This window comes from Pseudomonas sp. MWU12-2029 (assembly GCF_023242425.1).
Classification (GTDB): domain Bacteria; phylum Pseudomonadota; class Gammaproteobacteria; order Pseudomonadales; family Pseudomonadaceae; genus Aquipseudomonas; species Aquipseudomonas kribbensis.
Genome location: NZ_JALJDY010000017.1, coordinates 1 through 57,671, shown reverse-complemented (window position 1 = coordinate 57,671; position 57,671 = coordinate 1). Strand labels below are relative to the sequence as shown.

Below are 57,671 nucleotides of genomic sequence, written 5' to 3'. Positions count from 1 at the left end.
GTCGAGCAGACGCCAGAGCGGGACTGGTTCGATCTGGAACTGGGCATCATCGTCAATGGCGAACGCCTGAGCCTGCTGCCGATCCTGCTCAATCTGATGCGCTCGCACACGGAAATCCTCAACCCCGAACGCCTCGCCCGGCGACGGGACGATGAGTTGATTCTGGTGAACATTCCGCAACGCAACAGTGAGCACGGGCCGTTGCAAGTCGCCCTGCCCCTTGGCCGGTTGAAACCGGTGCTGGCGACCCTGGGTGAGTTCTATCTGCAAGAGCCGGGCGAAACCACCCTGCGCCTGAGCAAGGCCGACGCCACACGCCTGAATTCGCTGGAAGGCATTCCGCTGCTTTGGGAGGGCGGGGAGCAGATCCGCAGCTTCGCCCAACGCTTGCGCGATATCCGTGACTACAGCGCCGAAGCGCCGCAAGGACTGAACGCGACACTGCGCCCTTATCAGCTCGAAGGCTTGAGCTGGATGCAGTCGTTGCGACAACTTGAGGTGGGCGGGATTCTCGCGGACGACATGGGCCTGGGCAAAACCCTACAGACCCTGGCGCATATTCTCAGCGAGAAAAACGCCGGGCGCCTGGATCGACCCTGCATGGTGGTGATGCCCACCAGCCTGATCCCCAACTGGCTGGACGAAGCGGCGCACTTCACGCCACAGCTCAAAGTGGTGGCCCTGTACGGCGCCAGCCGCAAAAAGCATTTCGAACACCTGGCCGATTACGACCTGATCCTCACGACCTATGCGCTGCTGCCCAAGGATGTCGAGCGTCTGGCGCAGCAACCGCTGCATGTGCTGGTGCTGGATGAGGCGCAATACATCAAGAACCCGAACAGCAAGGCCGCTCAGGCTGCCCGCGAGCTGAACGCCCGCCAGCGCCTGTGCCTGAGCGGTACACCGCTGGAAAACCACCTCGGCGAACTGTGGTCGCTGTTTCACTTCCTGCTGCCCGGCTGGCTCGGCGACGTCAAAAGCTTCAACGCCGATTACCGCGTGCCGATCGAAAAGCGCGCCAGCGAAGTCAGACTTCAACACCTCAACGGTCGGATCAAACCCTTCCTGCTGCGCCGCACCAAGGAACAGGTCGCGACCGAGTTGCCGCCGAAGACCGAGATCATCCACTGGGTCGATCTCAACGAGGCCCAGCGGGACGTTTACGAAACCATGCGCCTGGCCATGGACAAGAAGGTGCGTGACGAGATCACTCGCAAGGGCGTGGCGCGCAGCCAGATCATCATTCTTGAAGCGCTGCTCAAGCTGCGTCAGGTCTGCTGCGATTTGCGCCTGGTCAACGACGCCACCCTGCCCGCTCGCGGCAGCACCTCGGGCAAGCTCGACAGCCTGATGGAAATGCTCGAGGAGTTGTTTGAGGAAGGACGGCGGATTCTGTTGTTCTCGCAGTTCACTTCGATGCTGTCATTGATCGAGGACGAGCTGAAAAAGCGCAATGTCCCCTATGCATTGCTGACCGGGCAAACCCGGGATCGGCGCACACCGGTGAAGGAATTCCAGAGCGGCAAGCGTCAGATCTTTCTCATCAGCCTGAAGGCTGGCGGCGTGGGCCTGAACCTGACGGAAGCGGACACGGTGATTCACTACGATCCGTGGTGGAACCCGGCGACCGAAAACCAGGCGACCGACCGTGCGTATCGCATTGGCCAGGAGAAGCCGGTATTCGTCTACAAGATGATTGCCCGGGGCACGGTCGAGGAGAAGATTCAGCATCTGCAGAAGGAAAAATCCGACCTGGCGGCCGGCGTGCTGGATGGGCGCAAGGCCGGAGACTGGAAGTTGCAGAGTGATGATATCGAGGCGCTGTTTGCGCCGCTGCCGGACAAGCTTGAAAAGCGCTGAGACCCCTCAGCGCTTTTTCATTCAAGGCATTGCGGAGCCAGACTCAGCCCTTGAGCACTTGCGCCAACGTTGACTTCACTTTGCCCATGCCGTCATGCAGTGCCTGCTCGATCTCGGCCATGGTGATCACCGCCGTGGTCTTGCCCGCCGCCGGATTCACCACCAGCGACAGACAGGCGTAATCCAGATCCAGCTCGCGAGCCAGCGCCGCTTCCGGCATGCCGGTCATGCCGACGATGTCGCAACCGTCACGCTCCAGACGCACGATTTCGGCCACGGTTTCCAGTCGCGGGCCCTGGGTGCAGGCGTAAACGCCTTGGTCGCTGTATTCGCAGCCTTCGGCGGCCAGCGCTGCAATCAATTGCTGACGCAGCGGCTCGCTGTAGGGAAAGCTGAAGTCGATGTGTGTGACATGTTCCAGATCATCGGCGAAATAGGTGTGCTCACGCCCGCTGGTGTAGTCCACGATCTGATGCGGTACACAGAAATGTCCGGTGCCCATTGCAGGATGAATCCCGCCCACGGCGTTGACCGCAATGATTGCTTCGGCCCCGGCCTGCTTCAATGCCCACAGGTTGGCGCGGTAGTTGACCTTGTGCGGCGGAAAGCGATGTGGGTGGCCGTGGCGAGCCAGGAACAGCACTTCCTTGCCGGCGTATTCACCGATCTGGACTTCAGCCGATGGCGCACCATAAGGCGTATCCACTGCCAGCGACTGACGAATGCTCAGGCCTTCCAGCTGGGTCAGGCCGGTGCCGCCGATAATTGCGTAAACCGTCATAGCGAAAAATCCTTAATCGATCAGTTGAGCGTCTTTGAGGGCGCCGACAGCGGTCAGCCAGCGCGGATCCTGACGGTATTCGGTACTGGCGAACGCCTGGCCGCGCATCCGCGCAATGCGTGGCGACGGCTTGACCTTCATGCGTTGCGCGGCGCTCAGGGCCAGCTCGGCGGCAGCACGATCGTTGCACACCAGACCCATGTCGCAACCGGCGCTGAGTGCCGCTTCGATACGACTGGCGGCGTCACCGACCACATGGGCACCAGCCATCGACAGATCGTCGCTGAAAATCACACCGTCGAACTGCAACTCACCGCGCAGGATGTCCTGCAACCAGCGCCGGGAGAAACCTGCGGGCTGTGCGTCGACTTGCGGATAAATGACGTGGGCCGGCATGACGGCGGCCAGTTGCTTGCTGAGTCTGGCGAACGGCACCAGGTCGTTGGCGCGGATCTGTTCGAGGCTACGCTCGTCGTTGGGGATTGCGACGTGTGAGTCGGCTTCCGCCCAGCCGTGGCCGGGGAAATGCTTGCCGGTAGCCGCCATGCCGGCACTGTTCATACCTTTGATGAACGCACCGGCGAGCAGTGCTGCACGCTCCGGATCGCCTTCGAATGAACGAGTGCCAACCACGGCGCTGCGCTGGTAATCCAGGTCCAGCACGGGGGCAAAGCTCAGATCGAGGCCGACCGCCAGTACTTCTGTAGCCATGATCCAGCCGCATTGCTCGGCCAGATATTCGGCATTCGGGTTGTCGGCAATCGCCCGCATGGCCGGCAGACGCACGAAGCCCTGACGCAGACGCTGGACGCGACCGCCTTCCTGGTCCACCGCCAGCAGCAGATCCGGGCGAATGGCACGGATCGCCGCGCTCAGCTCGCGCACCTGACGCGGGTGCTCGATATTACGGGCAAAAATGATCAGGCCGCCCACTTCGGGCTGGCGCAACAATTGGCGATCTTCGGCCGTCAGCCAGGTACCGGCGACGTCCACCATCAACGAGCCTTGCAGGCCAGCAGTCATAGAGATTCCTTGAAAACGAAAAACCCGTCGCCCATGAAACCACTACCAGAGGCATTGCCCGGCAGGTTGGTGATTTCAATGAGTAACGGGTTCAAAACGAGAGTCGGCATGGGCGGCTAGCTTAGCGGATGTCCGCTGCCACGCCCACCCATGGACGGTTAAACCTTGGCCGGTGCCGGTGTCGATTTGCTGCGAGGACGCAACTGCGCGGTGGCCATTGCGGTATCGGTGACGCCGGTTTCGGCACGCATGCCGGCGGCCAGGAACGGCACCATCAGACGCATCACCTGTTCGATGGAGGTGTTGACGCCGAAATCGGTCTCGGCAATCGCGCGCAGGGCCTTGATACCCGACATGCTGAATGCCGCTGCGCCGAGCATGAAGTGCACGCGCCAGAACAGTTCGATAGGAGGAATACGTGGCGCCGCTTCGTTTACCAGCAGCATGTAGCGGCGGAAAACCTTGCCGTACATGTCTTCCAGATAACGGCGCAAGTGGCCCTGGCTCTGGCTGAATGCAAGACCGAGCAAGCGCATGAAGATCGACAGGTCATTGCCGCTGCGTGGCTGCACCACCAGCGCCTGCTCGACGAGGATTTCCAGCAGCTCTTCAAGCGAAGGCTTGTTCTCTGGCTTGGCCTGGCGGCGCTCCAGCTCTTTATCGAGGCTGATGCAGAACGGACCGAGAAAGCGCGAAAAAACCGCCTGGATCAGCGCCTTCTTCGAACCGAAGTGATAGTTCACCGCTGCGAGGTTGACCCCGGCCTTGCTGGTGATCAGACGCAATGAGGTTTCGGCGAAACCTTTTTCCGCGAACAGCTGTTCTGCAGCATCAAGAATGCGTTCAACGGTTTCCGACTGGGCCATGGCTACTCCGCCTGACAAACACTTGTTTGAAACATACGTTTCAGCCTGTGCCTTGTCAAGCCTGCCGGTTCGTTTTGGGAATGGTCGGTCAGATATTTAACCACAACAAGGACGCCACATTAATCGACGCCGTCACTGACCGTCCGGCGGCCTGGCAAAAAACGATCATTGCCAAGACTGCTTCACTGTATATAATCCCAGTCACTGTATAAAAAGACAGAGCGATCAATATGCTTAAGCTGACGCCACGCCAAGCCGAGATTCTGGCCTTTATCAAACGCTGCCTCGAAGACAACGGCTACCCGCCGACCCGTGCGGAAATCGCTCAGGAACTGGGTTTCAAATCGCCCAACGCGGCCGAAGAGCATCTCAAGGCGCTCGCCCGCAAAGGCGCAATCGAAATGACTCCCGGCGCCTCTCGCGGCATTCGAATCCCCGGCTTTGAAGCCAAGGTCGACGAATCCACCCTGCCGATCATCGGCCGAGTGGCCGCCGGTGCGCCGATTCTCGCCCAGCAGCACATCGAAGAGTCCTGCAACATCAACCCGGCCTTCTTCCATCCTCGCGCAGATTACCTGTTGCGCGTCCACGGGATGAGCATGAAGGACATCGGCATCTTCGACGGTGACCTGCTGGCGGTTCACACGACCCGGGAAGCACGTAACGGCCAGATCGTCGTTGCGCGGATCGGCGACGAAGTGACCGTCAAACGCTTCAAGCGCGATGGCAGCAAAGTCTGGCTGATCGCCGAGAACCCTGAGTTCGCCCCTATCGAAGTCGACCTGAAAGATCAGGAACTGGTGATTGAAGGCTTGAGTGTCGGCGTAATCCGCCGCTAAAGGAGGCTTTATGCAGTTCCCACACGTACCTCAGCAAACACAACTGCCGTTGTTCGAGGCTTTTCTGGCGCAACCATTGGCCCCCATCCTCAAGGATGTAGCCGAACGCCCATGGAATGTCGAACCCGAAGCGTTCAGTGAACTGTCGCTGCGCGGTGCGGCCGGGAACTGCCTGAACCTGCTGGCACCGATACTTCGTGAATTGAGTGAGGATCAGGACGCACGCTGGCTGACCCTGATTGCACCACCCGCGAGCCTGACCCAGGCCTGGCTGCGGGATGCGGGACTGAATCGCGAACGCATTCTGCTGCTGCAACCGCGCGGGACTCAGAGCGCACAGCAACTGGCTTGCGAAGCCTTGCGCCTGGGACGCAGTCACACCGTGGTGACATGGTTGAACCCGCTCAACTCATGCTCACGCCAACAACTGATCAGCGCCGCCCGCACCGGGGACGCTCAAAGCCTGAATATTCGACTGGGCTGACTACGTGCGCGCTATCTGAAGCGCGGGGCTTCTCAAAGGACAGAGAAGCCGAAACGAAGCGATAAGCGACGGGCGGTGCTCAATGAAGAACCCGCGGCCCCTCCTCCTTATCAAACTCGCCTTCAACCATTCGACCAGCCATTTGCACACCAACGCTGAGCATCGCCTTGGCAATTTCAACATGCTGGCCCTGCAGAAATGCCTTGGCATCCTCGGAGAAATCCAGAGTCACCAGAGAACCCTCGTCCTCGGCCCTGCGCAGTTCGATTCGGCCGTCTGGTAGCTCGACAATTTCTAGAAAGGACGTTGGCATATAGGTCTGTTCTCCACGAAAGGCAGGGATTATATAGAGATCGTTCAGGATTCGCTCAGGATCTTGACCAGCAGCATGCATCTCGTCGCCGCCGGTCAAGAAGCCATCAGCACTCGTTCAGTCCTTCACGGAAACGGATAGCCAGACTCTTCAGATTCTGCCGCCAGCTCTCCAGCTCTTCACGACTCAACTCTTCCGGGGCTTGCTCTTCATCCAGATTGACCGCCTGAATCAGCGGCTGGGTCACATCGCCTTTTGGCTTGTGTGGCACCCGTGGCGGCTGAAACAGCGCCGAATGTGCGGCCAGCAATTTAGCCAGCCAGGTTTCCGGATTACCCGCCAACTCGACCATCTCGGCCAACTCTGGAATCGCAATCGACTCAAGCACTTCGCGGGTCAACAGCGTTTCCGCCCGGGGCGCGTTAGCCTGTGGCAGACGGTAAAACCCTGCAATTTCGTGACATAACCCCAGCAATGCACCATAGAGATGAAACAGTGCCGATTCGCGCCCGGCCTGAATCAACGCAAGCGAATTCATCGCCCGCCCCTCTTCAGCCCTGGCCAGCGCTTCCAGCGACAGACCCGCGAAATAGATCTTCTGATTGGTACGGGTATAGAGCTCGTGGGCCATATCGGCACTCTCCGCAGCGAAATAATTTCTTCATACAGGTCGGACAGTGTCATGGATCAACCAATCCGACCGCAAGCTTTAAACAAAAAGGCCGCATGAAAACCAGAAGGTTGTCATGCGGCCTTTTGTGTTGAAGCCACCCGGTCAGGGCAGCCTCGGATCAGCGCTTGTTCAAGCCTTGGCTTTCGCCGGGCGCTTGTCTTCAACTGTCCACTTGCCACCGTCGAAGAACGCTTTCCAGCCAGTCGGTTTGCCGTCGACTTCAGTCTGGACGTATTGCTCCTTGGTCTTGCGGCTGTAGCGGATCACTGCCGGCAGACCATCTGGGTCCTTCTGCGGCGCTTCGCACAGGAAGTGGTACTTCGGATCGATCTCGTCCTTGTGCGGCAGAATCTCGATCACCAGCGGAGCACGGGTCTCGCGGTTTTTCGGGAACTGGCTGGCCGCCAGGAACAGGCCTGAAGCACCGTCGCGCAGGATGTAAGTGTCGTTGACCTTTTCGCATTTCAGCTCAGGCATCTTCACCGGATCCATCTTCGGCGGCGCCGCGTCACCGCTCTTCAGCAGCTTGCGAGTGTTCTTGCAAGTCGGATTGGTGCAACCGAAGAACTTGCCGAAACGGCCGGTCTTGAGCTGCATCTCGCTGCCGCACTTGTCGCACTCCAGGCTCGGGCCTTCGTAACCCTTGATGCGATAGCTGCCCTCTTCGATTTCGTAGCCGGCGCAATCCGGGTTGTTACCGCAGATGTGCAGCTTGCGCTTTTCATCGAGCAGGTAAGCGTCCATTGCCGTGCTGCAGATCGGGCAACGATGCTTGCCGCGCAGCACCAGGGATTCCGATTCACCCTCGTCGTCCGCAGCAATTTCATCGCCTGGCACCAGGTTGACCGTGGCCTTGCAGCGCTCTTTCGGCGGCAGGCTGTAGCCCGAGCAGCCGAGGAACACACCGGTCGACGCAGTACGAATCTGCATCGGACGGCCGCAAGTGGTGCACGGGATATCGGTCATCACCGGCTGGTTGGCACGCATGCCGGCTTCCGGATTCTCGGCCACTTCGAGTTTTTTCTTGAAGTCACCGTAGAACTCGTCCAGCACGTTTTTCCAGTCGCGTTCGCCCTGGGCCACGTCATCGAGGTTCTCTTCCATGCCGGCGGTGAAGCCGTAGTCCATGAGGTTCGAGAAGCTCTCGGACAGACGCTCGGTGACGATGTCGCCCATCTTTTCCGAATAGAAACGACGGTTGTGCAGGGTCACGTAACCGCGATCCTGAATGGTCGAAATGATCGCCGCGTAGGTCGAAGGACGGCCAATGCCGCGCTTTTCCATTTCCTTCACCAGGCTGGCTTCCGAGTAACGGGCCGGCGGCTTGGTGAAGTGCTGGGTCGGGTCGAGCTTGATCAGCTTCATCACGTCGCCCTGCGCCATGTCGGGCAGGACATCGTCGTCGCCCGGCTTGGCAATTTGCGGCAGGACGCGAGTGTAGCCGTCAAACTTCAGGATACGCCCCTTGGCACGCAGCTCGAAGTCGCCAGCGGCCACGCTGACGGTGGTCGACAGGTATTGCGCCGGCAGCATCTGGCAAGCCAGGAACTGGCGCCAGATCAGCTCGTAGAGGCGCTCAGCGTCACGCTCCATGCCAGCGAGCTTGCTTGGCGTGGTGTTGGCGTCGGAAGGACGAATCGCTTCGTGAGCCTCTTGTGCGCCTTCCTTGCTGCTGTAGACGTTCGGCGTTTCCGGCAGGTACTTCTTGCCGAACTCGTCTTCGATATAAGTACGCGCCATCGCCACGGCATCGGCCGAGAGGTTGGTCGAGTCGGTACGCATATAAGTGATGTAGCCGGCTTCGTACAGACGCTGGGCCATCATCATGGTTTTCTTCACGCCGAAGCCCAGGCGGTTGCTCGCAGCCTGCTGCAGCGTGGAGGTGATGAACGGTGCCGACGGTTTGCTGCTGGTCGGCTTGTCTTCACGCTTGACGATGCTGTAGCTGGAAGACTTCAGCTTCTCCAGCGCCGCCATGGCCTGCGCTTCGTTGAGCGGCTTGAAAGCCTCACCCTTTTCACGGGCCACTTCAAAACGCACGGTCGAGCCCTTGGTTGTGCCGAGGTCGGCATGCACTTCCCAGTACTCTTCCGGGATGAACGCACGAATTTCACGCTCACGCTCGACCACCAGCTTCACGGCAACCGATTGCACACGACCGGCGGACAGACCGCGAGCGATCTTGGCCCACAGCAGCGGCGAAACCATGTAACCCACGACGCGGTCGAGGAAACGGCGGGCCTGCTGCGCGTTCACTCGATCGATGTCGAGCTCGCCCGGCTCCGAGAAGGCTTCCTGAATCGCTTTCTTGGTGATTTCGTTGAACACCACGCGCTTGTAGCGGCTGTCGTCACCACCGATGGCTTCGCGCAGGTGCCAGGCAATGGCTTCCCCCTCGCGATCCAAGTCGGTTGCGAGATAGATGGTGTCAGCATCCTTGGCGAGCCGGCGCAGCTCTTCGATGACCTTTTCCTTGCCCGGGAGGATCTCGTACTTGGCCTTCCAGCCATGATCCGGATCGACACCCATGCGCGAGACCAGCTGCTTGCGCGCCTTCTCTTTCGGCGACAGCGCTGGCGCTTCGCCCGCAGCTGCCTTGCCACGCTTGGCAGCTGGCTCCTTGCTGGCGCTAGCCGAACCGCTGGTGGGCAGGTCTCGGATATGGCCGATACTCGACTTCACCACGTATTGGTTGCCCAGATACTTGTTGATGGTCTTGGCCTTAGCCGGGGATTCCACAATGACCAGCGATTTGCCCATGGATCAGAAAATTCCTGAATTCTAGAAGTGAAAGGCGGTTGGCGCCTGACGCGGCACCGCTATATATAGTGGCTACAAGGTGAGGTCAAGCGCAGGGTTTTGCGCGCACTCGCCTTACGGCTTCGAAAAAAGGCTCGGTTCGGCTTGCACCAAAGCAAAGCGTGGGACCTGCTCGCCGTCAACCTCGACGGACTCCAGGAACATGCTCAAGGGACGTACCCAGAAGCCGTAATCGCCATACAGGGCTTGGTAAAAGACCACTTCCTCTTCGGTCTCGGAATGCCGCGCGACACTGAATACGCGGTACTGCGGACCTTTGTAATGTTGGTAGAGCCCAGGTTGTATCGGCATGCTTCGGCCCTCACTCAAATTTTTTCAAAATAAAAACAAAAATAAATCCGCAAAAACAAAAACCGGGGCACTTGGCCCCGGCTTCCATCGACGAGACGCTTAAACGCGTTCGAAGACGGTGGAGATGCCTTGGCCGAGGCCAATGCACATGGTGGCCACCCCGAAGGTGCCGCCATTCTGCTTCATCACGTTCAGCAAGGTGCCGGAAATACGGGCACCGGAGCAACCGAACGGATGACCCAGGGCGATCGCGCCGCCGTGCAGGTTAACCTTCTCATTCATCTTGTCGAGCACTTTCAGGTCTTTCAGCACTGGCAGGGCCTGTGCGGCGAACGCTTCGTTGAGCTCGAAGAAGTCGATATCGTTGATACCCAGGCCGGCACGTTTCAGTGCTTTCTGAGTCGCCGGTACCGGACCATAGCCCATGATCGCCGGATCCACACCTGCCACCGCCATCGAACGAATCACGGCCAGCGGCTGAATGCCCAGGTCCTGTGCACGCTGCGCCGACATCACGATCATGCACGAAGCACCATCGGTGATCTGCGACGAAGTACCGGCAGTCACGGTGCCGCCCTTTGGATTGAACGCCGGCTTCAGAGCCGCCAGGCTTTCCAGGGTGGTTTCCGGACGAATGGTTTCGTCGTAGTCGAAGGTTTTCAGGAAACCGTTCTCGTCATAGCCCTGCATCGGGATGATTTCGTCCTTGAACTTGCCTTCCACAGTTGCCTTGTGGGCCAACTGGTGGGAGCGCACGCCAAAGGCGTCCTGCTGTTCGCGAGTGATGCCGTGCATTTTGCCCAGCATTTCAGCGGTCAGGCCCATCATGCCCGAGGCTTTTGCCGCGTACAGGGACATGTGCGGGTTCGGATCGACACCGTGCATCATGCTCACGTGGCCCATATGCTCGACGCCACCAACCACGAACACGTCACCGTTGCCGGTCATGATCGCTTGCGCAGCGGTGTGCAGCGCACTCATCGACGAGCCGCACAGACGGCTGACGGTCTGGCCGGCCGAGGTGTGCGGGATCTGGGTCATCAGCGACGCCATGCGCGCGATGTTCCAGCCCTGCTCCAGGGTCTGGTTCACACAGCCCCAGATCACGTCCTCGACTTCTGCAGGATCGACCTTGGTGTTGCGTTCCAGCAGTTTGCTGATCAGGTGCGCCGACATGTCTTCGGCGCGGGTGTTGCGGTGCATGCCGCCCTTGGAGCGGCCCATCGGAGTACGACCGAAGTCGACAATCACGACGTCTCTAGGATTCAAGCTCATAAGTTCACTCTCACTCTAGTTGGGGGCGCTTAACCGAAGAAGCTCTGGCCGTTTTTGGCCATTTCGCGCAGCTTCGCGGTCGGGTGGTACAGCGCGCCCAAATCAGCGTACTGGTCGGCCAGGGCAACGAACTCGGCAACACCGATCGAGTCGATGTAGCGCAGCGCACCGCCACGGAATGGAGGGAAACCAATACCGTAGACCAGACCCATGTCGGCTTCGGCGGCGGTTTCGACGATGCCGTCTTCCAGGCAACGCACGGTTTCCAGGCACAGCGGGATCATCATCCAGTTGATGATGTCTTCGTCAGTGACTTCACGCTGCTCGTAGACGATCGGCTTGAGCACTTCCAGTACCGACGGATCGGCAACTTTCTTCTGCTTGCCTTTCTTGTCGGCCTCGTAGGCATAGAAGCCCTTGCCGTTCTTCTGACCCAGACGCTTGGCTTCGTAAAGCACGTCGATGGCCGAACGACGGTCGTCCTTCATGCGGTCCGGGAAGCCTTCAGCCATCACGTCACGACCGTGGTGGCCGGTGTCGATGCCGACCACGTCCATCAGGTATGCCGGGCCCATCGGCCAGCCGAATTTTTCCATGATCTTGTCGATACGGACGAAGTCCACACCAGCGCTGACCAGCTTGGCGAAACCGCCGAAGTACGGGAACAGTACGCGGTTGACCAGGAAGCCCGGGCAGTCGTTGACGACGATCGGGTTCTTGCCCATTTTCTTGGCGTAGGCAACGGTGGTGGCAATCGCCAGCTCGCTGGACTTCTCGCCACGGATCACTTCCACCAGTGGCATCATGTGCACCGGGTTGAAGAAGTGCATACCGACGAAGTTTTCCGGACGTTTGAGAGCCTTGGCCAGCAGGCTGATGGAAATGGTCGAGGTGTTGGACGCAAGGATGGTGTCCTCTTTGACCTGAGCTTCGACTTCCGCCAGAACGGCTTGCTTGACCTTCGGATTCTCGACCACGGCTTCAACGACCAGGTCAACGTGACCGAAATCGCCGTAGGACAGCGTAGGACGAATGCCGTTGAGCACTTCAGCCATCTTCGCGGCAGTCATGCGGCCTTTATCAACGCGGCCGACCAGCAGCTTGGCGGCTTCCGCCAGACCTTGCTCGATGCCGTGTTCGTTGATGTCCTTCATCAGGATCGGCGTACCCTTGGAGGCCGACTGATAGGCGATACCGCCACCCATGATGCCGGCGCCCAGTACGGCAGCCTGCTTCACGTCCTTGGCGATTTCGTCGTAGGCCTTGGCCTTTTTCTTCAGTTCCTGGTCGTTCAGGAACAGACCGATCAAGCTCTGCGCGGCAGAGGTCTTGGCCAGTTTCACGAAACCTGCAGCTTCGACTTCCAGTGCCTTGTCGCGACCGAAGTTCGCGGCTTTCTGGATGGTCTTGATCGCTTCAACCGGGGCCGGGTAGTTCGGCCCGGCCTGGCCAGCCACGAAACCCTTGGCGGTTTCGAAAGCCATCATTTGTTCAATGGCGTTCAGCTTGAGCTTTTCCAGCTTCGGCTGACGCTTGGCCTTGTAGTCGAACTCGCCGGAGATGGCGCGCTTGATCAGCTCAACAGCGGCATCCTGCAGCTTTTCAGGGGCAACCACGGCATCGACGGCGCCGACTTTCAGCGCGTCTTCAGGACGGTTTTCCTTGCCGGCGGCAATCCACTCGATGGCGTTGTCGGCACCGATCAGGCGCGGCAGACGCACGGTACCGCCGAAGCCCGGGTAGATGCCCAGCTTGACTTCCGGCAGACCGATCTTGGCCTTGGTGGACATGACGCGGTAGTCCGCCGCCAGGCACATTTCCAGACCGCCACCCAGAGCGATGCCGTTGATTGCGGCCACGGTCGGAACGTTGAGGTCTTCGAAATCGCTGAAGATCTTGTTGGCTTCGAGATTGCCAGCAACCAGCTCGGCATCCGGCAGCTTGAAGTTGTCGACAAATTCGGTGATGTCGGCGCCGACGATGAACACGTCCTTGCCACTGCTGACGATCACGCCCTTGATCGAAGCATCTGCCTTGATGGTGTCTACGGCCTGACGCAGTTCGTTCAGGGTAAGACGGTTGAACTTGTTGACGGACTCACCCTTGAGGTCGAATTTCAATTCGACGATGCCACTTTCAAGAGCTTTAACCGTGATGGCTTTACCTTCGTAAATCATCAACTGATCTCCACGATATGGAAGCTGAACAGTACACGTCGGACGCAGGCGAATGGCTCGGCAGGACGCTTTTTCGTCAATGCTGACACCAATCCACCCGGCACACCCGCCAACGCGATAGTCGGGATTCTGTAGGAGCAGTCTGCAATACAAACGCTCAATTCATACGCCCGTTTGATTTGGGTACGCCACCTTCACGGAATTTCCGACAATTGTCAATCGCCCTAAATACGGGTTGAAATGCGACTTTGCGGTCATTTCTGTAAGACGCAGCCCGTCCACGCATGCTTGCATGTCAGGGCATTCATAAGATTAATAGTTAGAAAAGTCGCCCTAATTCACCGCAAGCCTTGTTTAACAGGCTACGCTGGCTGGACTACGAAGGAAAACAGGCGCACGTTTGCTGACCGGATGACTCCGGTTCAACGCCCAAAAGAATTTCCGGCCTGCCTGGCCAACCCCGCCCGATGAATCATGTCGGGCTTTTTATTGCTCGTCTGCCAGACGTTTCGCACCGTTGCAGTGCGAAACGTCGGTGTGTCATGCCAGCGCTTTCAGCGTGGCATCCATTTCCAGCAGAACCGAAGCGTCACCCTTTTCGCCCCAATAGAGCGCGATCATCTGTTTGTCGGCCTCGACCTTGAAAACGTTGCCCGGCAATTTTTCGAAATGATTCAGCAGCAGCGGTTCTTCACAGACTTCCTGCCACTGATTGACCCACACACCCGGTGATTTCTGCCAATACGTCCAGCACTCCGGCTGCTTGCCGCACCGTGGCCGATGGTATTGCGCGCACGGGTTTGGCGGCTCCTGAGACAACCAGTGCGGCCACTCCTGCGGCGCCAACTGCATGGCCAGCCCGATACGCCGGGCCTCCGTGCGCAAGGCTATCCGGCCACTCTGTGCACGGGACGGACGCAACCACGCCAGAGGGCTCAACACCACCAGCAGGATTGACACCACCAGCCAGACCGTCATATGTGTACTCCCGTTTTGTCATGAGCCCATTGCGTCACTTTGGAACCAATGCGCTTGAAACCAGCCATACTTAACAATATTGATCCCTCACGAGGAGCACCTCATGCCCTACCACCATATCCTGGTCGCCGTAGATCTGACCGAAGAGTGCGACCCTGTGATCCACCGCGCCCGAGAGCTGTCGGTGAGCAATGGCGCCAAGCTGTCGCTGGTGCATATCGTCGAACCGATGGCCATGGCCTTCGGGGGTGACGTGCCGATGGATCTGTCACAACTGCAACAACAACAGTTCGATCAAGCCAAGGAACGCCTCGAGCGCCTGAAGCACAAGTACACCGAACTGGAAGGCTCCAACTGCCACCTGACCTACGGCCAGCCACGCCAGGAAATCCACCACTTCGCCAAGGATCAGGAATGCGACCTGATAGTGGTCGGCAGCCATGGCCGACATGGTCTGGCGCTGTTATTGGGTTCGACCGCCAACGATGTTCTGCACGGTGCACCTTGCGATGTGCTGGCGGTGCACCTGGTCAAACGCTGACCCCAGGCACTTGTGAAAAGCTAAAAAGCCCGACGTCCATCACTGGACGCCGGGCTTTTTCATGCCTGGAAACAATCAGGCATCCAGCTCGGCCCAACGCTCCACCAGCGCATCCAGCTCAGCCTGCAACTGCTCAAGCATTGCAATCACCTTGGCCGTTTCGGCCGGCGGACGCTGGTAGAAGCCGGCTTCAGCCATTTCAGCCTCCACAGCAGCAATCTGCTGCTCTTTGGCGTCGATGTCGCCCGGCAAAGCTTCCAGCTCGCGCTGAAGCTTGTAGCTCAGTTTCTTCTTCGCAGCCGGGGCCGTAGCGACAGGCGCGGCAACCGGGGCCGGTTCGGCAGTGACCACCGCCGAATTCAGGTCAGCCTTGCCGGATTTGCTTTCAGTCACGCCCAACAGACGCGGCGAACCGCCCTGGCGGATCCAGTCCTGATAGCCGCCGACGTATTCGCGAACCTTGCCTTCACCTTCGAAGACCAGGGTGCTGGTAACCACGTTATCGAGGAATGCCCGGTCGTGGCTGACCATCAGCACGGTGCCGTTGAAGGTCAGCAGCACTTCTTCGAGCAACTCGAGGGTTTCCACGTCCAGGTCGTTGGTCGGTTCGTCGAGCACCAGCAGGTTTGCAGGTTTGCTGAACAGTTTGGCCAGCAGCAGGCGCGCACGCTCACCACCGGACAACGCCTTCACCGGCGTGCGGGCACGCTGCGGGCTGAACAGGAAATCACCGAGATAGCTCAGCACGTGGCGGCTCTGGCCATTGATATCGATGAAATCGCGACCTTCGGCGACGTTGTCGACCACGGTCTTTTCCAGATCCAGCTGATGGCGCAACTGGTCGAAGTAGGCCACGTCAATTTTGGTGCCCTCTTCCACCTTGCCGCTGGTCGGTTGCAGACCGCTGAGCATCAATTTCAGCAGGGTGGTCTTGCCGGTACCGTTGGCGCCGAGCAGGCCGATACGATCGCCGCGCTGCAGCACCATGGAGAAATCGCGGATCAGGAACGGACCGCCCGGGTGCGCGAAGCTCACGTTATCCAGCACCATCACCTGCTTGCCGGACTTCTCCGCTGTTTCCAGCTGGATGTTGGCCTTGCCGGTGCGCTCTCGACGCTCGCTGCGCTCGACACGCAGGGCCTTCAACGCACGCACGCGGCCTTCGTTACGGGTACGACGGGCCTTGATGCCCTGACGAATCCACACTTCTTCCTGAGCCAGACGCTTGTCGAACAGCGCGTTGGCGGTTTCTTCAGCGGCCAGTTCGGCTTCTTTGTGGACCAGGAAACTGGCGTAGTCACCGTTCCAGTCGATCAGGCCGCCGCGATCCAGTTCGAGGATGCGGGTGGCCAGGTTTTGCAGGAAGGAACGGTCGTGCGTGATGAACAGCACGGCGCCCTGGAAATCCTTCAGCGCTTCTTCGAGCCAGGCAATCGCACCGATGTCCAGGTGGTTGGTCGGTTCGTCGAGCAGCAGCAGATCCGGCTCGGACACCAGCGCCTGGGCCAGCAGCACGCGACGACGCCAGCCACCGGACAACTCGGCGAGGGTCTTGTCGGCCGGCAGTTGCAGGCGGCTCAGGGTGCTGTCGACCAGGGTCTGCAAGCGCCAGCCGTCACGGGCTTCGAGGTCGTGCTGGACGTGCATCAGCTTTTCCAGATCAGCGTCGGTAACGATGTTCTGGCTCAGGTGATGGTATTCGGCAAGCAGCGCACCCACACCGTCGAGGCCTTCGGCCACCACGTCGAACACGGTCCGCTCGTCGGCCACCGGCAATTCCTGCGGCAATTCGCCGATTTTCAGACCGGGGGCACGCCACACGGCGCCGTCGTCAGGCTTCTGGTCGCCCTTGACCAGTTTCATCATGCTGGACTTGCCAGTGCCGTTGCGACCGATGATGCACACCCGCTCACCACGGGCGATCTGCCAGGACACCTTGTCCAACAACGGCATCGCGCCGAATGCAAGGGACACATCGCTGAATTTGAGCAGGGTCATGAGCTTCTCCAAAAACCGGGCGCGCATTCTACCTGAATCGAGGGCCGAACAGGCCGGCAATTTCGCCGCTGACGTACTCTGCACAACATTTGTTGCGAACTTGTGCCGCAAGGCCGGCAAAGCTTTCGCCGTCTGCTGGCAAAAGGCTAAGCTACAGACAATTCAGTGCCGCCCACGCTGGCACTTGTCATGATTTCTCTGCCCGGATGTCTCATGCGCAGTCGCCTTCTCAGTGTTTTGTCCTGTTTGCTACTCACCGCCGCTGCTGCTCAATCCGCCCAGGCGGTGGACCTGTCCACCCAGCGCCAGTATTACGATGAGGCCAAGCGCGCCCTGGCCAAGGGCGACACCGGCCCGTATTTCCGTTACAGCCAGGCGCTCGCCGATTATCCGCTGGAGCCGTATCTGGCCTATGACGAACTGACCGCCCGCCTGAAGACCGCCAGCAACGCGGAAATCGAGAAATTCCTCGCCGAACACGGTGACCTGCCCCAGGCCAACTGGATGAAGCTGCGCTGGTTGCGCTGGCTCGCCGACCGTGGCGACTGGGCGACCTTCGTCAAGTATTACGACCCGAAACTCAACTTCACCGAACTGGACTGCCTGAACGCGCAGTACCAGATCAGCAGCGGCCACAAGGCCGAGGGTTACGCCAATGCCGACAAACTGTGGCTGACCGGCAAATCGCAACCCGCCGCGTGTGACGCGCTGTTCGGGATCTGGGCCGCCGACGGCCAGTTGACCGAGCAAAAACGCTGGGAGCGCACCAAACTCGCCGCCCAGGCGCGTAACTATCCGTTGGCCAACAGCCTGGTCAACGGCCTGACCACACTGTCCCCACGCGGGCGTCTGCTGGTGGATGTGGCGCAGAAACCTGAACTGCTCAACCAGCCATCGCGCTTCACCCCGGCCGACGAACCGATGTCGGACATCGTCAGCCTCGGCCTGCGCCGCCTGGCCCGTCAGGATCCGGACAAGGCCATGGATCTGCTTGATGGCTACGCCAGCAGCATGCATTTCTCGCGGGATGAAAAAGTCGCCATCGCCCGGGAAATCGGCCTGACCCTGGCCCGTCGCTTCGACAGCCGCGCGCTGGACGTGATGACCAAATATGACCCGGAACTGCGCGACAACACAGTTTCCGAATGGCGCCTGCGCCTGCTGCTGCGCCTGGCGCGCTGGGACGATGCCTATCAGTTGACCCGCCGCCTGCCGCAGGATCTGGCCACCACCAACCGCTGGCGTTACTGGCAGGCCCGGAGCCTGGAACTGGCGCAACCGCAGAACCCGGAAGCACAGACGCTGTACAAGAGCCTCGCACGGGAGCGGGATTTCTACGGTTTCCTGGCTGCCGATCGTTCACAGCTGCCCTATTCGCTGGTCAACAAGCCGCTGGTACTCAGCCAGGCCACCATCAACAAGGTGCGCAACACCCCCGGCGTGCGCCGGGCGCTGGAATTCCACGCCCGCGGGCAGATCGTCGACGGCCGCCGCGAGTGGTACCACGTCAGCCGTCACTTCAACCGCGACGAGATGGTCGCCCAGGCCAAACTGGCCTATGACCTGAAATGGTATTTCCCGGCAATCCGCACCATCAGCCAGGCCCAGTATTGGGACGACCTGGACATCCGCTTCCCGATGGCCCACCGCGACACCCTCGTGCGTGAAGCCAAGGTTCGTGGCCTGCACTCGAGCTGGGTGTTCGCCATCACCCGTCAGGAAAGCGCCTTCATGGACGACGCCCGCTCCGGCGTCGGCGCCAGCGGCCTGATGCAACTGATGCCCGGCACCGCCAAGGAAACCGCGCGCAAGTTCAGCATTCCGCTGGCCTCGCCGCAGCAGGTGCTCGATCCGGACAAGAACATCCAGCTTGGCGCCGCCTACCTGAGCCAGGTGCACAGCCAGTTCAACGGCAACCGCGTGCTCGCCTCCGCCGCGTACAACGCCGGCCCCGGCCGCGTGCGCCAGTGGCTGCGCGGCGCCGATCACCTGAGTTTCGACGTGTGGGTGGAAAGCATCCCGTTCGACGAGACCCGCCAGTACGTGCAGAACGTGCTGTCCTATTCAGTGATCTACGGCCAGAAACTCAACTCGCCGCAACCGCTGGTGGACTGGCACGAGCGGTACTTTGACGATCAGTGATCGTGTAAAGATCGACGTAAACAAAAATGCCCGCATCGAAAGATGCGGGCATTTTTTTGGGATCATAATTGGCTAACCGTGTTGCAACTTCACCAACTGAAATCTGCCGCTCGAAGTCAGCCGGTACTTCTGATTCGGGCTCCTCGGCGAGTCGGGATCAGTCATCTCGATCAATTCACCCACTAAAGCAGGTGTCAGGTAGTTCGCGCGAAAAGTAGCCTTGTGGGCCAGACCCAGCGCCCCCATCAGCTCGTTGACACTGAGAGGAGTGCTATCAACGAGTAGCTGAAGCAGCTTTCTTACTTGGTCGGTTACTTGGTCGGTTACTTGGTCGGTAGAAGGCTCATTTTCGATAGCCTCGCGCAACGCCAGGTTCAGCGCATTCAGCATGTACTCCACGAACGGCGCTGATTCCGCCATTCGGTCAGCAGCCGACAACGCCGCGTAATAATCATCCTGCTGCTCGCGAATCACCGCCTCGACAGGCAAATACGCCAACACCGGTCGCCATTGACTGAGGATCAACGTCTGCCATAGCCGCCCCATTCGACCATTGCCATCGGCAAATGGATGGATGAACTCAAACTCGTAGTGAAAGACACAACTGGTAATCAGCGGATGCCAGTCCGAAGCCTCGAGCCACGCCAGCAAGTCGTCAACCAAATGGGCAATCCTGCTTGGCGGCGGAGCCATGTGGACCAGTTGTTCGCCACGATAGATACCGACTCCCGCTCGACGAAAGCGACCAAAGTCGTCAATCAATCCATGCATCAACAATTCGTGAGCACGCAGCAGGTCGGAACGATTACCGGGTTTCCAGTCAGTCAAGCACTCATATGCGGCAAAAGCATTGCGCACTTCCTGAATTTCCCGAGGCAGACCCAACACCCTTTGACCGGCCAACACAGCAGTTACCTGTTCGACACTGAGGGTGTTGTTCTCAATGGCCAGAGAAGCCTGGATCGTTCGAATACGATTCCCACGACGCAACTGAGGTGTCTGTCGCCCACTGTCAGCAGCCGAAAGCTGACCGATCTGCTCACTGATCTCTGCGATCAACGCAAGCATTCGAGGCGTCAGGGTCAACGGGGGTTGGTAGCGGCTCATATCCTTTCCAGATGCTTCTCAATGGTCGCCATAATGCCCGATGCCATCGAGCTCGGCAGCCATATTCAATGAGCTTTTTGCCCATCACTGAACTGCAACGCCGCCAACCGCGCATACAACGGATTGCTGGCAATCAACTCCTGATGCGTGCCGATCGCCACCAGCTTGCCCTGGTCCATTACTGCAATCCGGTCGGCGTTTTTCACCGTGGCCAAGCGGTGGGCGATTACCAGCGTGGTGCGGTTCTGCATCAGGCTGGGCAGGGCTTGCTGGATCAGGTGTTCGCTCTGGGCGTCGAGGGCGCTGGTGGCTTCGTCCAGCAGCAGGATCGGCGCGTCGACCAGCAATGCCCGGGCGATGGCCAGGCGCTGGCGTTGTCCGCCTGAAAGGCCAAGACCGCCATCGCCCAGATGGGTCTGGTAGCCGTCGGGCATTTGTTCGATGAAGTCGTGGGCGTGGGCGATTTTCGCAGCTTCTTTCACCTGCTCCAGGGTGGCGGTCGGGCAACCGTAGCGAATGTTTTCTTCGACGCTGCCGAAGAACAGCGCCGGAGTCTGCGAAACCAGTGCAAAACAGCGGCGCAGGTCCAGCGGATCAAGACTCGTCAGCGGCACGCCATCGATCAGGATTTGCCCTTCGCGCGGATCGTAGAAACGCAGCAACAAGTCATAAACCGTGGACTTGCCCGCACCGGACGGACCTACAAGCGCAAGGGTTTCGCCCGCGTTGACCGTCAGATTCAAGCCGTCAACGGCAAAGCTTTCGGGACGCGAAGGGTAGGAAAAGCGCACGTCCTGCAACGCCAGCTCGCCTTTGATCCGCTCCGGCAAGGTTACCAGCCCGTCTTTCGGCGGCTGGATAATGTTCTCGGAACGCAGCAGTTCGGCAATGCGCTCGGCGGCGCCCGCTGCGCGCTGCAATTCGCCGATCACTTCGCTCAACGTGCCAAACGCACTGCCGACGATCAGGCTGTAGAACACGAACGCCGCCAGCTCACCGGCAGAAATTCGTCCGGCAATCACATCCATCCCGCCGACCCACAACATCACCGCGACGGCACCGAGCACCAGCACGATCACCAGCGTAATCAGCCAGGCCCGCTGGAAAATCCGTTTGCGTGCGGTTTCGAACGCCTGCTCGACGGTGCCGGCGAAGCGTTGTTCGTCCTGCACCTGATGGTTGTAGGCCTGAACGGTCTTGATCTGGCCAAGGGTTTCCGAGACATAGCTGCCAATGTCGGCGATCCGGTCCTGACTCAGCCGCGAAAGATTACGCACGCGTCGCCCGAAAATCAGGATCGGCGCAATCACCAGTGGCAGCGCAATCACCACGATACTGGTGAGCTTGGCATTGGTGATGAACAGCAGCACGACACCGCCAATGACCATCAGCAGATTGCGCAGGAACAGCGACAGCGACGAACCGATCACCGATTGCAGCAACGTCGTGTCAGCGGTCAGGCGCGACTGGATTTCCGAACTGCGGTTGTCCTCGTAGAACCCGGGATGCAGGTACACCAGATGGTTGAACACCTGCCGACGAATGTCGGCCACCACCCGCTCGCCGATCCATGACACCAGATAAAACCGGGCAAAAGTGCCGACCGCGAGCCCCAGCACCAAGAGCATGAACAGGCCAATGGACTGGTTGAGCAAATGCGGCGACTGGGTCATGAAACCCTGATCGACCAGCAGCTTGATGCCCTGCCCCATCGATAAAGTGATGCCGGCCGTGACGATCAGCGCGAGCAGTGCGCCGAAGGCCTGCCATCGATAAGGGGCGAGAAAATGACTGGTCAGGCGCAAGGCCCGGCGGTGTCGCGAGGAGAGCATCGGGATCATTCAGGTTCACGTCGTGTGCTGATTAATGGGGCCAGCCTGGACACTCAATGGGGTGGAACTCTGCAAATCACAATGAGTCAGGTTAATTATGACCGGCCAGACTACCCCCTAGATGCTATCGGTCTAATGTCCGGGTTGAGACGAACGGTCATTTCTGCTTGAGTGAAGATACCGTTCCGGAAAGATCGAAGGGAGTTGTCACAGCCTGGTCACCTGACGGTTTTATTGTGCTTACACAACCTGATGAGGAGACAGGCCATGTCCTTGCAACACAGCAGCGACGACAAGATTCAAGTGATCCGCACCAAGCCCGGCCAACCTCTGGGTTGCTCGATTATCGATAAGGATGGGCGTGAAGTGCCAATCACTGAAGACATGATCCAGAACGCTTGCCGCGAACTGGAGAAGCGATTGGTCAAGCCTGCCGAACAAAAGTGATGTAGCCACCGTCTTCCTGACCCGGCCTCTGCAGGCCGGGTTTTTTCTGCCCGCGGTTTATACGGCCACAGCGCCCAGCGCCGTCACGATCTGCCGCAGGGCCGGCGAATCACCGTCAATCCGCACCTTCAGCCCTTCGATCTCGCGCCGTACCGGATACTGCTTGCGCAACACATCGAACGCCGCACGTTGCTCGCCAACGCTACCCAACAGGGTGCGACGGAAATCCGCATCGTCCCGGCGCGGGTCATACACGCCACGGCACAACATCGCCAGCGCCCAGGCCGGATCGCTGTCGGCGTGCAGGGAAACTTCCGACAACCACGGTGCCGGCAACAGGTCGCCGAGCTGAATGCTGGCCGGCTGACCGATGAAATCGCAATACGCCTGATAGATTTGCGCCGTGCCGCGCTGTTTGCCATCGAGGCTGTAACCGGCGATATGCGGAGTCGCCAGCACACAGAGTTCTGCCAAGGCGACATCGACTTCAGGCTCGGCTTCCCACACATCGAGGACCGCTTGCAAGTCTTCACGCTCCAGCAGCACTTCGCGCAACGCGACGTTATCCACCACCGGACCACGGGCGGCATTGATCAGCCAGGCGCCGGGCTTGAGTTGCTGCAAACGTTGCTCGTCGAACAAGTGCCAGGTCGCGCCTTCACCACTGCGGGTCAGCGGGGTGTGCAGACTGATCACGTCGCACTGCTGGATGATCTGCTCCAGGCTGACATAGTCGCCGCCCTCGGCCGCCTGACGCGGCGGATCGCAGACTTTCACGTTCCAGCCCAGCCCTTTCAGCACCTTGATCAAGCGACCGCCCACTTCGCCGGCGCCGATCACACCGTAGGTGCGCTCACTCAAATCGACACCTTCGATTTCAGCCAGAGTCATCAGGCTGCCCAGCACATAATCCACCACACCACGAGCATTGCAGCCCGGCGCGCTGGACCAGGTGATGCCGGCCTCGTTGAAGTATTCGAGATCCAGATGATCGGTGCCGATGGTGCAGGTACCGACAAAACGCACCTGGCTGCCTTCGAGCAACGCGCGGTTGACGTTGGTCACCGAGCGCACCAGCAGCACGTCGGCCTGTTCGACCGTGGCCCGGTCAATGGAACGGCCCGGCACCCGGCGGATCTCGCCGAAACCGGCAAAAAAGGCATCGAGCAGCGGGATATTTTCGTCGGCAACAATCAGCATGGCGGGGCTCCTTGGGCGGATCGGCAGTGTAGGCGCTAGGGCTGCGATGAGCCAGCCGGCTGTTCGATTACAAATCCGCAACAGAGGATTTTTCCTGACCATAACGTCAGCGGCGTAGAATGCCCGGCCTTGCGCATCAACCCCTGTGGACGCTTTGCCTGTGAACTCCGTAACCGAACGCCCTGACGCCGTTTCCCTCAACCGCCCTGCCCGGGTTCGCCTGGAGCTGAAGAATCTGCTCGGCCTGGCCCTGCCGATCATGATCGCGCAGCTGGCAACCACCGCCATGGGCTTCGTCGATGCGGTGATGGCCGGGCGCGTCGGGCCAAAGGATCTGGCGGCCGTGGCACTGGGCAACTCGATCTGGGTGCCGGTGTTCCTGCTGATGACCGGTACCCTGCTGGCCACCACGCCGAAAGTCGCCCAGCGCTTCGGCGCCGGCACCCACAGCGAGATCGGCCCGATCGTGCGTCAGGCCTTGTGGCTGGCACTGGTGGTCGGACTGATGGCGACCGGCATGCTGTTCAGCGCCGAACCGATCCTGCACCTGATGAAGGTCGATCCGGAACTGATCGGCCCGTGCATGCAGTACCTGCACGGCATCGCCAGCGGTCTGCCGGCAGTGGCCTTCTACCATGTGCTGCGCTGCACCAGTGATGGCCTCGGTCGCACCCGCCCGGCGATGGTGCTGGGCCTCTGTGGTCTGGCGCTGAACATTCCGCTCAACTACGTGTTCATTTACGGCCACTTCGGCGTCCCGGCCATGGGCGGCGTCGGTTGTGGCTGGGCCACGGCGATCGTGATGTGGGTGATGGCGCTGGGCCTGGCCGGTTACGAGCGCTGGGCGCCGGCCTACAAGTCGAGCGAACTGTTCAGCCGTTTCGACTGGCCGCAATGGGCGGTGATCAAGCGCCTGCTGGCCATCGGTCTGCCGATTGGTATTGCGGTGTTTGCCGAGTCGAGCATCTTTGCGGTGATTGCGCTGCTGATCGGCAGCCTTGGCGCCACCGTGGTGGCCGGGCATCAGATCGCGCTGAACGTCAGCTCGCTGGTGTTCATGATTCCGTATTCATTGGGCATGGCCGTGACCGTGCGGGTCGGCCAGGCATTGGGCCGTGAAGAACCCCGTGAAGCGCGTTTTGCGGCGGGTGTCGGCATGGGCACCGCGCTGGCCTACGCCTGCCTGTCGGCGAGCATGATGCTGCTGATGCGCGAACACATTGCAGCGATCTACACCTCGGATCCGATGGTGATTCACATCGCCGCGATGCTGATCGTGTACTCGGCGCTGTTCCAGTTCTCCGACGCGATCCAGGTGACCGCCGCCGGCGCCCTGCGCGGTTATCAGGACACGCGGGTGACGATGATCCTGACCCTGTTCGCCTACTGGGGCATCGGCCTGCCGGTGGGTTACGCCCTCGGCCTGACCGACTGGTTCGGCGAGCCGCGCGGCCCGAGCGGCTTGTGGGAAGGCCTGATCGTCGGCCTGAGCTGTGCGGCACTGATGCTGTCGATCCGCCTGACGCGCAGTGCACGCAAGCGCATCCGCATCAGCCGCTCGCTGGGCTGACCGGCCATAAAAAAAGACCTGCAACTGCAGGTCTTTTTTTTGCCTTCCGATCAACCGGACTTCTTGCGAATCCAGTACAGATAGGTCCCGGCTTCTTCGTGTTGCCCCACCAGTTCATGGTCGAGAAACACGCAGAACTTGGGGATGTCGCGACGGGTCGACGGGTCGGTGGCGATCACCTTGAGCAGGCCGCCGGGCACCAGGTCACGGATGTGCTGGTGCAGCATCATCACCGGCTCCGGGCAATTGAGGCCCGTGGCGTCGAGGGTGCCGTCGACCGGCGTATTAATCATTTCACTCATGATTCACTCCTGAAACTGGCCGGCATTGTCGCCCAATGCCGGGTGTTCGGTCACCTGTCGCGCGCTCAGCGGGCTTTGGCTTTCTTCACGTCATGGCGGCGCAAATGGCAGGTCACTTCCTCGCGGTCGTGGTACAGCTGCTTGCAGCCGATGTCGACCTTGATTCCCCGGGCCTTGAAACCATCGGCGATGCGCTCCAGCAGACGCTTCACTTCGGCGTAACGCTGCTTCATCGGCAACTTGAGGTTGACCACCGCTTCGCGGCAATGACCCTCGCCGATCCATTCTTCGAGCATCGCGGCGTTGCGCGCCGGCTTCTCGACGATGTCGCAGACCATCCAGTCCACCGGTTGCTTGGGCTTGAAGGTGAAACCGTCGGCCATCAAGTGCTGTACCAGACCGGTGTCCATCAGGCTTTCCGCCATCGGGCCGTTATCGATGGCCGTCACCAGCATGCCGCGATTGACCAGTTGCCAGGTCCAGCCGCCCGGCGCCGCGCCGAGGTCGACACCGGTCATGTCGCTGTGCAGGCGCTCGTCCCACTGATCCCGGGGGATAAAGTGGTGCCAGGCTTCTTCCAGCTTCAACGTGGAACGGCTTGGCGCCTCACGCGGGAACTTCAGGCGCGGAATGCCCATCGGCCACATCGCCGAGTTACCGGCATCGGCCAGACCGAGGAACACTTCACGGCCGCTCTTGAAGGTCAGCAGCAGGCGCGGCTTGTCGGCGTCGTCCACCAGTTTGCCGGCGCCGGTCAGTGCCTTGCGCAGCGGGCCTTCGAACTTCTTGCAGAAATTCGACAATTCCTTGCCGTCATTGGTGTCCACGACTTCCAGCCACAGGCTGCCGCACACCGGGAATTCGGCCATGTGCGCGAGGATCACGCTGATGCGATCGGTTTCCGGCAGATCGATGAAAACCCCGCGAGCCCATTGGCGCGGGAAGATCAACTCGGCGAAACGCTGGCCACGCATCAGGCGCTCGGCGCCGTCTTCTTCGGTGCAGACGAACTCGGCGCAAGCGGTCGCCGGTTTGGCCTTGGCGTAGCCGGCCACGTTCAGTTGGGCGGCGAGATCGGAAATCTCCGAGCAGACTTCGCCTTCGAAGCCCGGCCGGCAATGCATGAATAGGGTGTTCATTCTTACTCCTGGGCAGAGGGCGGTCATTCATCCCCTGCGCGATGTCCAGGCTTGCGTCAAAGCAAAGCCTGTCACGAAAACCGGCGCATGATAGCCGATGTCGGAACCTTGGACTTGCCCATAGAGTCCAGTTATTAGCCAGCTACTGAAAACAGGGCTACGTTGATAGCTCTGCCCGTCCCCTCAGTCCGTAGCCGTGCGGACTCAAAGGAGTGATCGTAATGCCGTCCCTCGATAGTCTGAAATCCCTTAAAACCCTGAAAGTCGACGACAAGACTTACCACTATTTCAGCTTGCCGGATGCCGCCAAGACCTTGGGCGTTCTCGACAAGCTGCCGATGTCACTGAAAGTCCTGCTGGAAAACCTGCTGCGCTGGGAAGATGAAAAAACCGTCACCGGCGCCGACCTCAAGGCGATTGCCGCGTGGCTCAAGGAGCGTCGCTCCGACCGGGAAATCCAGTACCGTCCTGCCCGCGTACTGATGCAGGACTTTACTGGCGTCCCCGCGGTGGTCGATCTGGCCGCGATGCGCGCCGCCATGGCCAAGGCCGGCGGCGATCCGCAGCGAATCAACCCGCTGTCGCCGGTGGATCTGGTGATCGACCACTCGGTGATGGTCGACAAGTTCGCCAGCGCCAGCGCATTCGAACAGAACGTCGACATCGAAATGCAGCGCAACGGCGAACGCTACGCCTTCCTGCGCTGGGGCCAGAGCGCCTTCGACAACTTCAGCGTGGTGCCGCCGGGCACCGGGATCTGCCACCAGGTCAACCTCGAATACCTCGGACGCACGGTGTGGACCAAGGACGAAGACGGCCGCACCTATGCCTTCCCCGACACGCTGGTCGGCACTGACTCCCACACCACCATGATCAACGGCCTGGGCGTACTTGGCTGGGGCGTCGGCGGGATCGAGGCGGAAGCGGCGATGCTCGGGCAACCGGTGTCAATGCTGATTCCCGAGGTGATCGGCTTCAAACTCACCGGCAAGCTCAAGGAAGGCATCACCGCCACCGATCTGGTGCTGACCGTGACCCAGATGCTGCGCAAGAAAGGCGTGGTCGGCAAATTCGTCGAGTTCTACGGTGACGGCCTCGCCGACCTGCCACTGGCCGACCGCGCGACCATCGCCAACATGGCCCCGGAATATGGCGCGACCTGCGGCTTCTTCCCGGTCGATGACGTGACTCTCGAATACCTGCGCCTGTCCGGTCGCCCCACCGAAGTGGTGAAACTGGTCGAGGCCTACACCAAGGCCCAGGGCCTGTGGCGCCTGCCCGGTCAGGAGCCGGTGTTCACCGATAGTCTGGCGCTGGACATGGGCAGCGTCGAAGCCAGCCTCGCCGGGCCGAAACGCCCGCAGGATCGCGTCTCGCTGCCGCATGTCGGCCAGGCGTTCAGCGACTTCCTCGACCTGCAATTCAAACCCGTCAGCAAGGACGAAGGGCGTCTGGAAAGCGAAGGCGGCGGCGGTGTCGCGGTGGGCAATGCCGATCTGGTCGGAGAAACGGACTACGAGTACGACGGCCACACCTATCGCCTGAAAAACGGTGCCGTGGTGATTGCCGCGATCACGTCCTGCACCAACACTTCCAACCCGAGCGTGATGATGGCCGCCGGTCTGCTGGCGAAAAAAGCCGTGGAGAAAGGCCTGACCCGCAAACCGTGGGTGAAAAGCTCACTGGCACCGGGCTCCAAAGTCGTCACTGACTATTACAAGGCTGCCGGACTGACTCAGTACCTCGACCAACTCGGTTTTTCATTGGTGGGCTATGGCTGCACCACTTGCATCGGCAACTCCGGGCCGCTGCCGGAGCCGATCGAAAAAGCCATTCAGAAAGCCGACCTGACCGTGGCGTCAGTGCTGTCCGGTAACCGCAATTTTGAAGGCCGGGTGCATCCACTGGTGAAAACAAACTGGCTGGCCTCACCACCGCTGGTCGTCGCCTACGCTCTGGCCGGCACCGTGCGCACGGACATCAGCAGCGAACCGCTGGGCCAAGACAAGCAAGGCAATCCGGTCTACCTGCGCGATATCTGGCCGAGCAGCAAGGAAATCGCCGACGCCGTGAATCAGGTCAACACGGCGATGTTCCACAAGGAGTACGCCGAGGTGTTTGCCGGTGACGAACAGTGGCAAGCCATCGAAGTGCCGCAAGCTGCCACCTATGTCTGGCAGGATGACTCGACCTACATCCAGCACCCGCCGTTCTTCGATGACATAGCCGGGCCTTTGCCGGTGATCACCGATGTGAAAGGCGCGCGAGTGCTGGCACTGTTGGGCGATTCGGTGACCACTGACCACATCTCCCCCGCCGGCAACATCAAGGCTGACAGCCCGGCCGGGCGTTATCTGCGGGAAAAAGGTGTGGAACCGCGGGACTTCAACTCCTACGGTTCACGCCGGGGCAACCACGAAGTGATGATGCGCGGCACGTTCGCCAACATCCGCATCCGCAATGAAATGCTCGGTGGCGAAGAAGGTGGCAACACGATCTACATCCCAACCGGCGAAAAACTCGCCATCTACGACGCGGCCATGCGTTATCAGGCTTCGGGCACCCCGCTGGTGGTGATTGCCGGGCAAGAATACGGCACCGGCTCCAGCCGCGACTGGGCCGCCAAGGGTACCAACCTGCTGGGGGTGAAAGCGGTGATCGCCGAAAGCTTCGAGCGGATTCACCGTTCCAACCTGGTGGGCATGGGCGTGCTGCCGTTGCAGTTCAAGCTCGATCAGAACCGCAAGAGCCTGAACCTCACCGGCAAGGAAACCCTGGATATTCAGGGTTTGACCGGTGTCGAACTGACGCCACGGATGAACCTGACACTGGTCATCACCCGGGAAGACGGACGTCAGGAGAAGATCGAAGTGCTCTGCCGCATCGATACCTTGAACGAAGTGGAGTACTTCAAGTCCGGCGGGATCCTGCATTACGTGTTACGACAGCTGATCGCCTCGTAAAACCTGCAGATGCAGAAACACCGCCAATCGGCGGTGTTTCTGTTTGGGCACGGCACTTTTCCATAGGCGAAAAAAAACCCGCCGAAGCGGGTTTTTCCCAAGACCATTATCGACTCCCTGTCGGCAGCGATCCTTGCATATGGTCGATCATCCATGATCCTGAAACACTCCCTGTGCTTCAGTTGATGAGGCTAGATTACGCTGTGGATCCAATCGGCAATAGTCGAAAAAGCTACCAGCGCGTGTAAGACATTCGCCATAGCACCCCTTCCGAAAACCCTTAGACGTGTCGGGCATTGAGTGCAGCAGCCGCCAGATCCGCGACTTTCAGCTGTCCGGCGGCGGATTTCTGCTCGTCATCCTCCATGAACCATGCGGCAGACAGTCCGGCAAACGCCAGTACCCATTGCAGAAGGCGTTTTCGCTCAAGTCCCGCCGTTTCACTGATCACATCGACTTGCCGTCGAAAGCGTTCAGGATCGGCAGCCGTCGGTAGTTCCGGATTGCAGATCAGGTTGGCGTAGTCATAACCACGCTCGCCCCGCACCCGTTTCGGGTCAATGGCCAGCCAGCCGCGCGGACCGAAATCGAGGACGTTGTCGTGGTGCATGTCGCCGTGCAGAACCACGATATCCCGGGGCGCGGCGAGCAAGGTTTCAGCCATTTGCAGGCAAACAGAATATTGGCCGCCGTATCGGGCGGCGGCCACTCGGAGCGAGGCAAACCACGGCGCCAGCTCCACCAGTGTTGGTGGCTTCGCAGGGCGCGGTGCATGCAACCGCGCCAATGCCCGACACATAATCCGGGTGGCCTCGTCATCCTCACCATTGAGCGCCATGTGCATCAACGAACGCCGGCCCATGGCCCGCTCCAGCAACATGCCTTCCTCGTGATGAGCGAGCACCCGGGCGGCGCCATCGCCATCCCACCAGGTCATCAGCAAGTTGCCGTACTTTTCCTCGTCGTCCACCGCGACTTTCAGCATCGCCGGTACGTCGCCCTGACGCACCGGCAACAGCTTGCTGCCCGGCGTGATGATCGGAATGCCGTCCGGCGCCAGCCCCCAACGTTTCAACCACGGATCAAACCACTCGTTATCAGCCACCTTCACGCTCGCGTGCCCTGTCGGTTTCGGCGAGAAAGTGTTCGAGCCTGCTTAACTGCTCTTCCCAGCCACGGCTGTCCATGTAGTAGGCCTCTTTCTGACGCACATCGGGAATATGCGCGAAACCTGACTCGGAAACCTTCAGCAGCGTGCCGTTCTCATAGTCCTGAAGCTCGAATTTGACCAGTGTGGTCGGTTCCTGGGAGTAGTCGATTTTCGGGTTCACCGCATACGGGTGCCAGCGAAAGGAAAACAACTGCTGGGGCTCGACCCGCTCCACCAGCACGTTCCAGAGCACATGTTCATAACCGGGGTACGTGACCTGCCCCTGCGTCCACTCGCCGGCGATAAACCGCCGCCCTTCCAGAGCCACGCCAAACCACTGGCCAAACGCCTCCGCATCGACCAGCGCACGCCAGACATGGGAGCGCGGCGAGCGGAGCATGATTTTACGTTCAAAGCTGTTGGGTACTGGTTTCATACGTCACCTCCTGTTTTGAACAGTAGGCTTGTATGACCACATGTCCAATGCGAAGTTGTATCAAACGACTGATCGAAGTCATCCTTCGCCTGTCTACACTGCACATTTCTTCACCGCAAACAGCGAGACCCCCCATGTCCCCACGCCTGCTCTTGGCCCTGACGCCTTTTCTTTTCACTTCCGTTGCCCACGCTGCCGTCGACTGCACCAATGCCAGTGATCAGGCGACGATGAATCAGTGTGCCGGGCAAGAATACAAGGCGGCCGATAAGGAATTGAATGCGGTTTATCAACAGATCACCGCCCGGCTGAAAGGCGAGCCTGCCAGCAAAAAACTGCTGGTCAGTGCTCAGCGGGCGTGGATTGGATTTCGCGATGCCGAATGCGAATTTTCGGCATCCGGGGTAAAGGGCGGGAGTATGTACCCGATGATCTACAGCTCATGCATCACGCGCGTGACCAAAGATCGAACCGAGGCGCTCAAGCAGTATTTGAAGTGTGAGGAAGGGGATGTGGGTTGCCCGGTGCCAGGGGCCTGATTTTTCCGGGTATTTGAAGGCCTCATCGCTGGCAAGCCAGCTCCCACATTGGTTTGGTGTCGTTCACCACCCCCCTGTGGGAGCGAGCTTGCTCGCGATGGCGTCATCCCTGACGCCACCCATCAACGAACAAATATCTGCGCCGTAGTAATCGCCATATCCCCACCCGGCAACTTGATGCTGCCGGTCTGTTTCATGGTTTCGGCATCGAAGATCGCCACATCGTTGAACGTCCCGGCCAGGTAGATCTTGCTGCCTTCCTTGTTGAACGAAATGCAGTAGTAGGAATGGTCCAGCGTGGCCGCCTGGATCAGCTTTTTCTGCTTGATGTCGTACTTGGCCAGACGATTGAGCACACCGAACATCAGGTTCGGATCCTTCGGCGAGCGCATGCCGCTGAAATAGATTTCGGTCATCGGGCCGAAGTCGGTGGTTTCGGTCTTGCCGGTTTTCAGATCAACGCTGAACAAGCCGTACAGGTATTCAGCGGTGGCTGGATCCTGTTTCTTGTCCTTGAACTTGGCTGCCGTGTACAGCAGCGAGAAATCGTGGCGATAGGTCTGCTGGTTCCACACATAGAGCACGTCCGGCGCGCTGTAGTTCGGGCGTTTCCAGTGGCGGCTGGGGATCAGCACGTCGAACTTGCCGTTCTTCACATCGACCTTGTACACATCGGCGCCAGCCACATACAACGTGCCGTCATCGCCGCTCTGCATGATCGTCAACTGTCGTGGCGCCGGGAAGCTGCGCACCGGTTTGGCGTTCATTCCGGCGTCGGTGGCGTAGACGTCCAGACGCGGCTGCTTGACCTCGTAGTGATCGTTGAGCATCAGCGTCGGGTTGGCGATGGTGTACAGCTCTTTGCCGTCGTGGCTGACGGTGAAGGCGAACATCGACCGTGCCTTCTCGCCCGGCTGCTGAGTGATGCTGGCGTGGAATACCTGCTTGCAGCTGTCCAGCTCTACACCGTAAACATCGGCGTAATGGTTGTTCAGCACGTACGCGGTCTTGCGATCCGGCGACAGTTGCACAGTGCCGGGACCGAAGGCATCGGGCATCTTGCAGGTCTTGTACAAGCTGTCGGTCGCCAGGTCGATGACGTGCAGGTTGTTCGGATAATTGGTGGTCAACATGTACTCGTGACCATCTTGCAGCGCGGTGTTTTCATCGGCCAGAACCGGGAGCGAACAGGCGCTCAGAACCGCGAGTGCGGCAAGGCCGCAGGCTTTGAAGTTGTGCATGCCGGAATCCTTCTTCTTATGGATCACTTGTCTTTCGGAAAGACAGTGCCGAGGTTGCGCCAGTTGTCGTTGGACGCCTGGGCATCCTTGTTCCAGTCCGGATAGGTGCTCATCATGTCCGGCACCTGGGCCGGCCACCAGCAGGGGTCGGAGCAGCCATACAGGTCGGCCTCCATCGGCTGGCACAGCGACGACACCCCGCCGAACGCATCGATTTCCCAGCCCGGGTCGGTGGTCGAAGCGCAGCCTGCGACCGAACTCATCGCCACCACCTCTTCAATGCGGTTCTCGTCCGCGGCCTGATCCAGCTTCAACGCTTTGTTATTGATTGCCTTGAGATGTTTCATATCAGTGAGCCTTGCGCGGAGTGATGTAGCTGCTGATGAACGCAGGGTTGGCGGCCATGATCCGGGTGTAGACCTCGATGCCGAAGTCGACCCAGTCACGCATCAGTTCGCAGTAGTGATACGTCGGGTGGGCCGGATCGCCGTAGCGGGCGTAGCTCTCGTGGTAGCAGCCGCCGGAGCACAGGTTGCGGATCTGACAGTCATGGCAACCAGTGTTGGTGCGATCCAGGCGCTGGGACAGAAAGTCGTTCAACTCAACCTGTTTAACGCCGCTGTGGACGTTGCCGAAGGTCGGCAGAGACGAGCCGGTGAAGCGATGGCACAGGTTCAATTCGCCCTTGTGATCGACCGCCAGCATCTTCAGCCCGGCACCGCACGGTAGGGCCTTTTTGTGGCCTTCATGAATATCGGTGATCAACTGATGCAGGTTGGAGAACCCGATGTTGCGGTGCTCCAGCGCCGCGTCCAGATAACGCCGACCGAGGCGTTTCATGCTGGCAAAGACTTCGATCAATTCGTCGTTGGTCAGGTTGAAACTGCTGATATCGCCGGAGGTCACCGGGGCAAATCCGACTTCGGCAAACCCCAGCTCGTTGAACAGGTGATCCCAGATGGTTTCAACGTCGGTGACGCCGGTGGTCAGGGTCACCCGCGCGCCGACCGGGCGACTGTTGTAGCGCGACAACAGCATTTCGGCCTTGCGCCGCACCACGTCGTAAGTGCCCTGCCCGCCCACGGTGATGCGATTGCGGTCGTGCACGGTTTTCGGCCCGTCGATGCTCACTGACAGCCCGAAGCGGTGGGCATTCAGATAGTCCACGGTTTCTTCGGTGAGCAGCGTGGCGTTGGTGGTCATCACGAACTCGACGAACTTCCCGGCCTCGGCAAAACGCTTTTCGCAGTAGTCAACCATGTACTCGATCAGCTTGCGATTGCTCAGCGGTTCGCCGCCGAAAAACACCACGGTGAAGCGCTCTTCGTCAGGGGATTCACGCAGCAGCATTTCCACCGAGGCGATGGCGGTTTCGACGTCCATTTTCTTGCCGGCGGACGGCTTGTCGAGGTCTTCCTTGTAGCAGTAGGTGCAGCTCAGATTGCAACCTGTGTTGACGTTGAGCACCACGGTATTGATCGCGGTGCGCTCGACGCGCTTGACCGCGATGTCCGGGGTCAGCGGCGAGCCGTCGCTGACCAGCTCCAGCGAGATCAGCTCGCGCAGGGTCTCGTTGATTTCCTCGCCATTGAACCGCGCGCCGAGGCGCTGGATCAGGTCTTCCGATGAGCAGCCAGGGCCACGCAACGCATCGATGATGGTGCCGGTCAGTTCATCGCTGGCAAACAGCGAACTGCTGGGGATGTGAAACAGCATGCGGTCGGCGTCGACGTGCACTTCGTGCAGATTACGTTCGACCAGATTCAAGATAGCGCCCATTGCAAACCTCCTGTGCAAGCCCCGCTTGGGGGACTTGCGGTCATTCCGAAAAATGTCTGAATCGCTGTCGCTCAGCACAACTCACGTTTCAACATCAGGGAATGGGTGGATTGTTCCAGCGTTGCACGGTGACGATCAGGTGGCCTTCGCCGCTCAGGGATTTCCCTGCGTCGTCGACGGCGGCGATCACTTTGAGGTTGCCGGCATTGTTGGTGGACATCTTGCGTGCCGGATTAGGCCCGGCATCGCCCGGGGTGAACACGCCCGCATCGGCCTGCATGGTGCCGGCGAACTTGACGTCTTCGTCCTCTTTGGCGCGCTCGTCGAAGGCTTCGACTTTCCATTGCGCCGGGAACACGCCGATGCGATACGGTTTGCCGTCGGCGCCCTTGCCCCAGGCTTCGGCGTCGAAGCGGCCCTGGACTTTCGGCGTCGAACCGCCGCCCTCGCCGATCCGCGCCACCGAGAATTCCGGCACCACTTTGACCGAAGCGATCGTGCTGTACACCGACAGGCTCGGGCCTTTCAGGCTGCCGACGCTGACGGCGCGCAGGCCCGGCTGGGCATTGGCTGCGGCTTTGACCTTGACCTTGATCCGCTCGGCGTTCTGCTCGACCACTTCGACTACATCCACGCCTTTGCCGAAATTCGGCTTGCCGCTCAGGCCGCTGCCGATCAGGGTCACTTCGGTTTCGCTGCCGGCCTTCACATAACCCGGCTGCACCGCCAGTAAGCGTTGCGAACCCTGTTTGGCAGCGACAAAGTCGAGGCCGCGCTCATCGTGCTCGGCCTCGAACATCCGGCCCTGCATGGCGTTGCCTTGTGCGGCGAACACCTGACGCATGGTCACGCCATCGACGGTCACGTTGCCGCGCCATTCGTAGCCGCTGTAGAGGATCGCGCTGCCATCGCCGTTGAACAGGCTGCCATCGGCATACTGACCTTTGACGGCAACCTTGAAGGTGTCACTGCCATCGGCGGTGACGGTCATGGTGCCGGCCAGTTCACCCTTGCCCGGCAGGTGGCCGCTGAAGCTCCAGTCGCCCACCAAGGCTTCGGCTTTCGGTGCGGCTTTTATCCACGCCTGCCACGCCGGGTTGTCCAGCGGATAACGCTTGGCCAGCAGCGGGACCATTTCCTTGCGGGCGATATCGAACCAGTCGCGATCCCGGGCCAGCGCCTGATACTCCAGCGACGGCCATTGGCCGAGGTGGAAGTTCACCAGACGCTCCCATTCCTGAGCCGGACGCCGTTGCAGGGCGATCCGCGCGCCGGAGTGGCAGCGGCCGCACATCTGCGCGGTTTTCTCGTCGAACTGCTCGACGGTGTTCAACCGACGTTCCAGCGCATAACGCACGCCATCGGTTTCGCTGGGCGCCAGGCCCTGGGTGTCGGCCAGGTATTTGACCAGTGTGCGGCGGTCTTCATCGCTGATCTGCAGACCGTGCATGGTCTGCATGCGGGCGATGCTCATCAGCCAGCCTTCCGGGGTCTTGCGCTGATGACTGATACGGCTCAACCGGTCGCCGGCTTCAGGGGTATGACAGCCCTGGCAGGTTTCCTTGAGGATGGTCTGGGCGTCACGGGCTGCCAGGCTGTGGGGCGAATGCAGGGCCACGCAAGCGGCCACGGCCAGCAGGCTGGCGCTCATGCCTGATCGGAGTTTTCTCTTCATCAACGTCGAACCTCGCACGGTGCTTTCTTATTTTTGTGGCTTATCGTTTTTATGGTTTCTGCCGTTCGTGGCGATGCACGGACGGAGGCAAGCGAAACGTCTGAGGTGAGCAATACACGGAGCGTGCCAGCTTGCCGATAAGCTGTTCAATCAAGCAGTTACGCGCTCATCACAGTGTCGCGCCAATCTTTGCGTGGCCTCCCGGCGTCCAATTTCGCGACAGCTGTTGCAGTCTGAGACAAGCACAGTGCAGCGCCAAAAGCCCGGTTGCCGACGACTGACCGTCCGATATCAAAGTGCCTGCTACGCTTGCTGTTCGCACACTCCGTGCGTCACGCCTCAAACCACCGAAAACCTGAGGAATGGAATCATGGGATCACATGGACAGGGTCAAGGCTGCACCCATTGCGGCTGCGAAAACCCGGTATGGAATACGCTCAGACACACCGTCGACCTTAAAGCCTTCGCAGGCAAGGTCGCCGGGCTGCTACCGGAACCCGGCAGCGAATCGTTGATCTTCACCGGCGGCACCATCTACCCCCTGATATACGGCAACATGGATGAGCAGGTCGAAGCCCTGGGCATCCATGGCGGTGACGTGGTTGCGTCGGGCACCCTCGCCCATGTGCAGGAGCGCATGAAGGCCAAGGGCATCAAGTACAAGATCCAGTCGCTGGAGAACAGAACCCTGCTGCCGGGACTGGTCGAACCGCACGCCCATATCGTGCAGTCGTGCGTCATGAGCAACTGGCGGGACCTGGGGCCGATCGACGACTTCACGCAACAACTGCGCCCCCTCTACAACTGGGACTACCTGGTGAGGCTCATCAAGGATGACCTGCCCAAAGACAACAAGACCTGGATTCTCGGGCACATGGTCGATCCGGCGCTGATGCCACTGATCGTCGACAAGAACGGGCAAAAACAACTGACCCGCTTCTATTGCGACGCCAGTTTCGACCCGGCTCAGGACAACATCGGCAATCTGGACAGCATCGTCAGCAAAAGTCCGTTGCTGATGATGAGCGCCTCCATGCACACCGTTTACCTGAACACCGCCGCGACCAACGCCGTGTATGACCACCAGTGCAAAAAGGATCCGGACTTCAAGAAGCAATACCCGACTGCCCAGGCGTTTGTGAACGCCACGCAAGGCGTCCTGCAGGAAGAGGCCGGGGTCATGCTCGCCATCAGCGCGATTCCGCTCATACAGGCGCTCGATGTGGTGAACATCTTCAAATACATGAAGAAGTACTTCGACAACGCGTCCAGCCGGGGCATCACGCTGCTGTACGACGCCATGGTGGATCCGGTATCCAAGGTGATTCTGGAAGCCTATGGACTGACACATCCGCGTAATCTGCGCGTCGGGTATGCAGCGGCCTGTAATGGTGTGGATTTCAGCAAGATCGAAAAATACAAACCGGTGACCAAAGAAGCCGCACGACTTTTTTATCAAGGGTCCGTCAAGCTGATCTCCGATGGCTCGAATCAGGGCCTGACCGGCTACCAATCCCGGAAATACTGCTGCGATGCCACCTCCCCATATGGCAACTTCAACTTCGTCGACGCCGATGACAAAGAGCCAAAAACGCTGCCCGACACCTACGAAAAAACATTGAAGGAAGCCGTGAAAACCGGCTGGCCACTGATGATCCATGCCAACGGCGACCGGGCCATCGCGTTCACCTTGCAGGCTTACAAGGAGGCGTTGAACGGCCAGAGCGGCCTGGAAAAACGCCATCGCATCGAACACTGCTCAATGCTGAGCAATGACACGCTCGACCAAATGAAGGATCTGGGCATCTCTCCCAGCTTCCTGATCGGTCACGTCGGTTATTGGGGGTATGCGTTCGAACAGGCGATTTTCGAGGAACGGGCCAGCGAAATGCTCGACCTGTGCCAGGACGCCCTGGACAGAGGCCTGCGCATCTCGTTGCACAGCGATTGCACCGTCACCCCGTTGGGGCCGTTGCGCTCGATGGAACAGGCGGTGACCCGCAAGATGGAAGGCATACGCGACAAGAACGGTACGTTTGTCAAAGACGCAGCCCGACAACCCGTGCTCAACGAAGGGCAATGCCTGACCCGCCAGCAAGCGCTCAAAGCCATCACCTATGACGCTGCGTGGCAGTGCCATGCCGATGCCTTTACCGGTTCGCTGCAGGACGGGCATTTCGCCGACTTCGTGATTCTCGGCGAGAACCCGCTCGATGAAAAGGTTGCGGCTACCAGCATCCGTGACATCAAGGTCTGTGAAACCTGGAAAGGTGGACACAAGGTGTACACCCATCCCCTGCCCTGACCGATGAACGCCCGATCACCCGGCAACCACGCCGGGTGATCGGTTTCGGCAAATAACCGAGCCCGAATCTAGCGAACGGAATTATCCGGGTGAACCTTGTAACACCCACAAAACTCGCAAACCGTCGAACATTCAGCTTGCGTGTCGGCCTTGGCTGCCAATGACCCGGAATCACGCAGGGCAGCTTGTATTCGACGCTCGCGGTAAAACGCATACGTGATCAGCAAACTAAAGCCCAATGACCAAAAACACAGAATTAAAGCCGTCATGATTTATCCTCGAGCATGGCAACTGCGAAAGAGGTGGCGATCAAGAAAATACTGCTTGTAGCCATCAAGGCACCTGCCCGAATCGTATCAACATCGGTCAGATCGCCGATCAACAGCGCCGCAAACCCCGTCACCAGAAATCCAGTCCCCACGCCTATCATGAAATTGGTTAGCCACCGAATGGTTAAGTTGTTCATCGACATCCTTGTGAAAACACTGACCCGCCAAATCCATGGCAGGAAAACCCTATACACAAAGCAACTTAGCTCGTACCTCATGCCTCCACCAGTCGGTAAAAACTGTCAGACGCGCGATTTTTCCTACTGCTGAAACGGCCCGATTTCGCCGAGGCCGCGTCACAGCGGTATCGGCTTTGTAGGACGCGTATTCTGCATCTCAATGACTGTCGCGTTTTGAGACAAATTCACGCTCATTGCCAATCAAATACTCTCCCCTCAGCCCGTGAATCGGGGCTGTGCGCAACCTTCGAGCATTTGGCACAACCATTGCCAAAGCCCTTGTCGATCCCATCGAACAACAAGAGGTTTCGCCATGCCCCTGCCCTATCTGCTCCCTGCCACCTCGGCCTTCATCCAGCGCCCGCCGCGCATGCTGATCGGCGGCGACTGGGTCGAAGCCGCCGACGGCCAGACCATGCCACTGCACAATCCGGCCACTGGCGAAGTGCTGTGTGTGGTGCCTCGCGCCACGCCGGAAGATGTCGACCGTGCGGTTCTCGCCGCGCGTAAGGCTTTCGATGATTCCGCCTGGAGCCGCACCCGCCCGCGTGAACGGCAGAACCTGCTGTGGAAACTCGCCGACCTGATGCAGCGCGACGCCGAACTGCTGGCGCAACTGGAATGCCTGAACAACGGCAAGAGCGCGGCAGTGGCGCAGGTGATGGACGTGCAACTGGCCATCGATTTCCTGCGTTACATGGCTGGCTGGGCCACCAAGATCGAAGGTTCCAGTGTCGACGTTTCGCTGCCGTTGATGCCCGGCGATCAGTTCCACAGTTTCATCCGCCGCGAAGCCGTGGGCGTGGTCGGCGCCATCGTTGCCTGGAATTTTCCGTTGCTGCTGGCCTGCTGGAAACTCGGCCCGGCGCTGGCAACCGGTTGCACCGTGGTGCTCAAACCGGCCGACGAAACCCCGCTGACCGCGCTGAAACTGGCGGAACTGGTGTTGGAGGCGGGTTATCCGGAAGGCGTGTTCAACGTGGTCACCGGCACCGGGATCACGGCCGGTTCCGCGCTGACTCACAACCCGCTGGTCGACAAGCTGACCTTCACCGGCTCCACCGCCGTCGGCAAGCAGATCGGCAAAATTGCCATGGACTCCATGACTCGCGTCACCCTGGAACTGGGCGGCAAGTCACCGACCATCGTCATGGCCGACGCCGACCTGAAAACCGCTGCGGCGGGTGCGGCCAGTGCGATTTTCTTCAACCAGGGTCAGGTCTGCTGCGCGGGCTCCAGGCTGTATGTGCAGCGCAAGCATTTTGACAACGTGGTGGCCGACATCAGCGACATCGCCAATGCGATGAAACTCGGCAACGGCCTCGACCCGACCATCGATATGGGCCCGCTGATTTCCGCGCGCCAGCAGGAACGGGTCTACAACTACATCGAAATGGGTCGGGAGAGCGGCGCGACCATCGCCTGCGGCGGCGAGCAGTTCGGGCCGGGGTTCTTCGTCAAGCCGACGGTGATTGTCGATGTCGATCAGAAAAACTCGCTGGTGCAGGAAGAGATCTTCGGCCCGGTGCTGGTGGCGATTCCATTCGATGACGAAGCCGATGCGTTGCGCATGGCCAATGACAGCCCTTACGGCCTGGGCGCCAGCATCTGGTCGAACGATCTGGCGGCGGTGCACCGGATGATTCCCCGGATCAAGTCGGGATCGGTGTGGGTCAACTGCCACAGTGCGCTGGACCCGGCGCTGCCGTTTGGTGGCTACAAGATGTCCGGCGTCGGGCGCGAGATGGGGTATGCGGCGATTGAGCATTACACCGAGTTGAAGTCGGTGTTGATCAAGTTGTAATGACTGGGCTCATGGCTCAGGGTTTGAAACCCTGAGCCAACAGCCACCCGCGAACGGCTCGCCCCTGCTCTAACGTCAACCCCGCCAACACCTGATCCGCTGGCTCATCGCACAACCGCCGCACCAGCGGCGCCAGTTCCACGCCTTGCACATGCCAGATCCCCAGCGGCTGATCCGCCGTGATCACCACCTCGGTTTCATCGACAAACCCGTCACGCAACACCGGCATCCGCTCGATGCGCAGCGCGGCAAAATCCGCTGCCGCATGGGCCATTTCAACGTCGGGCCACTGTCGCCGTGCTTGCCAAAACGGCTGATCGAGCCAGCGCTTTTCATCGGCATAAAAGTCTCGACCTATCCGCGCAAAGCGAAGGAACAACTGCTCAACTCGCTGACGGTGAAAACGCTGCGCCAGCAACGCCCGCTCAGGTTTGCGCAACAGTGTGTTGATCACCAATGGCGCCTGCAAAGCCGAGGACAACGACTGAAAAATCCCGTTGCCGGACAGCGGGTCCACTGCCATCGCCGCGTCGCCGACACGAATCCAGTTATCAGCGCAGACCTGTGACGCGAGAATCGCAGTGCTGCTGCGAGCGTGCAGTTGCAACGCCGATTCCTGCCCGCCGGCAAAGAACGCTTGAGCAAAATCCGAGGCCTGACGCCGCGCGCGGCAGTAATCGAGCAACTGCGCCTTACCCGGCAACCCGGCACTGGCTACGTCCACGGTCCATTGCCAATAACATTGGCCGTCATCACGCCGCGCCATCCACGCCCAACCGTCTTCAAGGCTCTCCACGGCACTGGCCGTCACACCCGGCGCACCCTGCCAGCGATTGAGCAGGCTGACCGTCTCCGGCCCGCGCAGACCTTTGCCGGATGCCCGCGCCTGTCGCCCCCGGGCCTCCACCAGGAAATCCGCCGTCAGCAGATGACCGCCATCGAGCTCGACCCGATGACCGTCCGCCGAGGACTGAACATTCAGGATTCGCCCTTCAACCACCTCGACTCCGGCCGACCGCAGATCTTCACGCAAACCACGATCGAAAGTCGGACGATCCAGCAGAAACTCGATGTTCTGCGCATGCTGCTGGCCGTTCCATGAAACCTGCCTTTGGGACGGCAACGTGGCATTCGCCAAAGCATGATTCAACCCGGCACCGCGCAACACCTCCAGCACCCGTTGCGACACGCCTTCGAGCGCCGCAAACCGCCGCCATTCGCTGACCAGCGTCACGGCGTAACCCAGCCGCCGCAGCCCCAACGCCACCGCCGCGCCAGCCGGCCCGGCACCGAGAATCAGGATCGCAGTCATGGGCCGAAACGCCGTTCAGGGCCGCGATAACGAGCATGCTGTTTTAGCCAATCGATCACTTCAGCGTTGCTCGCCTGCGGATGCTCCAGCAGATAGCCGGCGATGTGACCGCTCAACGCTGCACAGCCCAGGCTTGCCCCGGACTGCCCCGGATAGGTGCCATGCACACACGCGGCAAAATCCGCCTGCGCACTGTCGAGCCATGACCATTGTTCATCGGTGCAACGGGCATCGCCGGTCACCCGCAACACTTGCGGATAACTGGCCGGAAACACCGCTGCGCCCTGCGCCGGACTCGACGCACACAACAGAACACCACGGGTCACCGCCGCCGCGCAGGCCTCGCGCAACAGGCTGCGATCCTGACGCAAACCCAGGCTCAGATTGATCAGTCGTACGTCCCGCGCGACCAGCCAATCGATGGCCGCAGAAATCTGCAGGGCACTGGTGACGCCGCGCTGATCGAACACCTGAGCCACGCAGATTTGCGCGGCGGGTGCGCGACGGCTGATCGCTTCGATCACCGCGCTGCCATGCCCGAGGGGATCCTCGCGCAGTTCCGATTCCGCCAGCCCGTCCTCCAGTAACGAGAACCGCCGCCCGGCAATCACCTGCACCCGTTGCGCCGCCGAGTGCCCGCTGTCGACCACACCGATACGCAATTCAGGCTTCATGCAGCACCGTCTTCGAAATGAGCACACCGTCGAGCAATTCGAAACGCAGATCGGCATCGGCCAGGGTCGACGGACGATGGCTGATCAAAATCCGCGTGCGCCCGGCAAACAATCGGTCGATGGCTTCGATCACCTCGCGCTCGGTGGCTTCATCGACGGCCGAAGTGGCTTCGTCGAGCACCAGAATCAGCGGATCCTGCAACAACGCCCGCGCTATCGCGATGCGCTGTTTCTGCCCGCCGGACAACTGCTGACCGCGCTCGCCCAACGGGCTGTCGAGGCCTTCGGGCAGCGACGCGATCAGGCTGTCGAGTTGCGCCATCCGTGCGACCTCGGCGATGGCTGCGCGGCTGGCGTCCGGCACCGCGTAGGCCAGGTTGTCGGCGAGGCTGCCGCGAAACAGCACGATGTCCTGACTGACCACGGCGATGCGTCGGCGCAGCTCGAATAGCTCCAGTTCACGCAGATCCACTTCGCCGAGCAGCACCTGCCCGGCCTGAGGATCGTGATGCCGTTGCAGCAGATCGATCAACGTCGATTTGCCGACGCCGGAGCCGCCGCTCAAGGCGACTTTCAGACCGTAGGGAATCGTCGCTTCGATGCCGCTCAATGTGCTCGGGCGACCCGGATGGCTGAAGTGCACCGCGTCGAAACGCAGTTCGCCCGAGGTCGGAAACGGTTTTGGCGTATCCGGCGAAAACACTGTGGGTTCCTCACCACGCAACTCCATGACCCGCCCCAGACTGACGGTCATGCGCTGGATCGCCACGTACAGCCCCAACAGGCTCTGCACCGGCCCGACCGCCATCCCCAGATAGGTGGAAAACGCGATCAGCGCACCGAGTTGCCAGGTGCCCTGCACCACCCAATAACCACCGATCAAAAACGCGCAGGCACGGGACAGCGACGTCAACGTGCCGGGCACGGCCTGAGTGAAAAACTCGGTGACCTGCAGGCGCAGCAACTGGTTCATATAGCCCTGCCCGAGGTTTTCCAGACGTCGTGCTTCACGCTGCTGCTGGCCGGCGGACTGGATGAATTTCATCACCGGAAGGGTCTCGACCATGAACGACGACATGTCCGCCGAACGCTCGCGCAACTGCCGCACATCGCGCTCGACCTTGCGCCGCATCCAGCGCAGCCACAACACATCGAGCGGGATCAGCACCAGCGCCAGCAGCGAGAGTTTCCACGACAGCGTGAACAGCATCGCGATCGCGACCACCAGGCCGATCACGCTCGATACCGCCGAGAACAACGAGTCCACGGCGAAGCGCTGAATCTCCGCCACATCACCGTCGAGCCGCGACATCAGATCGCCGATCCGCCGCTGGCCGTAGAAGCTCGGCGACAGTTTCTGCAAATGCCGGTAGAGGTCGTCACGCAGGGCAAACAGAATCCGCCCGGACAGGCGCGTGTGCAGATAACGGTTGATTCCCGACAACGCCGTGCCGAGCAGGCCGGCGATAATCATCAACACCGCGATCAGCACCAGCATCGGGAAGTTGCGCGCCAGCAGCCCGTCGTCGATCAACAGCTTGACCAGCCACGGCTGCACCAGCACCAGCAACGAGGCGCACACCGACAGTCCGAGCAAACCGGCAATCGCCAACCGTTGCGGCCGCACGAACCCATAGAGCCATTGCAACGCCGCCTGCAGCGCGGCGGGGTTGTGACTGTCGATCAGCCGCACGAACAGGCGCTGCATCACGAGCGCAACTGTTTGAGTTTGCGGTACAGGGTCGCGCGGCTGATGCCAAGGGCGTCGGCCGCAGCCGAAACGTTACCCTGATGGGTATCGAGGGACTGGCGAATCATCTCCAGCTCGTTCTCGCGAATGCTACCGGTCTGGGGTTTCTCGCTGGCAGAGAGTTCGTCGAGCATGCTGTCGGGCAGGTGATCGAGGGTCAGCACGGTTTCACCGGGTTCGCGCATGGCCAAAGCGGTGCGCAAGACCATTTCCAGTTGGCGGATGTTGCCCGGCCAGTGATAACCCGCGAGCAGGCGATTGAGGTCGTCGTGCAACACGGCGTTCGGCGCGTCGAGTTTGCCCAGCAGGCGAGTGACCAGCGCGGCGAAATCATCGCGCTCACGCAGGGCCGGAAGCATCACGCTGATGCCGTTGACCCGGTAGAACAGATCCTCCCGGAATTGCTTGTCCTCGACCTGACGCTTGAGGTCGCGGTGGGTGGCGCAGATCAGCGCGACGTCGATGTCCTGCTCTTCTCCGGCCCCCAGTGGCGCGACTTTGCGATCTTGAAGAACGCGCAGCAGACGCGCCTGCAAGGCCAGCGGCATGTCGCCGATTTCATCGAGGAACAACGTGCCGCCATGGGCTTGTTGCAGTCGCCCGATCATCCCGCCACGACGCGACCCGGTGAACGCGCCTTCGCGGTAGCCGAACAGTTCCGACTCGATCAGGCCTTCGGGAATTGCCGCGCAGTTCACGGCTACAAAGGGTTTGTCGCTGCGGCTGCCGGCCAGGTGCAGGGCACGGGCGATCACTTCTTTACCGGTGCCGGTTTCGCCGAGCAACAGCACCGGCAACTCATTGGCCAGACCTTGGCGGGCCATGCGCAGAGCTCGGGCATAACGGGCGTTGTTGCCGGCCAGTGCTTCCAGATCCGGTTGCGCCTTGGCAGTTTTCGCCACGCTGCGCGGCGGGCCGCCGAGGTTGACCGAGCGCGCCGGGGCTCGCAGGGTCTTGTAGAAAAATTCGCCCTTGGCGGTCTGCACACTGCCGACGCCGCCCTGTTGCAGACGAGTCAGCAATTGCACGCCATCGACCCCGAGGAACTCCTCACAGCGCTTGCCGACCAATGCAGAACGCTCGGCCCGCAGCAACTGACAGGCCTGGGCACTGACCGCCAGAATCTGCCCGCCGAGACTCACTGCCAGCAGACCTTGCCACGGCGATTCCAGATACTGCCGGCGACTGTGAAACGCCAGGACGATCTGATCGGGAAAACTGTTGTTGAACACTCGGCTCTCGATCTGGCTGACCGCCATGCTCAGCAGCGCGGTGCTGTCATGGACGCGGCCGAGCGGGCCTTCGCGGGTCAGGTCGAGGACGCCGAGAATTTCGCCTTGGGGGCAATGGATCGGCACCGAGGTGCAGGAAAAATCCGTGAGGCGGTCGAGGTAATGTTCACCGCAATCGATCAGGGTCGGCCGCGCTTCCACCAGTGCCGTGCCGAGGGCGTTGGTGCCGCGTGCGGCTTCGCTCCAGCAGGCGCCGAGGGTGATGTCCTGCAAACCGCTGCCCTTGAGCCGGTCGGCACGTCCTTCGACCGCGAGAATGGTGGCGTCGGAATTGGCGAGGATGATCAGGCCTTCCTTGCCCTGACGCTCGGCCAGGTAATCGATGGCCGGAATCGCCGCATCGATCAGCAGACGATTGCTCGCCAGCAACACATCGAGACTCGCGCTCGATTCCAGCGCCAGCTCATGCTTGCCGTTGAAATGCACGCCGTGGCTCAGGCTGCGCCGCCACGAAGCATCGATCTCCGCACGCAACACGCCATCCGGGACCTGCCCTTCGAGATGGAGTTTTTCCCGGGCCAGCCGGGCTTCGTGGTGAGACTTGGGATCGGTTGTTTTTATTAGAGTCATCAAGCGCTCCGGAGCGGTCCGCTTTGCGCTTTTTCACATCAGCGCCCTGACGCCAATGTTTACGTTAACGTCAGGGCGATGGCAAGCACCACAGGGCGCTTCGTCAGGTGGATCGTCTCAGCGCCGCCACACCTCGGCATTCACGAAAAACGCCCGGGCGTTGTCTTCGAGACTTTCCAGGTGATAGCCACCTTCCTGCACGATCAGGCATGGCAGGCCAAGGCTGCGAATGCGCTCACCCAGTGTTGCAAAGCCTTCACGGGTCACGGCGACTTTGCTTTGCGGGTCCAGTTCATAGATATCGAAGCCCAGCGACAGCACCAGCACCTCGGCGCCGAACTCGCGCACCGCGCTCAACGCAACTTCCAGTTGCCCGAGGAAATCCGCTTCGCTTGAACCATGGGCCATCGGCAGGTTGAGGTTGAAGCCCTCCCCCGCACCGCTGCCGCGTTCGTCGGCAAACCCGGCGACGCCGGGATAGAAGTTGGTCGGATCGCCATGCACCGAAACGTAGAGCACGTCATCACGATCGTAGAAGATCTCCTGAATGCCTTGGCCATGGTGCATGTCGGTGTCGAGCACCGCGACCTTTTCGAACTTGTCGCGCAACACCTGCGCCGCTACCGCTGCGTTGTTCACGTAACAGAAACCACCCGCCGCTTCGGCCCGGGCATGGTGCCCCGGTGGACGGCACAGTGCATACGCTGCCGGTTCACCATCGATCAGCGCCTGCGCCCCGGCCACTGCGCTTTGCGCCGACCAGTAGGCCGAACGCCAGGTCTGCTCACCGACCGGGCAACTGCCGTCCGCCAGATAGCGCGCCGCCTGGGCAAGGATGCCGCGCAAGGCGTTGGGCTCGCGGACGAAGATGTTCGACATCACCTCATCGCCCCAGTCTTCGGGGATTTCCTTCCAGCGTGCATGCGCTTCCTGAAGGAACGTCAGATAAGGCGCGCCATGCACAGCCAGCAATGGGGCGAGGCCGGCATCGGCGGGCTGCTCGACACTAAAGCCCAGACCGTGAGCGGCTTGCACCAGACGCTGAGCGCGCTCGGGGACTTCCTGCGGCGTGCGCATCTGCCCGCGCGAGTAATAGCTGCGCGGATGGTGGAGCAATTGTTCGGGATGGAAAAAGCTGCGCATGCTTCAGACTCCTTGTTCGATTCGACCGGCGCGGGCCAGCACGGCGTTGAGCAAAACATCGGTGCCCTGCTTCACGTCTTCGGGCAACACATCTTCGGCCTCGTTGTGGCTCAAACCACCGACGCACGGGATGAACACCATCGCCGTCGGGCAGTAGCGCGCCAGATGAATCGCGTCATGCCCGGCACCGCTGACAATCGACTGCTGAGCGTAGCCCAGCGCATCCACCGCCTCTTGCACTGCCGCCACGCATTCGACGTCGAACGGCGTGGCCGGACTGATCCAGTGCGGGGTGATGGTCAGGTTCAGGCCTCGTCCATCGGCAATCGCCTGCAACCGGGCGCGGACTTGTTGCTCCATGGCGGCAATGGCGTCGTCGCGGTGATGACGCAGATCGACGGTGAAATTCACCAGCCCCGGAATGGTGTTGCGCGAAGACTTGTTGATGCTCAGTTCCCCAACCGTGGTCAGGCCTTCCGGCGCAAAATCCGTGGCCAGACCTTCGATTGCCTGGATCATCCGCGCCACGCCGTACAGCGCGTCTTTGCGCAGCGGCATCGGCGTGGTGCCGGCGTGGGCGGCCATGCCTTCCACACGCACGTCGAGCCAGCGGATCGCCTGACCGCCCGTGACCACGCCAATGCTCTTGGCGTTGTCTTCAAGGATCGGACCTTGTTCGATGTGCGCTTCAAAATACGCATCCACCGCGCCGCCCAACGGACGCTCACCGGCGTAACCGGTACGCTGCAAAGCATCCGCAACGCTAATGCCATTTGCATCACGAACAGCCAGCGCAGTGCTTAGATCCATGATTCCGGTGAACACTGCCGAGCCGAACATGGCCGGGGTGAAGCGTGCGCCTTCTTCGTTGGTCCACACCGCCACTTCCAGCGGTTTGCGGGTCTGGATGTTCAGGTCGTTGAGGCAACGCACCACTTCCAGCCCGGCGAGCACGCCGTAGACGCCATCGAAACGCCCGCCCTCGGGCTGGGTGTCGAGGTGACTGCCCATCATCACCGGCGCGGCGTCCGGATCGGTGCCGGCACGACGGGCAAACAGGTTGCCGATGGCGTCAACGCTCAAGGTCATGCCGGCTTCGCGGCACCAATGGGCGAACAATTCGCGACCGGCCTTGTCTTCGTCGCTCAGCGCCAGACGGCAACTACCGCCACGGGCGGTCGCACCGATTTCGGCCATGGCCATCAGGCTCGCCCACAGGCGTTCGCCATTGATTTTCAACATGAGGTTCTCCTGAAATTCCGGGTTAGGCACGGGCCATTTCCGCGCGATGGGCGCTGGCGTGACGACGGGCGAGGGACAGTACGCAGACCAGCGAGATACTGGCGATCAGGCTGTAGAACACTGCCATCGGCCACCATTGCCCGGTGAACTTGTGCGCCAGCATCGTGCCGATCAGCGGCGTCAGGCCGCCGGCCACCGCGCCGCAAATCTGATAGGCCAGGGAGATCGCGGTGTAGCGCACGCGGGTCTCGAACATGCCGCTGACGTAACCGGCGATCACCGCGTAGAACGAGGCCATGCACACCACCGCCAGCGCAATGCCGAGGATGATCAGCGGCGCCTGGGCCGAGCTGACCAGCACGAACATCGGATACGGCGAGGCCATCGCCAGCAGCGACACCAGGCACAGGAAACGCGTGGCGCCGATCTTCTCCGCCGTCCATGCGGCCAGCGGCTGAATGCAGAATTGAATGATCGCGACGAAAAACAGGCATTCGAGAATCAGCGAACGTGGCAGCGCCAGTTGCTGAGTGGTGTACGCGATCATGAAGGTGTTGGTGAAATACACCCCGGCGATGCCCAGCGTGTTGGCGCCGATGCACAGCAGCAGCGGACGCCACGCGGTGCGCAACACTTCCATCACCGGCGCCTGTTCTTTCTTGATTTGCTTGGTGGCCTGCTCGCGGCTGGCGAGGAATTCCGGCGACTCGTTCACGCCCAGACGAATCGCCAGACCCACCAGCAGCAACAGCGCACTGGCGAGGAACGGCAGGCGCCAGCCCCAGCTCATCAGGTCTTCTTCCGGCAAACGGGTCACGGCACTGAAAGCCAACAGCGACAGGATCAAACCCGCCGGGCTGCCCAGTTGCGCAAACGAAGCAAAGAAATTGCGCCGGCCCTTCGGCGCATGTTCGCCGGCCATCAACACCGCCCCGCCCCACTCGCCGCCGACGGCAATGCCCTGGACGATGCGCAGCAGAATCAGCAGTACCGGTGCCGCCGCGCCGATCTGCGCGTAGGTCGGTAGCAGACCGATGCACACCGTCACTACGCCCATCATCAGTAGCGTGATGATCAGGGATTTCTTGCGGCCGATACGGTCGCCGATGTGGCCAAAAATGATCCCGCCTAACGGCCGGGCGAAGAAGCCCACGGCGAAGGTGCCGAACGCAGCCATGGTGCTGAACAGCGGATCGTCGGAGGGAAAGAACAACGCGCCGAACACCAGCGCGGCGGCGGTGGCGTAGATGTAAAAGTCGTACCACTCGATCATGGTGCCGATGAAGGCTGCGGCCGCCGCACGGCGCGGCTGGTTCGAAGCGTGGGGCTTCATGGGGTCGGGCTCCTTTGATTGTTTTTCTGGCAGGAGGGAAACGGCAAATCCGAGGCGCTCTGACGGCGCCTGTCTGAGGGTGATTTATCGTTCCGGGGCTATGATTAGTCAATTTTCTATTTATTATTCCGACTATTACCCAGCCTTATAATCGAGAAATCCCATGGCCGAACGCGACGTCCAGCGCCTGCTCAACGACCGCCTCGACTGGAACCTGCTGCGCACCTTCCGGGTGATCGGCCAGGAGCTGAGCATCAGCCGCGCCGCCGCGCGTCTGCACCTGACGCAACCGGCGGTGAGCCAGGCGCTCAAGCGTCTGGAGGAGCAACTGGGTCGCCAGTTGATTGCCCGACGCGGTCCGCGCTTTGCCCTCACCGAAGTCGGCGAGCAGATCTTCGAACTGGCCGGCGAGATCTACGGGCAGATGTCCCAGGTCAGCAGCCTGCTGGAACAACCGGCCGACGAAGTGATCGGCAAGGTGCGGCTGCTGATCATTAGCCGGATATTTTCCGAGCGCTTCGATGACTTCCTCGCCGACTTTCACCGGCAGTATCCACGGGTGGATCTGGAGGTCGATGTGATGCGCAGTTCGGACATCGTCAGCGCCCTGCAAGAGAAAACCGCAACCCTCGGCCTGAGCCTTAATCGCCGCCCGCAACCGCGTCTGGAACAGCGTCTGTTCCTGCGTCAGCGCTACGCGTTTTTCTGCGGCAAACACCACGCGTTGTTCGGCCGACAGGACATCGGCGAAGGCGATCTGCAGCGGGAGAATTTCGTCAGTTTCACCAGCGACCAGATTGGCGGGATGCTCTCGCCGCTGACGATTTTTCGCGATCAACAGGGTTTCAGCGGACGCATCGTCGCCTCATCGCCGAGCCTGGAAGAAGTGCGGCGACTGGTGATCGCCGGATTCGGCATCGGCTGCCTGCCAGAGCACGTGGTGGCGGCGGACGTCGAGGCCGGATTGCTCTGGCGCCTGCCGCCCCATGAAGGGATCGTCGATGTCGACATTCATCTGCTGTGGAACCGCGAGCAGCGCATGAGCCGTGCCGAGACGCTGTTCATCGAACGTTTGCAGGCCTGTCTGGCGGATCAGTAACCGAGCAGCCGATCCGCGCTGTTGAGCAATGGCTCACCAGCATTCAGGCGGCGGAAGTTCTCGGCGATCTGCTCGGCGATGCAGTCATGAGACGCCGCCGAAGCCATGTGCGGGGTGATGGTCACGCCCGGGGTTTTCCACAACGGATGGTCAGCGGGCAGCGGTTCCTGTTCGAACACATCGAGCAGCGCCCCGCGCAGTTTTCCACGGGCCAGTGCCTGCTGCAGATCCTCGATGTTCAGGTGCCCGCCGCGGCCAACATTGACCAGCGCCGCGCCGTTGGCCAATCGTTCGAAGGTCTGGCGATTGAGGATGCCGCGTGTTTCGTGAGTCAGCGGCAACAAGTTGATCAGCAACTCCACGCCGTCGAGAAACGGGTTGAAGGCATCGCTGCCAGCAAAGGTTTGCATGCCCGGCAAATCCTTGCTGCTGCGCGCCCAGCCACGTACGTCGTAACCGGCGCTGGCCAGGTCCTGCGCAATCGCGCTGCCGAGTGAACCGAGCCCCATCACCCCGATCCTGAAATGACTGGCCGGGCGTTGCAGCGGTCGCTCCCAATGCTGCTGACGCTGTTGCTCCAGTACCTGATCGAAGCCGCGATGAAAGTGAATCACTGCCCAGCGCACGTACTCGGTCATGCCCTGGCGATGGCCGGGATCGACCACCCGGCACACCGGCAGGTCCGGGCACGACGGATCGTGCTCCAGATGATCGATGCCGGCGGCGACCGAGTGAATCACTTGCAGATTGGGCAACGCGGCGAGGCTGTCCGGCAGCGGAAACCAGCACGCCGCGATCTGCGCATTCACCGCCCGGGGATCATCGGCCAGTACCGCCGAAAGCTGCGGCGCACGGCGGGCAAAAGCTTCCTGCAATTGTTTGAGCAACAGCGTGTCACGGGACATCAGTGCAACGGTGTTCATGACAGATAGGACTCGCGCTGGGATTCGATCAGGGTCAGTGCGGCCTCCCAGGCCAGGTCGATGATGTTGTCCTGTTCATCGCGGTCGAACTGTTCGGCGGTGTGAGCGCAGACTTCCGGCGACGGGAAATGCAGCTCGCAACCACCGGCCAGCGCCTGAACTTGAGCTTGGCAGGCACGCTCCAGAAAGTGGATTTCCTGGAACGCCTGGGCCACGCTCGAACCGCCGACCAGCAACCCGTGATTGCGCAGGATCATCGCCCGGTGCGAGCCGAGATCGGCGATCAAGCGCTCGCGCTCATCCAGCGACAGCGCGATGCCTTCGTAGGTGTGGTAAGCGAGTTTTCCGTAGAACTTCAGCGCGTGCTGACTGATCGGCAGCAGGCCTTGTTTCTGCGCGGCGACGGCCATGCCGGCGGCGGTGTGGGTGTGAATCACGCAGTTCAGATCCGGTCGGGCCATGTGGATTGCCGAGTGGATCACGAAGCCGGCGGCATTGACCCGATGCCCTGCATATTCAGGGTCGACGATGCGCCCGTCCTGATCGATGCGCACCAGATCGGAGGCGCGCATGCGATCGAAGATCACGCCGTAGCGGTTGATCAGGAAATGATGCTCCGGCCCCGGAATCCGCAGGGTGATGTGAGTGTCGATCAGGTCGGTCATGCGAAAATGCGCGATCAAGCGATACAGCGCGGCGAGCTCGCAACGGGCTTGCCATTCGATCGGGTCAATGTGGGCGGGCTTACTCACGAATACACCTCTTTGCTTGTGTGAAGGACGACCGGGTTGGCCCGCAGACGCGCGAGGCCACAGACACCGATCAGGGAAAGAGCGGACAGCAGCGTGAAGAACACCGCCAACGGCAGCCATTGCCCGGAAAACTTGCTGGCCAGCAGCGTGCCGATCAGCGGCGTGGTGCCGCCGGCGACCGCGCAGCTCAATTGGTAGGCGATGGAAATGCCCGAGTAGCGCAGATGCACCGGGAACGCCTGGGTCATGTACCCGGCGATCACCGCGTACAGGGCCGAGAGGATCACCACCGCGACCGCAATGCCGAGGGTCATCAACAGGATGTTCTGAGTGCCGACCAGCAGGAACATCGGGTACGGCGTGACCATGCACAGCAATGCGACCAGCATCAGGAATCGCCCTTCGCCGATGCGTTCGGCCAGCAACGCCGACAACGGTTGCGAAAGCAATTGGATGATCGTTACCAGGAACAGGCAGTCGAGAATGGTCGCTCGTGGAATGCCTTGGTATTGGGTGACGTAGGTGATCATGAAGGTGTTGGTGAAAAAGAATCCCGCCGAGCCGATGGTCACGGCGGCGGCCGCGAACAGGATCTGTCGCCAGCACTGACGAATCACGTCCTTCACCGGGTATTGCGCGGTTTCGTTATTGTCCCTGGCCTTGGCGAATTCCGGCGATTCATGCACACCGGAGCGAATCATCAATCCGACCATCATCAGTACGCCACTGGCGAGAAACGGCAGACGCCAGCCCCAGGCGAGAAAGTCTTCCGGCGACAGCGACGTGACCAGACGGAAGGCGATCAGCGCCAACAGCAAACCCGCCGGACTGCCGAGCTGGGCGAACGAGGCATAGAAGGTCTTGCGTTTGGCCGGGGCGTGTTCACTGGCCATCAACACCGCCCCTCCCCACTCGCCACCGACGGAGATTCCTTGGATCAGGCGCAGCGCGATCAACCCGATGGGCGCCCAGATGCCGACGCTGGCATAACTCGGCAACAGACCGATGCCAGCGGTGGCCAGGCCCATCAGTGCCATGGTCACCAGCAACATTTTTTTGCGACCAAGGCGATCGCCCAAATGGCCGAACACCATGCCGGCCATCGGGCGGGCGATGAAACCAACGGCGAAACTGCCGAATGCGGCGAGCGTGCTGGTCACCGGGTCGCTGCTGGGAAAGAACACTTGCCCGAGCACCAGCGCCGCGGCGGTGGCATAGATGTAGAAATCGTAGAATTCGATGGTCGTGCCAATGAAGGCAGCGGCCGCGGCGCGACGCGGCTGAGCGGTGGTGTGCATGCAAGAACCCTGTGTATTTATAGTTTTGGGCAGGTGTCGAGGCGGCTGACGGTCGCGCTCTGTGGCGCTTGTGGGCTTTATCGCTTCCGTGACAGGATTAGTCAATTTTCAAAAACTTATCTTTACTATTAGCGTGGCTACTGCATGAGCTCTTCCTCGAATCCCTGGGTTGGCCGACGTTTTCTCAACGACCGGCTCGACTGGAACCTGCTGCGCACTTACCTGGTGATCGGCCAGGAAGGCAGCATGAGTCGCGCCGCCGCGCGATTGCACATCACCCAGTCGGCGGTCAGCCAGGCGTTGAAACGTCTTGAGGAACAGCTGGATTGTGTGTTGATTGCGCGCAGCGGACGACGCTTTGATCTGACGGAAACCGGGGAGGAAGTCCTGCGGATTGCGGCGGATATCTACGGTGATATTTCCCGTTTGGGCACCGTCGTCGAGAACCGCCATGACGATGTTGTCGGCAAGATCCGCATCCTCACCGTCAGTGGTGTACAGGCGCGGCATTACGACGAGTTTCTTGCGGATTTCCACGAAACTCACCCGAAAATCGAGCTGGAAGTCGAAGTGATGGGCAGCTCGAACATAATCAGTTCACTGCTGCAGAAGACCGCTACGGTCGGCGTCGGTTTATGTCGCCTGCCACAGCCCCGACTGGAGCAACGGGTGCTTTTTCGTGAGCGCTATGCGTACTTTTGCGGGCAGCGGCATCGACTGTTCGGACAACAGAATCTGACGCTGGAACAACTGGCGGCGGAGAATTTTGTCAGCTTCACCAGCGATCAGCTCGGCGGCAATCTTTCGCCGTTGACGCTGTTTCGTGACCAGCAGGGTTTTACCGGCAAGATCGTCGCCTCCTCTACCAGTTTCGAAGAGATTTACCGCTTGATCTGTGCAGGATTCGGCATTGGCTGTCTGCCGATTCACCTGGTCCGTCGGGATGTTGAACAGGGCTTGCTGTGGCGCTTGCCGCCGGAGGACGGTGTGGTGGATTTCGATATCCAGCTGTTGTGGAATCGCGAACAGAAGATGACTCAGGCGGAAACAGTGTTCCTCGACAGCTTCCAGCACATGCTCAGCTTGCGTGAGCCTGTGCTGTGAAGCCGTGACGGATTACACGTGAGGATCGCCCGGCGCCTTGGTCGGCGCCGCGTACTGCGGCTTGAGGTGACCGTCCTGGTCGAGTAGCCAGGCGTCCATGATCTGCCGTACCACGGGACCTGCGACTCGGCCACCGGCCTCGCCGTTCTCGATCATTACCGAGATCGCGATCTTCGGATGTTCGGCCGGGGCAAACCCGACGAACAGAGCGTTGTCACGATGGCGCTCGAGGGTTTTCTCGCGGTTGTAGCGCTCACCCTGCTTGATCGCCACCACCTGCGCCGTACCACTCTTGCCGGCGATGCGGTATTGCGCACCGGCTGCAGCGGCGCGGGCGATACCTCGGGCGTCGTGCATCACCATCTGCATGCCGTGGTTGACCTGATCCCAGTCACGTGGATCCTTGAGCAGGATGTTTGGCATCGGGTGTTCGTCCACAGGCGGCACACCGTCGACGGTCTTGGCCAGGTGCGGACGATTCCAGACGCCCTTGTTGGCGATCAGCGCGGTGGCCTGAGCCAATTGCAGCGGCGTGACCTGCATGTAGCCCTGGCCGATGCCGAGAATCACTGTCTCACCGGGGAACCAGGCCTGGCGTCGAGTGGCGCGCTTCCAGGCCTGGGAAGGCATCAGGCCGGGAGACTCTTCGAACATGTCCAGCGAGACTTTCTCGCCGAGGCCGAACATCGCCATGTAGTCGTGCAGGCGATCGATACCCAGCTTGTGCGCCAGGTCGTAGAAGTAGGTGTCGTTGGAGCGCATGATCGCCGCATCCATGTCCACCCAGCCATCGCCGCTGTGGTTCCAGTTGCGGTACTTGTGGTCGAAGTCCGGCAACTGGTAGTAGCCCGGATCGAAAACGCGGGTTTGTGGCGTGACCACGCCGGCATCGAGCCCGGCAATTGCCACCTCGGGCTTGATCGTCGAACCGGGCGCGTACAAGCCGCGCAGCACGCGGTTGAACAGCGGTCGGTCGATGGAGTCACGCAGCGCGGAATATTCCTTGGAGCTGATACCGGTCACGAACAGGTTGGGATCGAAGCTGGGATTGCTGACCATGGCCAGTACTTCACCGGTCGAAGGGTCCAGCGCAACCACTGAGCCGCGACGGTCGCCCAGGGCGGCTTCGGCAGCTTCCTGAAGCTTGACGTCGAGGCTCAGGACGATGTTTTTGCCGGGCACTGGATCGGTGTGCTTGAGGACACGCAATACGCGGCCCTGAGCGTTGGTCTCCACTTCCTCGTAACCGACATGGCCGTGCAGTTGCGCTTCGTAGAAACGCTCTACACCCGTCTTGCCGATGGATTGGGTGCCGCGGTACTCGACGGAGTCGAGCGTCTTGGATTCTTTTTCGTTGATGCGACCGACATAGCCGATCGAGTGAGCGAAGTGCGCGCCGAGCGGGTAGTGACGAACGAACTGCGGTTCGACATCCAGCCCCGGCAAGCGGAACTCGTTGACCGCCAGCACGGCAATCTGTTCTTCGGTCAGTTCATAGAACAGGGTCACCGGTGTAAACGGGTGACGCGACTGCTTCATGGCCTTGTCGAAGACCGAACGATCTTCCGCGGGCAGGTGCAGGAGACTGATGACTTCGTCCAGCTCCTGATTGACATCAGTGGCTCGTTCGCGGGTGATGATCAGGTTGTAACTGGGACGGTTGTCGGCCAGCAGCACGCCATTGCGGTCGTAAATCAGCCCGCGTGTTGGGGGGATTGGCAGGACGTGGACGCGGTTGTTTTCGGAGATGGTCGAGTGGTAGTCGAACTCGACCACTTGCAGGATGTACAGACGCACTACCAGTGCACAGCTTATCGCGAAGACGAACAAGGCACAGGCAACCAGCCGTTTGTTGACCAGACGCGTCTCTTTTTCGTGATCCTTGATGGGAATTGGTTCAGGCATTTCTGCAGCAACTCTTTGACAAAATGAGCGCCGATCCGTGGGCGAGACATCAGTCCGTTAAAAACGAGCTGCACCATACCAAAAACCGGGCGGTCATTTCAGAGGGATTTCCCCAGTGGTTACGATCACGACGCCTGGCCCCCTCTTCCAGGATTTTCCTGCGGGCAAAACAAAACCCCAACTGCTTTCGCAATTGGGGTTTCGGAATTTAATCTT

The 57,671-nt window shown here is 60.5% G+C and carries 47 protein-coding genes (1 of these 47 running past the window's edge); 13 read left to right on the top strand and 34 right to left on the bottom strand.

Annotated features, from left to right (window positions below; translation table 11 throughout):
- Positions 1–1,860: the 3' portion of a DEAD/DEAH box helicase gene (locus M5B44_RS28010; protein ID WP_248741246.1), read on the top strand. Its footprint begins 831 nt before the window's first position; only the last 1,860 of its 2,691 coding nucleotides appear in the window; its start codon lies off the left edge, out of view; it ends in the stop codon at positions 1,858–1,860.
- A gap of 43 nt (positions 1,861–1,903) precedes the next feature.
- Here M5B44_RS28010 and M5B44_RS28005 read toward each other — a convergent pair whose 3' ends face one another.
- The 3 genes from M5B44_RS28005 to M5B44_RS27995 all read right to left on the bottom strand — a co-directional run bounded on the left by M5B44_RS28005 (position 1,904) and on the right by M5B44_RS27995 (position 4,530).
- On the bottom strand, positions 1,904–2,641 hold the full coding sequence (locus M5B44_RS28005) for an S-methyl-5'-thioinosine phosphorylase (protein ID WP_248741245.1): 738 nt from the start codon (positions 2,639–2,641) through the stop codon (positions 1,904–1,906).
- Between the two features lie 12 nt (positions 2,642–2,653).
- Entirely contained in the window at positions 2,654–3,664 is a 1,011-nt protein-coding gene (gene nagZ / locus M5B44_RS28000) for a beta-N-acetylhexosaminidase (protein ID WP_248741244.1), read from the bottom strand.
- Positions 3,665–3,822: 158 nt separating this feature from the next.
- Entirely contained in the window at positions 3,823–4,530 is a 708-nt protein-coding gene (locus M5B44_RS27995; protein WP_085713141.1) for a TetR/AcrR family transcriptional regulator, read from the bottom strand.
- Between the two features lie 230 nt (positions 4,531–4,760).
- Here M5B44_RS27995 and lexA point away from each other — a divergent pair, with 230 nt between their 5' ends.
- Together lexA and sulA are read left to right on the top strand one after the other, a co-directional pair.
- Positions 4,761–5,369, top strand: a complete 609-nt coding sequence (gene lexA, locus M5B44_RS27990) for a transcriptional repressor LexA (RefSeq protein WP_085713140.1) — start codon at positions 4,761–4,763, stop codon at positions 5,367–5,369.
- Positions 5,370–5,379: 10 nt separating this feature from the next.
- Complete coding sequence (gene sulA / locus M5B44_RS27985) at positions 5,380–5,853, top strand: SOS-induced cell division inhibitor SulA (protein ID WP_248741243.1); 474 nt, start codon at positions 5,380–5,382, stop codon at positions 5,851–5,853.
- A gap of 79 nt (positions 5,854–5,932) precedes the next feature.
- Here sulA and M5B44_RS27980 read toward each other — a convergent pair whose 3' ends face one another.
- The 7 genes from M5B44_RS27980 to M5B44_RS27950 form a co-directional block, all read right to left on the bottom strand.
- Positions 5,933–6,166, bottom strand: coding sequence for a hypothetical protein (locus tag M5B44_RS27980; protein WP_003226592.1), 234 nt, complete (start codon positions 6,164–6,166; stop codon positions 5,933–5,935).
- Between the two features lie 106 nt (positions 6,167–6,272).
- A complete protein-coding gene (locus M5B44_RS27975) occupies positions 6,273–6,797 on the bottom strand; it encodes a DUF6586 family protein (RefSeq protein WP_085713138.1) in 525 nt (174 codons plus the stop codon).
- 171 nt (positions 6,798–6,968) lie between these two features.
- Positions 6,969–9,599 (bottom strand): type I DNA topoisomerase, encoded by a 2,631-nt coding sequence (gene topA / locus M5B44_RS27970; protein WP_248741242.1) that lies wholly within the window; start codon positions 9,597–9,599, stop codon positions 6,969–6,971.
- A gap of 114 nt (positions 9,600–9,713) precedes the next feature.
- Positions 9,714–9,950: a DUF1653 domain-containing protein gene (locus M5B44_RS27965; protein WP_007953059.1), complete on the bottom strand. Its 237-nt coding sequence runs from the start codon at positions 9,948–9,950 to the stop codon at positions 9,714–9,716.
- Between the two features lie 99 nt (positions 9,951–10,049).
- On the bottom strand, positions 10,050–11,225 hold the full coding sequence (gene fadA, locus M5B44_RS27960) for an acetyl-CoA C-acyltransferase FadA (protein WP_007953060.1): 1,176 nt from the start codon (positions 11,223–11,225) through the stop codon (positions 10,050–10,052).
- A 29-nt stretch (positions 11,226–11,254) separates the two neighbouring features.
- Positions 11,255–13,402 carry a fatty acid oxidation complex subunit alpha FadB gene (gene fadB, locus M5B44_RS27955; RefSeq protein ID WP_248741241.1) on the bottom strand — a complete coding sequence of 716 codons (2,148 nt, stop codon included), beginning with the start codon at positions 13,400–13,402 and terminating at the stop codon, positions 11,255–11,257.
- A gap of 540 nt (positions 13,403–13,942) precedes the next feature.
- Positions 13,943–14,380 (bottom strand): hypothetical protein, encoded by a 438-nt coding sequence (locus M5B44_RS27950; protein WP_248741240.1) that lies wholly within the window; start codon positions 14,378–14,380, stop codon positions 13,943–13,945.
- 103 nt (positions 14,381–14,483) lie between these two features.
- Here M5B44_RS27950 and M5B44_RS27945 point away from each other — a divergent pair, with 103 nt between their 5' ends.
- The gene (locus tag M5B44_RS27945; protein WP_047295289.1) at positions 14,484–14,921 is read left to right on the top strand and encodes a universal stress protein; all 438 of its coding nucleotides are present in this window, start codon (positions 14,484–14,486) and stop codon (positions 14,919–14,921) included.
- A gap of 75 nt (positions 14,922–14,996) precedes the next feature.
- Here M5B44_RS27945 and M5B44_RS27940 read toward each other — a convergent pair whose 3' ends face one another.
- The gene (locus M5B44_RS27940) at positions 14,997–16,919 is read right to left on the bottom strand and encodes an ATP-binding cassette domain-containing protein (protein ID WP_248741239.1); all 1,923 of its coding nucleotides are present in this window, start codon (positions 16,917–16,919) and stop codon (positions 14,997–14,999) included.
- Positions 16,920–17,132: 213 nt separating this feature from the next.
- On the opposite strand from M5B44_RS27940, the gene M5B44_RS27935 reads away from it, so the two are divergent.
- Positions 17,133–19,061, top strand: a complete 1,929-nt coding sequence (locus M5B44_RS27935; RefSeq protein WP_248741238.1) for a transglycosylase SLT domain-containing protein — start codon at positions 17,133–17,135, stop codon at positions 19,059–19,061.
- Between the two features lie 72 nt (positions 19,062–19,133).
- Here the strand turns inward: M5B44_RS27935 and M5B44_RS27930 are convergent, their stop codons facing one another.
- Positions 19,134–20,168, bottom strand: a complete 1,035-nt coding sequence (locus M5B44_RS27930; RefSeq protein ID WP_248741237.1) for a Fic family protein — start codon at positions 20,166–20,168, stop codon at positions 19,134–19,136.
- Positions 20,169–20,233: 65 nt separating this feature from the next.
- Positions 20,234–22,009, bottom strand: coding sequence for an ABC transporter transmembrane domain-containing protein (locus tag M5B44_RS27925; protein ID WP_248741236.1), 1,776 nt, complete (start codon positions 22,007–22,009; stop codon positions 20,234–20,236).
- 258 nt (positions 22,010–22,267) lie between these two features.
- Here M5B44_RS27925 and M5B44_RS27920 point away from each other — a divergent pair, with 258 nt between their 5' ends.
- Complete coding sequence (locus M5B44_RS27920) at positions 22,268–22,447, top strand: PA1571 family protein (RefSeq protein WP_065260694.1); 180 nt, start codon at positions 22,268–22,270, stop codon at positions 22,445–22,447.
- A gap of 57 nt (positions 22,448–22,504) precedes the next feature.
- Here M5B44_RS27920 and pdxB read toward each other — a convergent pair whose 3' ends face one another.
- Entirely contained in the window at positions 22,505–23,647 is a 1,143-nt protein-coding gene (gene pdxB, locus M5B44_RS27915) for a 4-phosphoerythronate dehydrogenase PdxB (protein WP_248741235.1), read from the bottom strand.
- Between the two features lie 160 nt (positions 23,648–23,807).
- Between pdxB and M5B44_RS27910 the strand changes: the two genes are divergently transcribed.
- On the top strand, positions 23,808–25,217 hold the full coding sequence (locus tag M5B44_RS27910; protein WP_248741234.1) for an MATE family efflux transporter: 1,410 nt from the start codon (positions 23,808–23,810) through the stop codon (positions 25,215–25,217).
- A gap of 50 nt (positions 25,218–25,267) precedes the next feature.
- Here the strand turns inward: M5B44_RS27910 and tusA are convergent, their stop codons facing one another.
- The gene (gene tusA, locus M5B44_RS27905; RefSeq protein ID WP_011335204.1) at positions 25,268–25,519 is read right to left on the bottom strand and encodes a sulfurtransferase TusA; all 252 of its coding nucleotides are present in this window, start codon (positions 25,517–25,519) and stop codon (positions 25,268–25,270) included.
- A 65-nt stretch (positions 25,520–25,584) separates the two neighbouring features.
- Positions 25,585–26,658 (bottom strand): 23S rRNA (cytidine(2498)-2'-O)-methyltransferase RlmM, encoded by a 1,074-nt coding sequence (gene rlmM / locus M5B44_RS27900; protein WP_114884403.1) that lies wholly within the window; start codon positions 26,656–26,658, stop codon positions 25,585–25,587.
- Positions 26,659–26,879: 221 nt separating this feature from the next.
- Here rlmM and acnA point away from each other — a divergent pair, with 221 nt between their 5' ends.
- Positions 26,880–29,621, top strand: coding sequence for an aconitate hydratase AcnA (gene acnA / locus M5B44_RS27895; RefSeq protein WP_248741233.1), 2,742 nt, complete (start codon positions 26,880–26,882; stop codon positions 29,619–29,621).
- A 280-nt stretch (positions 29,622–29,901) separates the two neighbouring features.
- On the opposite strand, the gene M5B44_RS27890 is transcribed toward acnA, so the two are convergent.
- Both M5B44_RS27890 and M5B44_RS27885 read right to left on the bottom strand, forming a co-directional pair.
- Positions 29,902–30,726 carry an aminoglycoside phosphotransferase family protein gene (locus M5B44_RS27890; RefSeq protein WP_248741232.1) on the bottom strand — a complete coding sequence of 275 codons (825 nt, stop codon included), beginning with the start codon at positions 30,724–30,726 and terminating at the stop codon, positions 29,902–29,904.
- Entirely contained in the window at positions 30,719–31,207 is a 489-nt protein-coding gene (locus M5B44_RS27885; RefSeq protein ID WP_085713126.1) for an SRPBCC family protein, read from the bottom strand. Before M5B44_RS27885 ends, M5B44_RS27890 begins: the two co-directional genes overlap by 8 nt.
- Positions 31,208–31,341: 134 nt before the next feature.
- On the opposite strand from M5B44_RS27885, the gene M5B44_RS27880 reads away from it, so the two are divergent.
- On the top strand, positions 31,342–31,746 hold the full coding sequence (locus tag M5B44_RS27880) for a lysozyme inhibitor LprI family protein (protein ID WP_248741231.1): 405 nt from the start codon (positions 31,342–31,344) through the stop codon (positions 31,744–31,746).
- A 122-nt stretch (positions 31,747–31,868) separates the two neighbouring features.
- Here the strand turns inward: M5B44_RS27880 and peaD are convergent, their stop codons facing one another.
- The 4 genes from peaD to peaA form a co-directional block, all read right to left on the bottom strand.
- Positions 31,869–32,987, bottom strand: a complete 1,119-nt coding sequence (peaD, locus tag M5B44_RS27875; RefSeq protein ID WP_248741230.1) for a quinohemoprotein amine dehydrogenase subunit beta — start codon at positions 32,985–32,987, stop codon at positions 31,869–31,871.
- Positions 32,988–33,010: 23 nt separating this feature from the next.
- A complete protein-coding gene (gene qhpC, locus M5B44_RS27870) occupies positions 33,011–33,334 on the bottom strand; it encodes a quinohemoprotein amine dehydrogenase subunit gamma (RefSeq protein ID WP_008016081.1) in 324 nt (107 codons plus the stop codon).
- Position 33,335: 1 nt separating this feature from the next.
- Complete coding sequence (peaB, locus tag M5B44_RS27865) at positions 33,336–34,766, bottom strand: quinohemoprotein amine dehydrogenase maturation protein (protein ID WP_114884411.1); 1,431 nt, start codon at positions 34,764–34,766, stop codon at positions 33,336–33,338.
- A gap of 94 nt (positions 34,767–34,860) precedes the next feature.
- Positions 34,861–36,441 carry a quinohemoprotein amine dehydrogenase subunit alpha gene (gene peaA, locus M5B44_RS27860; RefSeq protein WP_248741229.1) on the bottom strand — a complete coding sequence of 527 codons (1,581 nt, stop codon included), beginning with the start codon at positions 36,439–36,441 and terminating at the stop codon, positions 34,861–34,863.
- A 370-nt stretch (positions 36,442–36,811) separates the two neighbouring features.
- Between peaA and M5B44_RS27855 the strand changes: the two genes are divergently transcribed.
- Positions 36,812–38,746, top strand: a complete 1,935-nt coding sequence (locus M5B44_RS27855; RefSeq protein ID WP_248741228.1) for an amidohydrolase — start codon at positions 36,812–36,814, stop codon at positions 38,744–38,746.
- 265 nt (positions 38,747–39,011) lie between these two features.
- On the opposite strand, the gene M5B44_RS27850 is transcribed toward M5B44_RS27855, so the two are convergent.
- Positions 39,012–39,212 carry a hypothetical protein gene (locus M5B44_RS27850; RefSeq protein WP_085686895.1) on the bottom strand — a complete coding sequence of 67 codons (201 nt, stop codon included), beginning with the start codon at positions 39,210–39,212 and terminating at the stop codon, positions 39,012–39,014.
- A gap of 355 nt (positions 39,213–39,567) precedes the next feature.
- On the opposite strand from M5B44_RS27850, the gene M5B44_RS27845 reads away from it, so the two are divergent.
- Positions 39,568–41,058 (top strand): aldehyde dehydrogenase family protein, encoded by a 1,491-nt coding sequence (locus M5B44_RS27845; protein ID WP_248741227.1) that lies wholly within the window; start codon positions 39,568–39,570, stop codon positions 41,056–41,058.
- A 16-nt stretch (positions 41,059–41,074) separates the two neighbouring features.
- Here the strand turns inward: M5B44_RS27845 and M5B44_RS27840 are convergent, their stop codons facing one another.
- The 7 genes from M5B44_RS27840 to M5B44_RS27810 all read right to left on the bottom strand — a co-directional run bounded on the left by M5B44_RS27840 (position 41,075) and on the right by M5B44_RS27810 (position 50,374).
- Complete coding sequence (locus M5B44_RS27840) at positions 41,075–42,370, bottom strand: NAD(P)/FAD-dependent oxidoreductase (protein WP_248741226.1); 1,296 nt, start codon at positions 42,368–42,370, stop codon at positions 41,075–41,077.
- Positions 42,367–43,044 carry a S8 family serine peptidase gene (locus tag M5B44_RS27835; RefSeq protein WP_248741225.1) on the bottom strand — a complete coding sequence of 226 codons (678 nt, stop codon included), beginning with the start codon at positions 43,042–43,044 and terminating at the stop codon, positions 42,367–42,369. Before M5B44_RS27835 ends, M5B44_RS27840 begins: the two co-directional genes overlap by 4 nt.
- Positions 43,034–44,752, bottom strand: a complete 1,719-nt coding sequence (locus M5B44_RS27830) for an ABC transporter ATP-binding protein (protein WP_248741224.1) — start codon at positions 44,750–44,752, stop codon at positions 43,034–43,036. Before M5B44_RS27830 ends, M5B44_RS27835 begins: the two co-directional genes overlap by 11 nt.
- Positions 44,752–46,656: a sigma-54-dependent Fis family transcriptional regulator gene (locus M5B44_RS27825; RefSeq protein ID WP_248741223.1), complete on the bottom strand. Its 1,905-nt coding sequence runs from the start codon at positions 46,654–46,656 to the stop codon at positions 44,752–44,754. The genes M5B44_RS27830 and M5B44_RS27825 overlap by 1 nt, the downstream gene beginning before the upstream one ends.
- Positions 46,657–46,773: 117 nt before the next feature.
- On the bottom strand, positions 46,774–47,799 hold the full coding sequence (locus M5B44_RS27820) for a histone deacetylase family protein (protein WP_248741222.1): 1,026 nt from the start codon (positions 47,797–47,799) through the stop codon (positions 46,774–46,776).
- A 3-nt stretch (positions 47,800–47,802) separates the two neighbouring features.
- Complete coding sequence (locus M5B44_RS27815) at positions 47,803–49,041, bottom strand: Zn-dependent hydrolase (protein ID WP_248741221.1); 1,239 nt, start codon at positions 49,039–49,041, stop codon at positions 47,803–47,805.
- A 22-nt stretch (positions 49,042–49,063) separates the two neighbouring features.
- On the bottom strand, positions 49,064–50,374 hold the full coding sequence (locus tag M5B44_RS27810) for an MFS transporter (RefSeq protein ID WP_248741220.1): 1,311 nt from the start codon (positions 50,372–50,374) through the stop codon (positions 49,064–49,066).
- Between the two features lie 163 nt (positions 50,375–50,537).
- On the opposite strand from M5B44_RS27810, the gene M5B44_RS27805 reads away from it, so the two are divergent.
- Entirely contained in the window at positions 50,538–51,473 is a 936-nt protein-coding gene (locus M5B44_RS27805) for a LysR family transcriptional regulator (RefSeq protein ID WP_248741219.1), read from the top strand.
- Here the strand turns inward: M5B44_RS27805 and M5B44_RS27800 are convergent.
- Genes M5B44_RS27800 through M5B44_RS27790 form a run of 3 tightly spaced genes read right to left on the bottom strand, consistent with a single transcriptional unit; the run spans position 51,467 to position 54,446 of the window.
- Positions 51,467–52,396: a 2-hydroxyacid dehydrogenase gene (locus M5B44_RS27800; protein ID WP_248741218.1), complete on the bottom strand. Its 930-nt coding sequence runs from the start codon at positions 52,394–52,396 to the stop codon at positions 51,467–51,469. The two genes, M5B44_RS27805 and M5B44_RS27800, sit on opposite strands and share 7 nt — an antisense overlap.
- Positions 52,393–53,148, bottom strand: coding sequence for a class II aldolase/adducin family protein (locus M5B44_RS27795; RefSeq protein ID WP_248741217.1), 756 nt, complete (start codon positions 53,146–53,148; stop codon positions 52,393–52,395). Before M5B44_RS27795 ends, M5B44_RS27800 begins: the two co-directional genes overlap by 4 nt.
- A complete protein-coding gene (locus tag M5B44_RS27790) occupies positions 53,145–54,446 on the bottom strand; it encodes an MFS transporter (RefSeq protein ID WP_248741216.1) in 1,302 nt (433 codons plus the stop codon). Before M5B44_RS27790 ends, M5B44_RS27795 begins: the two co-directional genes overlap by 4 nt.
- A gap of 144 nt (positions 54,447–54,590) precedes the next feature.
- Here M5B44_RS27790 and M5B44_RS27785 point away from each other — a divergent pair, with 144 nt between their 5' ends.
- Complete coding sequence (locus M5B44_RS27785) at positions 54,591–55,550, top strand: LysR family transcriptional regulator (protein WP_085686878.1); 960 nt, start codon at positions 54,591–54,593, stop codon at positions 55,548–55,550.
- Between the two features lie 12 nt (positions 55,551–55,562).
- Here M5B44_RS27785 and mrdA read toward each other — a convergent pair whose 3' ends face one another.
- Entirely contained in the window at positions 55,563–57,455 is a 1,893-nt protein-coding gene (gene mrdA / locus M5B44_RS27780) for a penicillin-binding protein 2 (protein ID WP_085713108.1), read from the bottom strand.
- Between the last annotated feature and the right edge of the window lie 216 nt (positions 57,456–57,671).

Coding starts and splice junctions, on each gene's coding strand:
- M5B44_RS28005 (WP_248741245.1), bottom strand. CDS start 2,641: ATGACGGTTTACGCAATTATCGGCGGCACCGGCCTGACCCAGCTGGAA.
- nagZ (WP_248741244.1), bottom strand. CDS start 3,664: ATGACTGCTGGCCTGCAAGGCTCGTTGATGGTGGACGTCGCCGGTACC.
- M5B44_RS27995 (WP_085713141.1), bottom strand. CDS start 4,530: ATGGCCCAGTCGGAAACCGTTGAACGCATTCTTGATGCTGCAGAACAG.
- lexA (WP_085713140.1), top strand. CDS start 4,761: ATGCTTAAGCTGACGCCACGCCAAGCCGAGATTCTGGCCTTTATCAAA.
- sulA (WP_248741243.1), top strand. CDS start 5,380: ATGCAGTTCCCACACGTACCTCAGCAAACACAACTGCCGTTGTTCGAG.
- M5B44_RS27980 (WP_003226592.1), bottom strand. CDS start 6,166: ATGCCAACGTCCTTTCTAGAAATTGTCGAGCTACCAGACGGCCGAATC.
- M5B44_RS27975 (WP_085713138.1), bottom strand. CDS start 6,797: ATGGCCCACGAGCTCTATACCCGTACCAATCAGAAGATCTATTTCGCG.
- topA (WP_248741242.1), bottom strand. CDS start 9,599: ATGGGCAAATCGCTGGTCATTGTGGAATCCCCGGCTAAGGCCAAGACC.
- M5B44_RS27965 (WP_007953059.1), bottom strand. CDS start 9,950: ATGCCGATACAACCTGGGCTCTACCAACATTACAAAGGTCCGCAGTAC.
- fadA (WP_007953060.1), bottom strand. CDS start 11,225: ATGAGCTTGAATCCTAGAGACGTCGTGATTGTCGACTTCGGTCGTACT.
- fadB (WP_248741241.1), bottom strand. CDS start 13,402: ATGATTTACGAAGGTAAAGCCATCACGGTTAAAGCTCTTGAAAGTGGC.
- M5B44_RS27950 (WP_248741240.1), bottom strand. CDS start 14,380: ATGACGGTCTGGCTGGTGGTGTCAATCCTGCTGGTGGTGTTGAGCCCT.
- M5B44_RS27945 (WP_047295289.1), top strand. CDS start 14,484: ATGCCCTACCACCATATCCTGGTCGCCGTAGATCTGACCGAAGAGTGC.
- M5B44_RS27940 (WP_248741239.1), bottom strand. CDS start 16,919: ATGACCCTGCTCAAATTCAGCGATGTGTCCCTTGCATTCGGCGCGATG.
- M5B44_RS27935 (WP_248741238.1), top strand. CDS start 17,133: ATGCGCAGTCGCCTTCTCAGTGTTTTGTCCTGTTTGCTACTCACCGCC.
- M5B44_RS27930 (WP_248741237.1), bottom strand. CDS start 20,168: ATGAGCCGCTACCAACCCCCGTTGACCCTGACGCCTCGAATGCTTGCG.
- M5B44_RS27925 (WP_248741236.1), bottom strand. CDS start 22,009: ATGATCCCGATGCTCTCCTCGCGACACCGCCGGGCCTTGCGCCTGACC.
- M5B44_RS27920 (WP_065260694.1), top strand. CDS start 22,268: ATGTCCTTGCAACACAGCAGCGACGACAAGATTCAAGTGATCCGCACC.
- pdxB (WP_248741235.1), bottom strand. CDS start 23,647: ATGCTGATTGTTGCCGACGAAAATATCCCGCTGCTCGATGCCTTTTTT.
- tusA (WP_011335204.1), bottom strand. CDS start 25,519: ATGAGTGAAATGATTAATACGCCGGTCGACGGCACCCTCGACGCCACG.
- rlmM (WP_114884403.1), bottom strand. CDS start 26,658: ATGAACACCCTATTCATGCATTGCCGGCCGGGCTTCGAAGGCGAAGTC.
- acnA (WP_248741233.1), top strand. CDS start 26,880: ATGCCGTCCCTCGATAGTCTGAAATCCCTTAAAACCCTGAAAGTCGAC.
- M5B44_RS27885 (WP_085713126.1), bottom strand. CDS start 31,207: ATGAAACCAGTACCCAACAGCTTTGAACGTAAAATCATGCTCCGCTCG.
- M5B44_RS27880 (WP_248741231.1), top strand. CDS start 31,342: ATGTCCCCACGCCTGCTCTTGGCCCTGACGCCTTTTCTTTTCACTTCC.
- peaD (WP_248741230.1), bottom strand. CDS start 32,987: ATGCACAACTTCAAAGCCTGCGGCCTTGCCGCACTCGCGGTTCTGAGC.
- qhpC (WP_008016081.1), bottom strand. CDS start 33,334: ATGAAACATCTCAAGGCAATCAATAACAAAGCGTTGAAGCTGGATCAG.
- peaB (WP_114884411.1), bottom strand. CDS start 34,766: ATGGGCGCTATCTTGAATCTGGTCGAACGTAATCTGCACGAAGTGCAC.
- peaA (WP_248741229.1), bottom strand. CDS start 36,441: ATGAAGAGAAAACTCCGATCAGGCATGAGCGCCAGCCTGCTGGCCGTG.
- M5B44_RS27855 (WP_248741228.1), top strand. CDS start 36,812: ATGGGATCACATGGACAGGGTCAAGGCTGCACCCATTGCGGCTGCGAA.
- M5B44_RS27850 (WP_085686895.1), bottom strand. CDS start 39,212: ATGAACAACTTAACCATTCGGTGGCTAACCAATTTCATGATAGGCGTG.
- M5B44_RS27845 (WP_248741227.1), top strand. CDS start 39,568: ATGCCCCTGCCCTATCTGCTCCCTGCCACCTCGGCCTTCATCCAGCGC.
- M5B44_RS27840 (WP_248741226.1), bottom strand. CDS start 42,370: ATGACTGCGATCCTGATTCTCGGTGCCGGGCCGGCTGGCGCGGCGGTG.
- M5B44_RS27835 (WP_248741225.1), bottom strand. CDS start 43,044: ATGAAGCCTGAATTGCGTATCGGTGTGGTCGACAGCGGGCACTCGGCG.
- M5B44_RS27830 (WP_248741224.1), bottom strand. CDS start 44,752: ATGCAGCGCCTGTTCGTGCGGCTGATCGACAGTCACAACCCCGCCGCG.
- M5B44_RS27825 (WP_248741223.1), bottom strand. CDS start 46,656: ATGACTCTAATAAAAACAACCGATCCCAAGTCTCACCACGAAGCCCGG.
- M5B44_RS27820 (WP_248741222.1), bottom strand. CDS start 47,799: ATGCGCAGCTTTTTCCATCCCGAACAATTGCTCCACCATCCGCGCAGC.
- M5B44_RS27815 (WP_248741221.1), bottom strand. CDS start 49,041: ATGTTGAAAATCAATGGCGAACGCCTGTGGGCGAGCCTGATGGCCATG.
- M5B44_RS27810 (WP_248741220.1), bottom strand. CDS start 50,374: ATGAAGCCCCACGCTTCGAACCAGCCGCGCCGTGCGGCGGCCGCAGCC.
- M5B44_RS27805 (WP_248741219.1), top strand. CDS start 50,538: ATGGCCGAACGCGACGTCCAGCGCCTGCTCAACGACCGCCTCGACTGG.
- M5B44_RS27800 (WP_248741218.1), bottom strand. CDS start 52,396: ATGAACACCGTTGCACTGATGTCCCGTGACACGCTGTTGCTCAAACAA.
- M5B44_RS27790 (WP_248741216.1), bottom strand. CDS start 54,446: ATGCACACCACCGCTCAGCCGCGTCGCGCCGCGGCCGCTGCCTTCATT.
- M5B44_RS27785 (WP_085686878.1), top strand. CDS start 54,591: ATGAGCTCTTCCTCGAATCCCTGGGTTGGCCGACGTTTTCTCAACGAC.
- mrdA (WP_085713108.1), bottom strand. CDS start 57,455: ATGCCTGAACCAATTCCCATCAAGGATCACGAAAAAGAGACGCGTCTG.